Below are 55400 nucleotides of genomic sequence, written 5' to 3'. Positions count from 1 at the left end.
CGGTCGGCCAGGGGGCGCTCGTGGTCGGCGACCTGGTTGGGCCAGTCCGCCCGGGCGTGGCGGAGAACGATGATCCTTCGGGGTGTGTCGGCGCTCATACCCCCAGAGCTTCGCAGAAAATCAGCCGCCGGGCGCGGGCTCCACGGCGGCGCCACCCGCAGGAGTGGAGCGGTTGCGGTGGGCCACCGTCAGCCGAGGTTGGCGGCGACGATGGCGACCACGGCCACCACCACCACGACGCCGGCGATCATGCCGAGCAGCTGCAGCAGCTTCTTCTGGCCGTTCGGGGGGTTGGGTTCGAGAACTGGCATACCGGAAAGTCTGCCATCCCTTACGACGCCACCCGCCCGGGGGCGGCGGGCTGCGCCTCGTCCTCGATGTGCCTGGCCCTGGCGGCCCGCAGACCGACCGCCATCTGCGGGACCAGCAGCACCGCGAGGAAGCCCAGCGGCAGGTACCAGCCGCCGGTCCACTGGTAGAGGCTGCCGATCAGGATCGGGCCGGGGATCGAGATCAGGTAGCCGACGCTCTGGGCGAAGGCCGACAGCTGGCCGACGCCGCCCGGGGTGCGGGCGCGTAGGCCGATCATGGTCAGGGCCAGCGGGAAGGCGCACATCGACAGGCCCACCAGGCAGGCCCACAGCCAGGACGCGGTACCGGCGGCCAGCGCCAGGCCGGTGTAGCCGGCGATCCCGCACAGGGCCAGCACCACGACGAAGATCCGCTGGTCACCGCGGCGCACCGCGAGGTTCGGCAGCACGAAGGAGGCGGGCACGCTGATCGCCATCACGATCGCCAGCAGCACCCCGGAGCTGGACCCGGAGACCCCGGCGTCCTGGTAGATCTTGGGCAGCCAGCCCATCGCGGCGTACGCGCTGGTGGACTGCAGGCCGAAGAAGACGGCCAGCGCCCAGGCGGTGCGGCTGCGCAGGATGGGCAGCTTGGCGGCGCCCGGGCGGTTCGGGCCGGCCTCGCCGCGGTCGCGGCGCAGGAAGGCCGTCACTGCCCACAGCGCCAGCGCGGCGGCGGCCAGCAGGCCCCAGACGCCGAGGCCGAGCCGCCAGCTGCCGCCGAGCGCGGAGGTCAGCGGGACGGTGGCCGCCGCGGCGGCCGAGGTGCCGACCGACAGCGCCATCGAGTACAGGCCGATCATCGGGCCGACCCGGTCCGGGAAGTACCGCTTGATGACCACCGGCAGCAGCACGTTGGAGACCGCGACCCCGGCCAGCGCCACGGCGGTGAGCAGCAGGAACAGGGCAGTGGAGCCGGTGAACGCGCGGGCCAGCAGGCCGACGGCGATGGCGCCCATGCCGGCGGCCACCACCGCGATCGGTCCGGTCCGTCGGGCCAGCGCGGGCGCGGCGATGCCGAAGCCGGCGAAGCAGAGCGAGGGGACGGCGGTGAGCAGCCCGGCCACCGTGGCGCTCATCCCGAGGCCGGAGCGGACCTGGTCGAGCAGCGGGCCGAGGCTGGTGACCACCGGGCGCAGGTTGAGGGCCGCGGCCACGATGGCGGCCGCCAGCAGCCAGGAGAGGTGGCGGGAGCGGGTGCCGGCGGGCGTGGTCGCGTCGGCGGCGGGGTGCTCGGCGGGTGCGTGCTCGGAGGGTGCGTGGTGCGGTGCCCCGGACGCGGGCCCCTCGGTCGTGGTGGTGTCTGCTGCGGTCGCCATAGCGGCCATCATAGAATCATGGGATGAATTAATGCACGCCGGTATCCTGGAGACCCTCACCACAGCAGCAAGGAGCCCTGACCCATGGCCCTGTCGACCACGCGTCGCGCACCGCTCTCCGATCAGGTGATCGCGCAGTTGCGCGCCCAGATCACCTCGGGCGAGTGGCCGGTCGGCTCGCGCATCCCCACCGAGGCGGAGCTGGTCGAACAGCTCGGGGTGGCCCGCAACACCGTCCGCGAGGCCGTGCGGGCCCTCGCGCACAACGGGCTGCTCGACATCCGCCAGGGCTCCGGCACCTACGTGCTGGCCACCAGCGAGCTGGCCGGGGTGATGCACCGCCGGTTCGCCGACGCCGACGGCGCGCAGGTCGCCGAGTTGCGGGCGACCCTGGAGACCGCCGCCGCCGGGCTGGCGGCGCTGCGCCGCACCGACCGGGACCTGGAGCTGCTGGAGTCGACCCTGACCCGCCGGGACGCCGCCTGGCACGCCGGCGACCCGGAGCACTTCGTCCAGGCGGACGCCGCCTTCCACCAGGCCGTGGTGGCCGCGGCCCACAACGACGTACTGGCCGCGGTCTACGCCGACCTCGGCGAGGTCACCCGTGCCCACCTGCGCCGCGACGTCGGCCCCGAGCTCACGCCGGACCGCTTCCTCGACCACCGGGGCATCATCGACGCCATCCGGGCGATGGACGCCCAGGCCGCCTCCGCCGAGGCCGGCCGGGCCATCGGCTGCGGGCAGGACGGCTGACCCGCCGCCCGCCGCGCACGCACCCACCACAGCACCCGCCACAGCACGCTGCCCGGCCCGCTCCGAGGAGCGGGCCGGGCAGTGGTGCTTCGGGGCGGGACGCGGGGCGTCAGGCGCCGATCGCGTGCAGACCGCCGTCGACGTGGACGATCTCGCCGGTGGTCTTCGGGAACCAGTCCGAGAGCAGGGCGACCACACCGCGGCCGGCCGGCTCCGGGTCGTTCAGGTCCCACTTCAGCGGGGACCGGTGGTTCCAGGTGTCGGCCAGCTCGCCGAAGCCCGGGATGGACTTGGCGGCCATCGAGCCGATCGGACCGGCCGAGACCAGGTTGCAGCGGATGTTCCGCGGCCCCAGGTCACGGGCCAGGTAGCGGGAGGTGGCCTCCAGCGCGGCCTTGGCCGGGCCCATCCAGTCGTACTTCGGCCAGGCGAACTGCGCGTCGAAGGTCAGGCCGACCACCGAGCCGCCGTCCTGCATCAGCGGGAGCAGCGCCATGGTCAGCGACTTCAGCGAGAACGCCGAGACGTGCATCGCGGTCGCGACCGACTCCCACGGGGTGTTCAGGAAATTGCCGCCCAGCGCGTCCTGCGGGGCGAAGCCGATCGAGTGGACGATGCCGTCCAGGGTCGGCAGGTGCTCGCGCACCTGGTCGGCGATGCCCGCGAGCTGCTCCTCGCTGGACACGTCCAGCTCCAGCACCTTGGCCGGGGCGGGGAGCTTCTTGGCGATGCGCTCGGTCAGGCTGGGGCGGGGGAAGGCGGTCAGGATGACCTCGGCGCCCTGCTCCTGGGCCAGCTTGGCGGTGTGGAACGCGATGGAGGACTCCATCAGCACACCGGTGATGAGGATCCGCTTGCCTGCAAGGATTCCGCTCATGTCGGTCAGTGACCCATGCCCAATCCGCCGTCGACGGGAACGACGGCTCCGGTGATGTATGCGGCCTCGTCCGAGGCGAGGAAGCGCACGGCCGAGGCGATCTCGGCGGGCGCCGCGTAGCGGCCCAGCGGCACGCCCGCGACGATCTCCGCGCGGCGCTCGTCGGTGAGCACGGCGGTCATGTCGGTGTCCACGAAACCCGGGGAGACCACGTTGACGGTGATGTTGCGCGAGCCGAGCTCGCGCGCCAGCGACCGGGCGAACCCGACCAGGCCGGACTTGGACGCTGCGTAGTTGACCTGCCCGGGCGAGCCGGTCAGACCGACCACCGAGGAGATCAGCACGACCCGGCCCTTTCGGGCCCGCAGCATCTTCGCCGAAGCCCGCTTGACCACCCGGAAGGTCCCGGTGAGGTTGGTGTCCAGGACCGAGGTGAAGTCGTCCTCGGTCATCCGCAGCAGCAGCGTGTCCTTGGTGATGCCGGCGTTGGCGACCAGCACCTCGACCGGTCCGTGCGCGGCCTCGACCTCGGTGAACGCCGCATCGACCTGCGCGGCGTCGGTGATGTCGCAGCGGACCGCGAGCACGTCGAACTTGGCCAGCTGCTCCGGGACCTCGCCCGAGCGGCTGGTGATCGCGACCTTGTCGCCGGCCTCGGCGAAGGCCTGGGCAATCGCGAGGCCGATGCCCCGGTTGCCTCCGGTGACGAGAACCGAGCGGCTCACCATCCACCTCTCTCCTGGTTGACCTGCATGCGTACGCACTGTGACGGTATCGGTCCGGCCGAAGGTCGGGCCCATACGGCTCCGACAGGTACGCCTCGCGGTATCTGTCGCTTCCCGACAATACGTACGGCCGGACCTGGCCCGGGAGGCCCCCGAGGGGGAACCATGGACCGGTCACACCCGTTGCCCACTGGGCCTCGCACCCCACGAGGCACGGTGAGCAGCCGGCCGGGCGGCCGGAGAACCCACACAAGGGAAGCGGAACGCGGATGACCAACCACCCCCGTAACAGCGGCAGCGGCCGACGTGCCCGCCTGCTGGCCCTGACCGCGCTGGCCACCGCGGCCGGCGCCGCCGCCTGGTCGCTGCGCGACCTGCCGGCCGCGTTCGGCCGCCGGCCGGACGGCAGCAAGGACGCCCGGGTCCGCAACTCGCCGCAGTTCCGCGACGGGGTGTTCCACAACGCCCCGAGCGCGCTGGCGCAGCAGGAGCCCGGCCGCCCCGACGGCGACACCTTCCGCCGGATGCTGCTGGACGACCGGGCGGGCCGCCGCCCCAGCCTGCCGGTGCCGCTGGAGCGGGCCGCCGGCGGCGCCGCCCGCCCGGCCGCCGAGGGCGTCGAGGTGGTCTGGTACGGGCACGCCTCCGCGCTGGTCGAGGTCGAGGGCGCCCGGGTGCTGATCGACCCGATCTGGTCCGACCGCTGCTCCCCCGTCCACCAGGTCGGCCCGAAGCGGCTGCACCCGGTACCCGTCGCGCTGGCCGAGGTGCCGCCGGTGGACGCGGTGCTGATCTCCCACGACCACTACGACCACCTCGACATGGCGACCGTCAAGCAGCTGGTCGAGCTGCAGTCCGCGCCGTTCGCGGTGCCGCTCGGCATCGGCGGCCACCTGCGCCGCTGGGGCGTGCCCGAGCACCGGATCATCGAGCTGGACTGGGACGAGACCTGCACCCTCGGCGAGCTGACCCTCACCCTCACCTCGGCGCACCACTTCTCCGGCCGCGGCACCACCCGCAACACCACCCTCTGGGGCTCCTGGGTGATAGCCGGCCCGACCCGGAAGGTCTACTACACCGGCGACTCCGGGTACTTCGAGGGCTACGCCCGGATCGGCGAGCAGCACGGCCCGTTCGACGCCGCGCTGGTCCAGATCGGCGCGTACGACGTGGCGTGGCCCGACATCCACATGACGCCCGAGGACGCCGTCCGGGCCCACCTGGACCTGCGGGCCGAGCTGCTGATCCCGGTGCACTGGTGCACCTTCAACCTGGGCCTGCACCCGTGGGCGGAGCCGATCGAGCGGCTGCTGGCGGAGGCCAAGGCGCAGGCCGTCCCGCTGGTGGTGCCGCGGCCCGGCCAGCGGGTCGACGTGGACAACCCGCCGGAGCTGGACGGCTGGTGGGAGACGGTGATCTGACGGCGGACCGGTGACGGCGGGTCGGACCGGCGCGGCCGGGCCGACCCGCCGCGGCCCGAAATTCCCTGGCCACAAACGGCTGGACGGGAAATGATGCGATGCGGGTTCCCCTGCGGTCCGCGGGGTGCCCGCCGCCGACCCCCCCCGACCCAGGGAGCCCGATGCCGCCCACCTCCAGCGCCGGCGCGCCGCACAGCCGTGCCGTCGACCCGCTGTTCCTCGCGTACCCGCTGCGCACCCTCGCCGACGCGGCGCTCACCCGGGCGCGTGAACTCGGCGTCTCGCACGCCGACTTCCGCCTGGAACGGGTGCGCAGCGCCTCCTGGCGGCTGCGCGACGCCCGCCCGTCCGGCAGCTCCGACACCGTGCAGCTGGGCTTCGCGGTCCGGGTGCTGCTGGACGGCGCGTGGGGCTTCGCGGCCGGGGTGGACCTGACCACTGCGGCGGCGGCCCGGGTCGCCGAGCAGGCGGTGGCGGTGGCGCGGCTGTCCGGCGGGATCAGCCGGGCCGCGGGCTCCGAGGACCTGGTCGAGCTGGCGGCCGAGCCGGTGTACGCCGACGCCACCTGGGTCTCCTCCTACGACGTCAACCCGTTCGACGTCCCGGACGCCGAGAAGAGCGCGCTGCTGGCGGACTGGAGCAGCCGCCTGCTGGCCGCCGACGGCGTCTCGCACGTGATGGCCTCGCTGCTGACCGTGCAGGAGAACAAGTTCTACGCGGACACCGCGGGCACCGTCACCACCCAGCAGCGGATCCGGCTGCACCCCTCGCTGGAGGCCACCTCGGTCGACGAGCGCACCGGCGCCTTCGACTCGATGAGCACCATCGCCCCGCCGGCCGGCCGCGGCTGGGAGTACCTCCAGGGCAAGGGCTGGGACTGGGACCAGGAGCTCGCCGAACTGCCCGGCCTGCTGGCCGAGAAGATGAAGGCCCCCAGCGTCGAGGCCGGCCGCTACGACCTGGTGATCGACCCGTCCAACCTGTGGCTGACCATCCACGAGTCGATCGGCCACGCCACCGAGCTGGACCGGGCGCTCGGCTACGAGGCCGCCTACGCGGGCACCTCCTTCGCCACCTTCGACAAGCTGGGCTCGCTGAAGTACGGCTCCGAGCTGATGCACGTCACCGGTGACCGCACCGCCGAGCACGGCCTGTCCACCATCGGGTACGACGACGAGGGCGTCGCCACGCAGTCCTGGGACCTGGTCAAGGACGGCGTCCTGGTCGGCTACCAGCTGGACCGCCGGATGGCGGAGCTCAAGGGCCTCGGCCGCTCCAACGGCTGCGCGTTCGCCGACTCCCCCGGCCACGTGCCGGTGCAGCGGATGGCCAACGTCTCGCTGCAGCCGGTCGAGGGCGGCCCCGACACCGAGGGCCTGTTCGAGGGCGTGGAGAAGGGCCTGTACATCGTCGGCGACCGGTCCTGGTCGATCGACATGCAGCGCTACAACTTCCAGTTCACCGGCCAGCGCGCCTACGCGATCAGGAACGGCCGGCTGGCCGGTCAGGTCAAGGACTTCGCCTACCAGGCCACCACCACCGACTTCTGGGGCTCGATGAGCGCCGTCGGCGGCCCGCAGACCTACGTCCTCGGCGGCGCCTTCAACTGCGGCAAGGCCCAGCCGGGCCAGATCGCGGCGGTCAGCCACGGCTGTCCGTCCGCGCTCTTCCGCAACGTCAACGTGCTCAACACCCAGCAGGAGGCGGGTCACTGATGTCCGACACCACACCCCGGCCGCACGAGCTGGTCGAACGCGCCCTGGAGCTGTCCCGCACCGAAGGCTGCGTGGTGATCGCCGACGAGGAGTCGACCGCCAACCTCCGCTGGGCGGGCAACGGCCTGACCACCAACGGCGTCACCCGGGGCCGGCGGCTCACCGTGATCGCCACCGTGGACGGTGCCGAGGGCACCGCCTCCGGCGTGGTCTCCCGGGAGGCCGTCACCCGGGACGAGCTGGAGGACCTGGTCCGGGCCGCCGAGGCGGCCGCCCGCGACGCCGGCCCGGCCGAGGACGCCCGGCCGCTGCTGTCCGGCCCGCCGGAGTCGCCCGGCTTCACCGACGCCCCGGCCGAGACCTCCGCCGATGTCTTCGCCGCCTTCGCGCCCGCCCTCGGCGAGGCCTTCGCCCGCGCCCGCGCCGGCGGCGAGCTGCTGTACGGCTTCGCCCGGCACGAGCTGACCACCAGCTACCTGGGCAGCTCCACCGGTCTGCGGCTGCGGCACGAGCAGCCCACCGGCTCGGTCGAGCTCAACGCCAAGACCGCCGACCTGACCGGCTCCGCCTGGGGCGGCGCGGCCACCGCCGACTTCACCGACGTCGACCTGGCCGCCCTGCACGGCTCGCTCAGCACCCGGCTCGGCTGGGGCCGCCGCAAGCGGATCGACCTGCCGGCCGGCCGGTACGAGACCCTGCTGCCGCCCTCCGCCATCGCCGACCTGATGGTCTACCTGACCTGGTCGGCGGGCGGCCGGGACGCCGCCGAGGGCCGCTCGGTGTTCAGCCGGCCCGGCGGCGGCACCCGGGTCGGCGACCGGCTCAGCGCCCTGCCGCTGACGCTGCGCTCCGACCCGGCCGAGCCCGGCCTGGCGGCCGCGCCGTTCGTGCTCGCGCACTCCTCCGGCGACAACTCGTCGGTCTTCGACAACGGCCTGCCGCTGACCGCCACCGACTGGATCCGCGACGGCGAACTGGCCAACCTCTCCACCACCCGGCACTCGGCCGCGCTGACCGGCCTGCCGGTGACGCCGTCGGTCGACAACCTGGTGCTGGAGACCGCCGACCAGGCCGGCGCGCCCACCCTGGAGGAGATGGTCGCCCGCACCGAGCGCGGGCTGCTGCTCACCTGCCTCTGGTACATCCGCGAGGTCGACCCGGCCACCCTGCTGCTCACCGGCCTCACCCGGGACGGCGTGTACCTGGTCGAGAACGGCGAGGTGGTCGGCGCGGTGAACAACTTCCGGTTCAACGAGTCCCCGGTCGACCTGCTCGGCCGGATCACCGAGGCGGGCCGCACCGAGCGCTGCCTGCCCCGCGAGTGGAGCGACTGGTTCACCAGGGCCGCGATGCCGCCGGTCCGGGTGCCGGACTTCAACATGAGCTCGGTCAGTCAGGCCTCCTGACGGAGGCCCATCCAGGAGGGAACACGGAGAAGGTGGACGAGAAGCAGACGGTCCGGGTGTCCAAGACGCTGTCGCGCGTGCTGCGGCACGACCCGGCGTCGGTCGGGATCACGCTGGACACGGCCGGCTGGGTCCCGGTGGACGAGCTGCTGGCGGGCCTGGCCCGCAGCGGGCGGCGGATCAGCCGGGCGCAGCTGGACCACGTGGTGGCGACCAACAACAAGCGCCGTTTCGCCTTCTCCGAGGACGGCCGGTCGATCCGGGCCAGCCAGGGCCACACCGTCGAGGTTGACCTGGGCCTGCCGCCCGCCGAGCCGCCCGCGGTGCTCTACCACGGCACCGGCTCGGCGACGGTGGGCGTCATCCTCGCCGAGGGCCTGCGCCCGATGGCCCGGCAGGACGTCCACCTCTCCGCGGACACCGACACGGCCGTGCGGGTGGGTGCCCGGCACGGCCGTCCGGTGGTGCTGGTGGTGGACGCGGCGGCGATGGCCGCGGCGGGCCACGTCTTCCGGGTCAGCGCCAACGGCGTCTGGCTGACCGACTCGGTGCCGCCGCGGTACCTCACCCTCACCGGCTGACCCGCGGGCCCGCCCCGGCCGCTCCCGTCCCGCCGCGCCGCGACCCGCCCGCGCACCCGCTCTCCTGCACCGCCGTCCGGCGGCGTACCGTGAAGAGGCCGCGGCCGGGCCGGGCGGCGGAGACGGGACGAGGGCGGTACACATGGGCAAGAGCCAGGACGACGGGCAGGTCTTCCGGATCACCGGGGCACGGACCAGCCTCTCCGAGGACGTCCGGGGGCGTCAGCGGCGCTATGTGATCTCGATGCTGGTCCGCACGGCCTGTGTGGTGCTGGCCGTGGTCATGTGGGACGTGCAGCGGTACGTGGCGTACGTGGCGCTGGTCGGCGGGGTGCTGCTGCCGTACTTCGCGGTGCTGATCGCCAACGCCGGGCGGGAGCGGGCGCCCGGCCTGCCGAGCACCTTCGCGGTGCCGCCCGAGGTGCCGCTGATGCTCGGCCCCGGGGGCAGCGGCGGCGGTGGCCGGGCCGCCGAGGGCCGTCCGGCGGACTGAGGAGCGGACGGCGGAATCCGCTGAGGAAAACGCTGGAACTCACCCCGATCTGTCCTGGTTTATGGACGATTGACCGGCAGAAAGCTCAGAGCAACCTCAGATTAATCATGAAAGAGGCCCCCACGGGGGCCTCGGACCGTGCCATACTGCGTAGGCGCTCCGCATCCCCCGTCGGAGCGACAGACCGACGCCGGGCAGCTCCCCCCGTGGCTGCCCGGCGTCGTCACGCCCGGATCCGGGCGGGCCCCGCGGCCGCACGGGCCGGCGCAGGTGCGAGACTGGCCGCAGACATCCACGCCAGCGGCACCCGGGACGGCATCACCATGGACACCCCCTCGCTCGGTCTCTTCGGCTCGGCGGACGGCCCCGAGGGCCCGCCGGTCTGCTCGGGCAAGGGCTGCCGGGAGGCCGCCGTCTGGGTGCTGGTGTGGAACAACCCCAAGCTGCACACCCCGGACCGCCGGAAGACCTGGCTGGCCTGCGAGGAGCACCGCGAGCACCTGTCGCAGTTCCTGGGCGTGCGCGGCTTCCTCAAGGAGGTCGTCCCGCTCGCCGGGTTCGAGGGCTGAGCGAGGTTCGGGCTGAGCGGCAGGCGGGGACGCGTCCCGCCCGTCAGCCCCCGATGGCGGACATCGGCCGGTCGGGCTGGAGGAACTCGGGGTCGTCGATGCCGGCGCCGGCCTTCTTGCCCCACATCGCGGTACGCCACAGCTCGCCGATCGCGGCGTCGTCGGCGCCGCCCCGCAGCGCCGCCCGCAGGTCGGTCTCCTCGGTGGCGAACAGGCAGTTGCGGATCTGGCCGTCGGCGGTGAGCCGGGTCCGGTCGCAGGCCCGGCAGAACGGCCGGGTCACCGAGGCGATCACGCCGACCCGGCCGGGGCCGCCGTCGACCAGCCAGCGCTCGGCGGGCGCCGCACCGCGGGCCGCCGACGGCTCGGCGGTGAGCGTGAAGCGCTCCCGGAGCCGGTTCAGGATCTCCTCGGCGGTGATCATGCGGGAGCGGTCCCAGCCGTGCTGGGCGTCCAGCGGCATCTGCTCGATGAAGCGCAGCTCGTACCCGCGCTCCAGGCACCAGCCGAGCAGGTCGGCGGCCTCGTGGTCGTTGACGCCGCGCATCAGGACGGCGTTGAGCTTGACCGGGGTCAGCCCGGCGCGCTCGGCGGCGGCGAGGCCCGCCAGCACGTCCTGGTGGCGGTGACGGCGGGTCAGGGTGTGGAAGGTGTCGGGGTCGAGGGTGTCCAGCGAGACGTTGACCCGGTCGAGTCCGGCCTGCCGCAGGGCGGCGGCGGTACGGGCCAGGCCGATGCCGTTGGTGGTCACGGAGAGTTCCGGCCGGGGGGTCAGTGCCGCGCAGGCCTCCACGATGGCGACCAGTCCGGGGCGCAGCATCGGCTCGCCGCCGGTGAAGCGGACCTCGCGCACGCCGAGGTCGCGGACCGCGATCGAGACCAGCCGGACGATCTCCTCGTCGGTGAGCAGCTCCGGCTTGGCCAGCCACTGCAGGCCCTCCTCGGGCATGCAGTAGGTGCACCGCAGGTTGCACCGGTCGGTGAGGGAGACCCGCAGGTCCACGGCCTGGCGGCCGTAAGTGTCCAACAGCATGGGGGCTCCCTTCCCGCAGCGCACGGCCGGCCCGGCCGCCTGGTGGGGCGGACCGGGCCAGCTTAGCCGCAGGGGCGCGGAGCGGTTCTTACGGTTTCAGTGCGCACCCAGTCCGGTCAGCGAGCGGACCTCCAGTTCAGCGTACTTCGCCGGGTCGGCGGGTTCGCGGGAGAGCAGGGTCCCGATCAGCCCGGCCAGGAAGCCGACCGGGATGGAGACCAGCCCGGGGTTCTCCAGCGGGAACCAGTGGAAGTCGCTGTGCGGGAACAGCGAGGTCGGCTTGCCGGAGACCACGGTGGAGAAGACCACCAGCAGGACCGAGGTGACCAGGCCGGCGTAGACCGAGCAGACCGCGCCCGCCGTGTTGAACCGCTTCCAGAACAGCGAGTAGAGCAGCGTCGGCAGGTTGGCGGACGCCGCCACCGCGAAGGCCAGCGCGACCAGGGCGGCGGTGTTCAGCTTGTCGGCGAAGATCGACAGCAGGATGGCGACCGCGCCGATCGCGACGGCGGCCAGCTTGGCGGAGCCGATCTCCTCCCGTTCGCTCGCCCGGCCGCGGCGGATCACGTTGGCGTACAGGTCATGGGCGAAGGAGGCCGAGGAGGCCAGGGTGAGCCCGGCGACCACGGCGAGGATGGTGGCGAAGGCCACCGCGGAGATCACCGCGAGCAGGACCGCCCCGCCGGTGGTGCCGGCGCCGCCGCCCAGGTGCTCGGCGAGCAGCGGGGCCGCGGTGTTGCCGGCCGCGTTGGACTTCTTGATCACGCCGGGTCCGACCAGGGCGGCGGCGCCGAAGCCGAGCGCCAGGGTCATCAGGTAGAAGCCGCCGATGATGCCGATCGCCCAGAGCACCGACTTCCGGGCGGCCTTGGCGGTGGGCACGGTGTAGAAGCGGACCAGGATGTGCGGCAGGCCCGCGGTGCCGAGGACCAGGGCGAGGCCCAGGCTGAGGAAGTCCAGTTTGCTGGTGTCGCTCGCGCCGTACTTCAGGCCCGGTTCGAGGAAGGCCGTGCCCTTGCCGCTGGCGTCGGCGGCGGCGCCCAGCAGCGCGGAGGGGTTGAAGTGGTACTTGGCGAGGACCAGCACCGTCATCAGGGCGGTCCCGGCGATCAGCAGCACCGCCTTGACGATCTGCACCCAGGTGGTGCCCTTCATCCCGCCGATCACCACGTAGACCACCATCAGCGCGCCGACCGCGACCACCGTCCAGCGCTTGGCGGCGTCGCCGTTGACGCCGAGCAGCAGCGCGACCAGGGAGCCCGCGCCGACCATCTGGGCCAGCAGGTAGAAGATCGACACCACGATGGTGGAGATGCCGGCCGCGGTCCGCACCGGACGCTGGCGCATCCGGAAGGCCAGCACGTCGGCCATGGTGTAGCGGCCGGAGTTGCGCAGCGGTTCGGCGACCAGCAGCAGGGCGACCAGCCAGGCGACCAGGAAGCCCACCGAGTAGAGGAAGCCGTCGTAGCCGAACAGGGCGATGGCGCCGGCGATGCCGAGGAAGGACGCGGCCGACATGTAGTCGCCGGAGATCGCCAGGCCGTTCTGGAAGCCGGAGAATCCGCGGCCGCCGGCGTAGAAGTCGGAGGCGTCCTTGGTCTGCCGGCCGGCCCGGACGGTGATGCCGAGGGTGGCCAGCACGAAGACGCCGAACAGCGTCATGGTCAGGCCGCGGTGCTCGGTGGCGGAGCCGGCGGCCAGCAGGGTCGTGGTCATTCGGCCACCTCGTCCTCGGGGGTGCGGGCCGCGGCCCCGGCCGCCCGGGCGCGGATCCCGGCGGCCGTGGGGTCGAGCCGGGCGCCGGCATAGCGGGCGTACCACGCCGCGATGGCGAAGGTGGAGACGAACTGCAGCAGGCCGAGCGCGAGGGCCGTGTTGACGTGCCCGAACAGCCTGATGCCCATGAAGTCCGGGGCGTAGCAGGACAGCAGCACGTACAGCAGGTACCAGAGGATGAAGCCGGCGGTGACGGGGAACGCGAAGCCGCGGAAGGAGCGGCGCAGCTGCCGGAACTCGGCGCTGCGGTCGGTCGCGATGAGCCGGTCGGGCGGGGCGGGACGGGCGGTCGACGGGTTGTCCACTCGGTGTCCTCCTGGGGTCGGCGGGTGCACAGGTGGAACGATCGGACGTGAGGGGCGTCACAGTCGCGCGTGCCGCTGCATGCTAGGTCCGCGGTCGGCGCCCGGCCAGGCTCCGCGCGACGAAAGCACGCGTGTACACCTCAATTGGCCGAAAACCGCCGGACACGGCGACGGGGCGCCACCGGTTCGGGTGGCGCCCCGTCGGGCCCGGGACGGCGTGCGGGTGGGATCAGAACGCGATCCGCACCTTGAGCGCCGAGCGGTCGTCCATCGCGCGGTAGCCGTCCGGCACGCCGTCCAGGTCCACCGTGCGGTCGAAGACCAGGCCGGGCTCGATCGCGCCCGAGAGCACGTCGGGCAGCAGCTGGGGGATGTACGCGCGGGCCGGGGCGACCCCGCCGCGCAGCTGGACGTTGCGGTCGAACATCTGGCCGATGTCCACGCCGGCGCTGCCGCCGTGCGGGACACCGACGTACCCGACCGAGCCGCCGTCCCGGGTGATCGAGACCGCCGTACGCATCGACTCCTCGGTGCCGACCGCCTCCAGCACCGCGTGCGCGCCCTGGCCGCCGGTCAGCTCCCGGACCGCCTCGACCGCAGCCTCGCCCCGCTCGGCGACCACGTCGGTGGCCCCGAACCGGCGGGCCAGGTCGGTCCGCGCGGTGTGCCGTCCGAGTGCGATGATCCGGCCGGCGCCGAGCCGGTGCGCGGCGAGCACCCCGCACAGCCCGACCGCGCCGTCCCCGACCACCGCGACCGTCGCACCGGGCCGCACCCCCGCACTGACCGCCGCGTGGTGGCCGGTGGCCATCACGTCGGAGAGCGCCAGCAGACCCGGCAGCAGCTTCTCGTCGCCCGCCGCGTCCTTCGGCAGCGCCACCAGGGTCCCGTCCGCGAACGGCACCCGGACCGCCTCGCCCTGGCCGCCGTCGGAGCCGACCGAGCCCCAGAACCCGCCGTGCGGGCACGAGGTCTGCAGCCCCTCCCGGCAGAAGTCACAGGTGCCGTCGGACCACACGAAGGGCGCCACCACCAGGTCGCCGGCCCGGAAGCCGGTCACCTGGGCACCGACCTCCTCGATCACCCCGAGGAACTCGTGGCCGATCCGCTGCCCGGGCTTGCGCGCCGCGACCCCGCGGTACGCCCACAGGTCACTGCCGCAGATGCAGGCGTTGACCACCCGCACCACCGCGTCGGTGGGCTGCTGGATCCGGGGGTCCGGCACCTCCTCGATCCGGATGTCGTTGGGGCCGTGGATCACGGTGGCGCGCATGGGGATGTCCTTTACCAAAGCCGCCGCCCCGGGGTGCGGGCGGCGTGGGAGAGCTTCGAGAGGTTGTACGACTGCTCCGCCGTCCACTCTATGCGCAGGTGTGGTGCACGCCACCGCTCGTACCGGTTCGGCCACCGGCGTCGGTGACGGCCCTTAAGCTGGTTGACCATGCACGCGATCCAGTCACCGTGGGACGGCTCCGCCCGGCCTGTTCCGCTCCCGGCGCAGCGCACCGAGGAGCGCGGCCCGGGCTTCGCCGTGGTCGACGTCGAGACCACCGGGCTCGGCCGTTCCGACCGGGTCATCTCGGCCGGCGTCTACCAGCTGGACGGGCACGGCGAGGTGACGGACCACTGGTACACCCTGGTCAACCCGGAGCGCGATCCGGGCCCGGTCTGGATCCACGGCCTGACCAGCGCCGCACTCGCGGGTGCGCCGACCTTCCCGGAGATCGCCGACGAGCTGGCCGACCGGCTGGCGGGCCGGGTGATGGTGGCCCACAACGCGCTCTTCGACTGGAACATGATCTCCCGCGAGTACTCCCGGGCCGGCCGCCGGGCCCCCGTCGAGCAGCGGATCTGCACCATGGTGCTGGCCCGCGACCTCGCGCTGCCGCTGCCCAACGGCAAGCTGTCCTCGCTCGCCGCGTACTTCGGCGTCCAGCAGCGGCAGGCGCACAACGCGCTGGACGACGCCCGGGTGCTGGCCGAGGTGTTCCGCCCGAGCCTGCGGCTGGCCCGGGAGGCCGGGGTGCCGCTGCCGCTGACCACCTGTGTCGCCGTCACCGACCTCGGCGAGGAGTCCCCGGCGCCGCAGCGGGGCACCTGGAGCTCCTCGTACCGGCCCGCCCGCAAGCGTCCGCCGTGCCCGCACCCCAACCCCGGGCGGTGGGTGGATGGCACGCCGCTGATGCAGGGCATGCGGATCGCGATCACCGGCGACACCGCCACCGACCGGGAGCTGCTGGAGGACCGCGCGGTCGAGGCGGGCCTGCACATCGCCACCTCGGTGAGCCGGCTCACCAGCCTGCTGGTCACCAACGAGCCGGGCAGCTGGAGCGGCAAGGCGCGCAAGGCCCGCGAGCACGGCACGCCGGTGGTCGGCGAGGACGCCTTCCTCCAGCTGCTGCGCGAGGTCGCGCCGCACCCCGGTGTCTGACGCGCGTGTGAGGTGGGCGTAGCGTGCCGGGTGTGTACCGTTTTCTGCTCTCCCGGCGCTGGGCGATCATCACCCTGATCGCCCTGCTGCTGATCCCCGCCATGATCCGGCTGGGGTTCTGGCAGCTGCACCGGCACGAGGCCCGGGTCGCCCGCAACGAGCTGATCGCGAGCAGCCTGACCGCGCCGCCGGTCGCCTTCGACTCGCTCTCGCCCGCCCCCGGCTTCGCGGTGCCCACCGGGCTGACCTGGCGGACGGTCACGGCCTCGGGCCACTACGACCCGGCGCACGAGTTCGTGGTGCGCGGGCGCACCGAGCCCGGCGGCAGCAGCATCGGGTACTTCGTGGTCACGCCGCTGCAGCTGGCCGACGGCCACGGCGAGGTGCTGGTCAACCGGGGCTGGGTGGAGTCGGGAGCCGACGCCACCAGCTACCCGCCGGTGCCGGCCCCGCCGGCCGGCGAGGTCACCGTCACCGGGCGGATGCGGGCCGACGAGACCACCGCCAGCAGCGGGATCCGCGACCGCGGCGGCCTGCCCGACCGCCAGTACAAGCTGATCAACAGCCACCAGCAGGCCGAGGCGAGCGGCGCCAGCGTGCTCGGCGGCTACCTCGAACTGGTCTCCACCCGGCCGGACCCCGGCACCGGCCCGGAGCCGCTGGCCGAGCCCGACCACTCCGACATCGGGCCGCACATGGCGTACGCGGTGCAGTGGTGGCTGTTCTGCGCACTGGTCCCGGTCGGCCTGGTGGTGCTCGCCCGGCGCGAGGCCAAGGACAACGCCGAACAGGCCCGCACCGCGGCCGAACCGGAGCTGGTCGAGGCCTAGGGCGCGACCGGCGGCCGGGCGGCCGGACCCCGCGGCAACCGGACGGGTGTCCGATTGCGTCGGGTTCGGTGTGATCGAAGCCGTTCTGAGTGCGTCCCCGCTGTTCTGGCCCGGCGTCCTGTGCTCCCTGCTGCTGGCCGCCCTGCTGAGCCGCCCGGTGGGCCGGCTGCTGCGCGCCCACCGGGCGGCGGGCTTCCTGCTGGTCCTCGCGCTCGGCGGGATCATCACCCTCACCGTGCTGCCGGACACCCGGCTGCCGCTGTGGGACAACGCCCGGTACGCCGTGCGCCAGTGCACCTTCGACCGGGTCGGCCCGCACCCGCTGTCCGAACTGCTCACCGCCACCCAGAGCAGCCTCAACGTCGCGCTGTTCGTCCCGCTCGGCGTGACCGCGGCGCTGGCCGGCACCTGGGGGCGCCGGTGCGCGGCCGGGGCCGTCGCCGTGACCGTACCGGTGCTGGTCGAGTCCGTGCAGTACGCGTTCCCCGTCCTCGGCCGGGCCTGCGACGGCCAGGACCTGCTGGACAACTACCTCGGCCTGGCGATCGGCCTGCTCCTCGGCGCCCTCGCCGGGCCACTGGCCCGAGCCGCGGTCCGGGCCCGCCGCCGCTGAAGCCCTCCCGCCGGGACACCGGGCCCGCGCCGGGCCGCCGACCGGGCAGGATGGGCCCATGGATCTAGGACTTCAGCAGAAGGTGTTCGTGGTCACCGGCGCCACCCGCGGCCTCGGCCTGGCCTCCGCCCGCGAACTGCTCGCCGACGGCGCCCGGGTGGTCATCAGCGGCCGCACCGAGCAGTCGGTGGCCGCCGCCGTGGCCGAACTCGGCGACGGCACCCGGGTGCACGGCGTGGTCGCCGACAACGCGGACCCCGCCACCGCCGACCGCCTCGTCGACGCGGCCCGGGAGCGCTTCGGCCGGCTCGACGGCGTACTGATCAGCGTCGGCGGCCCGAGCGCCGGCCCGGTGACGGCCACCGGCGACGACGCCTGGCGGACCGCCTTCGAATCGGTCTTCCTCGGTGCTCTGCGGATCGCCCGCACCGCGGCCGCCGCGCTCGGCGAGGGCGGGGTGATCGGCTTCGTGCTGTCCGGCTCGGTCCGGGAACCGATCGGCGGCCTCGGCATCTCCAACGGGCTGCGCCCGGGGCTCGCGATGGCCGCCAAGTCGCTCGCCGACGAGCTGGGCCCGCGCGGCATCCGGGTGATCGGCCTGCTGCCGGGCCGGATCGAGACCGACCGGCTCCGCGAACTCGACGCACTCGGCGGCGACCCGGCCGCGGCCAAGGCCCGCGCGACCGCCACCATCCCGCTGGGCCGCTACGGCAGGCCGGAGGAGTTCGGCCGGGTCGCGGCCTTCCTGCTCTCCCCCGCCGCCTCCTTCCTGACCGGCGTCATGGTCCCGGTGGACGGCGGCGCCCTGCGCGGACTCTGACCGACGGTCGGCGGCCTCCCGGTCCGCACCCGTCCGTCCGCGGGCCACGTACGGCCCGGCCCGGCCCGCCGCAGCGGCTCAGCGCACCCGGGGCTGCTTGCGGCGGCTCGGCCGGCGTTGCGGGGCCACCCGCAGCCGCAGCTCCGAGCGCAGGGTGGGCAGCCCGAGGCTGCGCCGGGTCCGGGCGAGCGGGCCCGTCCTGAACCCCTCCAGCAGCTCGGCCGGGGAGCCGTGGGGCGTCAGCCGGACCGCCGCCCGGACCACCGGCGCACCGGGCGGGCCGCCCAGCTGCGCGCTGACCCGCTCCACCCCCGGCAGGGCGACCGTGGCGGCCTCGACCACGTCCTCCACCGCCCGCCCGCGCACCAGCAGCGCCGTCGCGGCGAGCGGCGGGGCCAGCTCCAGCGAGCCGGACCGGGTACGGCGCAGCTGGGCGGCCAGCCAGGCCAGCGCCCCGATCACCAGCAGCACCAGGACAGCGATCACGACCGGCCACCACCAGCTGTGCCCGGCCACCCGGGCCCGCGCGGCCACCCCGAGCAGCGGCCGGGTCCGCGCGGTGAGCGGCCAGCCGGCCGGCATCGACAGCCCGAGCCGCCGGTACAGGTCGAGCCCGCCGGCCAGCACCAGCAGCCCGCCGGCGACCAGCAGCGCCCCCGCGACCGCGAGGATGGTCCGGTTGACGGCGCCGCGGCTCATGACGCGGCCCCCCGGGACGGCCCGGCGGGCTCTTCCAGGCCGCCGTGGCGGTGCGGGTGGGCCGGGCGGCCCGCCCGGACGCGGACGTCCAGCCGGTTGGGGGCGGCCAGCGGGATGGCGGCCAGCTCCGCCCGCAGGGCCCGCTGGACGGCGGCGGGGTCGACCGCACCGGTCACCCGGACCACGGTCCGCCGGCGGACGACCCGGACCCTGGTGCCCTGTACCCCGGGCAGTTCCGCCGCCCGGACCGCGATCAGCACGGCCACCCCCGACCTGTCGATCACCGCGCCCGGTTCCCGCAGCGGCAGCCAGCGCCGCGCCCCGGCGGAGAACGCGCCCCACAGCAGCAGCGCCCCCAGCACCACCGCCACCCCCGCCCCGGCCAGTACCCAGGGATCGTCGGGGCCGCGGACCGCCAGTTCGTGGGCCACCCGGGCCCGCCACGGCGCGGCCGCGAACCCGCTGCGGACCGCGATCACGTCGTACAGCAGACCGCCGGCCAGCACCAGGACGGCCAGCACGGTCAGGAACGCGGGTACGGTGCGCGGCGAGCGCGGGCCCCTGGCCTTCGGGTCCTGCTCCACCTCCGGCCCGCCCGCGACTCCCGACCCGGCCACCGTCTGCGCCGCCTCCGGCTCCGGCGACTCCACCGGCTCCACCGGCTCCGCGGGCCCCGCCGCCGCGCCGTCCCCGGCCGGACCGGCGTTCACCGGGGAGCCTCGGCCTGGACCAGCCGCTCGACCACGACGGTGACCTCCTCGACCGGGGTGCCGGTGAGTTCGGCGACCCGCCCGGCCGCCGCCCGGCGGGCGGTCCCGGCCAGGGCGGCCAGGTCGGCGGGGAACGGCAGGTCGAGGTGGAGGGTGAGCCTGGCGATTCCGCGTACCAGCCGGACCGAGACGGTGGGCGGTCCGCCCCGCTCGGCCCGTCCGGCCCAGTGCTCGGCCAGCGAGTCGCCGATCGCGCGCTCCGCGATCCGGCTGAACACCCGGTCGGCGATCCGCAGTTCACCTCGGCGGGGAGCGGGCGGCAGTGCGCCGGGGCCGGACGTCGCGACCCCGGCCGAGGGGGTGAGCGCGGACATCAGCGGCGCCGGTCCCGGCCGCCGCGCAGCAGGTCGCCGAGGTCGCGCAGGTCCAGGTCGCCCTCCAGCACCCGGCCGGCCACGAAACCCGCCCCGCCCAGGACGGCGACCAGCAGGAACGCGGCGAAGCCGCCGAAGTACCCGGCGAAGCCCAGCCCCATCCCGGCCAGCAGGCCCACCAACGCCAGATTCATCCGCTCTCCTCGTCAACCGCTCCTACTGGACCCGGGGGCGCCGGCCGGCCTGGCCGGGCACCTCCTCCTCCTCGACCTCGTCCGGCTCGTCCGGCAGGTGGACGTCGTTGACGGCGATGTTGACCTCCACCACCTCCAGGCCGGTCATCCGCTCCACGGCCGCGATGATGTTCTCCCGGACCTCGGCGGCCAGCCTGGGGATGACCACGCCGTACTCGACCACCAGGGCGATGTCGATCGCCGTCTGCCGTTCGCCGACCTCCGCCTTGATCCCTCGTCCGATGCTGGACTTCCCGCCCGGCACCCGGTCGCGCATCGCGCTGAAGGTGCGGGAGAAGCCCGAGCCGAGCGCGTGGATGCCGGAGACCTCGCGGGCCGCCATGCCCGCGATCTTCTCCACCACACCGACCGCCAGCGCGGTGCGGCCCCGGTCGGCGCTGGTCCGGCCGCCGCCCTGCTCGGCGGCGCTCTTCTGGAGGTCGGCGGGGGTCGGGGTCTGCGGCATGGGGATCTCCTGTGGTCGCGGTCCAGCTATATCGCAAATCACCACCAACTCTGACATTCCGGCACATCTCGCGCGCGTCGCGTGGGGCAGCCGGACCGCCCGGGGCCGGCCAGGGGTCCGGACATGCCGAGGGCCCGGCCGTGGCACGGCCGGGCCCCGGACAGGCAGGGGTGCGGGCGGTCAGTCCCCGATGCCCGCGAGGTCGCGCAGCCGGCGGGCCTGGGCCGCCCGCTCGGCGGCGCGCTGCTCCTCGTACGAGCGGCCGGCCGCACCCTGGAGCAGCGCCTTGGTCTCGGTCACCGCGTTGCGCGGGGCGGCCAGCAGGGCCGCGGCCAGGTCCCGGGCCGCCGCGTCCAGCTCGGCCGCCGGGACGGCGAGGTTGGCCAGCCCGGTCGCCACGGCCTCCTCGGCGCCGACCCACCGGCCGGTCGCGCAGATCTCCAGCGCCCGCGCCGGGCCGACCAGGTCGGTGAGCGGCTTGGTGCCGGCCAGGTCCGGGACCAGCCCGAGCGAGGTCTCCTTCATGGCGAACTGCACGTCGTCGGCGACCACCCGCAGGTCGCAGCCGAGGGCGAGCTGGAAGCCGGCCCCGACCGCGTGCCCCTGGACCGCGGCGATGCTCACCAGGTCCGCCCGCCGCCACCAGGTGAACGCCTCCTGGTACCCCGCGATGGCCTCGTCCAGCTCCTTGTCCCCCGCGGCGGCGAGCTCCAGGAAGGTCAGCTCGCCGGGGATCCCCTCGGGGCTGAACATCGCCCGGTCGAGCCCGGCCGAGAAGGAGACGCCCTCGGCCCTCAGCACGACCACCCGGACCGTACCGGGCAGGCTGCGCCCGGCCTCGGCCAGCGCCCGCCACATCGCGGGGGTCTGGGCGTTGCGGCGCTTGCCGTGACAGAGCGTCACCAGCGCCAGTTCGCCGTCGAGCTCCAGGCGGACTCCGTCCTGCTCCCACCGGGCGGAGTCGGGGTGGGCTGCGGGCACGGTCATGGGGATACCTCCAGCGAAGGGGCAGTGAACCTACTGGAGAGTAACAAAGCCGCGTCCGGGCGGACAGTACCGATTACCGGAGAGCGCCCGAAATGACGATCGGCGGCCCGGGAGACCCCGTCCGCCGATACGTCTGGAACTGTCGACTGCGCGTTCTGCTCGGTGGCGCACCCATGTCGCGCAGCCGCTCCGCGACGACCTGGGCCACCGCCGCCGACACATATGATGGATCGTCAGGAACCTGCTGCGGCAGTAGCCTTGCTCTTGCCACGCGTGGCACCACCGCGGCCCCGGAGAATGACCCCGGACTCGCTCAGCATGCGGTGCACGAAGCCGTACGAGCGGCCCGTCTCCTCCGCCAGCGCGCGAATGCTCGCCCCGGAGTCGTACTTCTTTTTCAGATCGGCCGCGAGCTTCTCACGCGCGGCACCTGTCACCCGGCTGCCCTTTTTCAGAGTCTCGGCCACCCGTGCCTCCTCGTAGCTGTGCTCGGTCAGATTCCCATGATCACCCATAGCCAGGCTCCTGGCCACCCATTCGACAAGGTCGATACCGGGAAAGCGCAGTCTGCCGGTGGTGCTCGCTGCGCACAAGGGCGCTCACACAGGGTGCACGCGCCCCCCACGATGCGCGTGTTCGATGATGAATCTGCTGATCAGCACAGCAGGCCCCGCCGCAAACCGCGGCGGGGCCCAGCAAAACGGAATCACCGGATCGGGAATTCCCACCGCTCCCCGAAGCTGAGTTTTTCTCGCCCGGACGGTGGATTCCGCGTCTACACCGGCGTCTACACCCGGCCCGGGCCGGGGACGGCTCAGGCCAGCGACACCAGATCGTGGTACGCCGGGCTCCACAGGTCCTCCACACCGTCCGGCAGCAGGATGATCCGCTCCGGCTGGAGCGCGTCCACCGCGCCCTCGTCGTGGGTGACCAGCACCACCGCGCCGGTGAAGGTGCGCAGCGCGCCGAGGATCTCCTCGCGGCTGGCCGGGTCGAGGTTGTTGGTCGGCTCGTCGAGCAGCAGCACGTTGGCGCTGGACACCACCAGCGAGGCCAGCGCGAGCCGGGTCTTCTCACCGCCGGAGAGCACCCCGGCCGGCTTGTCGACGTCGTCGCCGGAGAACAGGAACGAGCCGAGGATCTTGCGGATCTGCACCAGGTCGGTGTCGGGTGCGGCCGACCGCATGTTCTCCAGCACGCTGCGCCCGGGGTCGAGCGTCTCGTGCTCCTGGGCGTAGTAGCCGATCTTCAGACCGTGTCCGGCGATCACCTCACCGGTGTCCGGCTGCTCGACCCCGGCCAGCATCCGCAGCAGGGTGGTCTTGCCGGCGCCGTTGAGGCCGAGGATGACCACCCGGGAGCCGCGGTCGATCGCCAGGCCCACGTCGGTGAAGATCTCCAGCGAGCCGTACGACTTCGACAGGCCCTCCGCGGTGAGCGGGGTCTTGCCGCACGGGGCCGGGTCCGGGAAGCGCAGCTTGGCGACCTTGTCGGAGGCGCGGACCTGCTCCAGTCCGGACAGCAGCTTCTCGGCCCGGCGGGCCATGTTCTGCGCGGCGACGGTCTTGGTCGCCTTGGCCCGCATCTTGTCGGCCTGCGAGTTGAGGGTGGCGGCCTTCTTCTCGGCGTTCGCCCGCTCGCGCTTGCGGCGCTTCTCGTCGTCCTCGCGCTGCTGCTGGTACTGCTTCCAGCCCATGTTGTAGATGTCGATGGCGGACCGGTTGGCGTCCAGGTAGAAGACCTTGTTGACGACCGTCTCGACCAGGTCGACGTCGTGCGAGATGACGATGAAGCCGCCCTTGTAGGTCTTCAGGAAGTCCCGCAGCCAGGCGATCGAGTCGGCGTCGAGGTGGTTGGTCGGCTCGTCGAGCAGCAGGATGTCGGCGTCCGAGAAGAGGATCCGGGCCAGCTCGACCCGGCGGCGCTGGCCACCGGAGAGGGTGTGCAGCTCCTGGCCGAGGATGCGGTCCGGCAGGCCGAGCGCGGCGGCGATGGTGGCGGCCTCGGCCTCGGCGGCGTAACCGCCCTTGGTGAGGAACTCGGTCTCCAGCCGGGCGTACTTCTTCATCGCGTTGTCGCGGGTGGCGCCCTTGCCGTTGGCCATCCGCTCCTCGTTGTCGCGCATCTTCTTGAGCACGGTGTCGAGGCCGCGGGCGGACAGGATCCGGTCGCGGGCGAGCACGTCGAGATCGCCGGTGCGCGGGTCCTGCGGGAGGTAGCCGACCTCGCCGGAGTTGGTCACCGAGCCGCCGGCCGGCAGGCCCTCGCCGGCCAGCACCTTGGTCAGGGTGGTCTTGCCGGCGCCGTTGCGGCCGACCAGGCCGATCCGGTCGCCCGGGGCGATCCGGAAGGTGGCGGACTCGATCAGGATGCGGGCGCCGGCGCGCAGCTCCAGGGCGTTCGCGGAAATCATGGCTGGGGTTACTCCTGAGACGTGGGCATGGCGCGGCGGCCGGGCGGGGAGGGGGAGGCGGCGACACGGAACGGCGGGCCGCTACGGGCCCTGCCGGACGGCGCGCTAATGCCAGCGGAGAACAGCCATGCGGACCAGTCTACCGGGCCCGGCCGCGGACCCTCCGGGAGTCGCCGCCCCATCCGCCGGGACGGGACGGGAGCGTCACTTCGCGGGACAGGTGTCCTTCGCCGGGACCGCCGCGAACGGGGCCGCCGGGCCGCCGCAGACCGCCTCGGGCCCGCCCTTGCGGGTGTCGAACACGTGGCTGCCGACGATCGGGCCGTCCTCGACGGACACCCGGTGGCCGTCGAGACGGCGCAGCACCACGTCGGGGCCGGCGTTCAGCAGCGCGGTCTGGCCGCCGTCCAGTTCGAAGACGCTGATCGCGCCCGGGAGCGCCCGGCCGAGGCCGTCGTTGGTGCAGCCGCGCGGGATGAGCACCGCGTCGTCGGTGTGCACCGAGCGCAGCGGGTCGAAGGTGCAGCCCGCCGGCGGGCGGGAGTTGAACCGCAGGTCGCCGTCGCGGTCGCGGAAGCCCATGGTCAGCGAGGGGGTGACCACCGCCACCCAGGACTCCGCCACCGACACCGGCTGGAGCGCGGCGGCGGCCCGCTTGACGGCGGTCGCCCGGCGGTCGGCCTCGGAGCGGTCGGCGGCACCGGGCTCGCCCTCGGCGTGCAGCCAGTCGGCCAGGCCGGGGACCGAACGGTGCCAGCGCACCGAGTGGTCGCTGGGCCGGACCGAGGTGACCATGCCGTCGTCCCAGACCACCACGGCGCTCTCGCCGGCCATCGCCAGGTGCAGGGCGGTCGCGCCCTCCCGGCGGTAGGACCACAGGTGCTCGCCGGTGGCCGGGGCGTACGCCTCCAGGCCGGGGCCGACCTTCAGCTCCATGCCGCCGGTGTCCAGGGACTGCGCACCCGCCGGGCTGGCGTCCGCGCCGCCCGGCTCCGCCACCCGGTCGCCGAAGGGCACCGGCTTGTTCGCATGCGCAGCGGCGCCCGCGCCGAGGACCAGCAGGACGGCAACGGCGGGCAGGGCTGATCGGGGCGTGAGACTACGCAGCGGATTCCAGGACACGGGCGGAGCGTACCCTCCGCACGGATGTACGTCAGCTCGACGCGGCCGCTCCCCTGGCCGGGGCGAGGGGGGCCGACGCCCGCGGGCGCACACCGCTCACCTGCGGTTGTCAACAGGGGGTAAGCGCCGCCCGGGGCCGGGGAGCGGGCCGGCGGGCGCACCGGACTGTTACAGAGGTGAGACAGCGCCGCGCACCCGGCCGGCCGTCGCTGCCGTTCGTCGTACGACCTGCCACGAATGGGTGACATGAGGCTTTTCGGACGGCTGGTGCCCGTACTGTCGGGTCAGCCGTCCCACCCTCCCCGCCTGGAGAATCCATGCGACTCGGCCGCCTGGCGCTGGCCGCCTCCGCGCTGCTGCTGGTGACCACCGCGAGCGTCCCGTCCGGGACCCCGCTGAGCCAGACCGAGCGTCACGCCGCGTTCTCCTCGGACGCCGTCGAACAGCGTGGTGCAGCGCCCCGGCCGGTGGTGCAGCGGGCCCGGCACGAGGTGCCGTTCGGCGCGTTCGTCGGCTCCTGGGACACCTACATCCCGAACATCGCCAAGATGGCCCGCTGGCTGGGCGGCGCCAACATGCAGGTCGGCCACACCTACCTGGCGGGCAACGGCTGGAACGACGTCGAGGGCGAGGCGGTGGTGCTCGGGCTGTGGTCGCAGTGGCGGCAGGCCGACCCCTCGCGCCGCCTCGTGCTCGGCGTGCCGATGCTGGTCCCCAACGAGGGCAACGTCCCGGACGCCGAGGTGGCGCGACTGCTGGCCCGCGGCAACAAGGGCGAGTTCGACGCGCACTTCCTGAAGCTGGCCCGCAAGCTGACCGCGCTCGGCGGCGGCGACACCGTGATCACCCTCGGCTGGGAGATGAACGGCACCACCTACACCAGCCGCTGCCGGCCCGACCCGACGGCCTGGAAGGCGTACTGGCGGCGGATCGTCGGGGTGATGCGCTCGGTGCCGGGCCAGCACTTCAGCTTCGACTTCACCCCGACCCGCGGCCTGGACGCCATCCCCTGGACCCGCTGCTACCCCGGCGACGACGTGGTCGACATCATCGGCATGGACAGCTACGACCAGCCGGCCGGCGCCACCTTCGACGACTACGTGAACGAGCCGTACGGGCTGCAGGACCAGGTCGAGTTCGCCGCCAAGCGCGGCAAGCCGGTCTCGTACCCCGAGTGGGGGCTGTTCCGCAACGGCGACAACCCGGTCTTCGTGGAACGGATGGTGGACTGGATGCGCACCCACGACACCGCCTACCAGACCCTCACCGACTACTGCCCGCACGGCTTCTGGCAGTGCGACCGCAACCCCCGCTCGGCCGCCCGGTACAAGCAGCTGATGTCCGGCTCGGCCGGGGTGCCGGCCGGCACCGCCGCCAAGGCGCCGGCCGCCGCCCCGGCCGGCACCCCCGGGCAGCAGGCCTCAGCGCAGGCGGCGGGCCACTAGCGCGGCCTTCAGCCGGGGCAGCCGGCTGCGCAGCACCCCCACCACCGCCCGGCGCCCCCGGACCCGGAGCGCCCGCACGACGGCCGCCGGTGCCAGCCGCCCGGGGCCCAGCACCAGCCGCTGGTTGGACAGCTGGTCGGGGCGCCACCGCTGCTTGTACGGCTCCTGACCGCGCAGCAGGCTGAGCACCGGGATCCCGGCCTCCCGGACCTCGTCCAGCGCGACCCCGAACAGCAGCCCGGCGATGTCCAGGCGCTCGCGCAGCCCGGGGTGCGCGCCGTACATGTAGAGGCCGCCGAAGGCCGGGCAGAGCACCAGCAGGTTGACCGCGACCAGTTCGCCGTCCAGCCAGTAGCGGTGCATCGCGGCCCGGCCCGAGCCGACCAGCGCGGCGGTGGAGTCGGTCAGGTGGGCGGCGAACCGCTCGGTGCGGTGCTCCGGGGTGACCCCGCGGTCCTGCCACTGCAGGAAGTGCAGCCGCAGCAGCTCCCGGACCGCCTCCGGGACCTCCTCGGGCGCGGTCGCCCGGACCACCACCCCGGCCTCGGCGATCTTGCGCTGCTTGACCCGGCTGCGCTGGGCGGTCTTGCCCGGCAGCCGCTTCAGCAGCTCCTCCATCGGCACGGCGGGCAGGTACTGGCAGAGCGAGTCGTCGAACCGGTACCGGCGGCCGGGCCAGGCCCGGTGGACCCGGTGGACGGCCGCGTCCGGGTGCACCTCGCGCAGGTCCAGGCTGTGCCAGGGCCGGCGCAGCGGCAGCGCGGCGGCGAGTTCGGCGGCCGCGCGGTCGGCGCAGTCGTCGTCCAGCAGGACGTCGGTGAAGTCCACCAGGCCGCCGCCGAGGTTGGTCAGGCCGCCGAACGGGCCGCGGCGGCGCAGCGCCGCGGCGCCGACCAGCCGGCCGTCCCGGCGGACCAGCACCACCACCAGGCCGCCGGGCCGCCCGTACTGCCGCCACCAGGAGGCCAGCCAGCCGGCGGCCTGGAAGGAGGTGGCCGAGCCGCAGCGGGCCGCCAGCGCGTCCCACTCCCCGGTCAGCCGCTCCAGCGCGTCGTCCTGGCGCCGGACCTCGGTGGTCCAGACGGGCACCGCGGCCCGGGCCGGCAGGCCGGCCGAGGTCAGCTCGGTGGTCACCGGGGGCTCCTCGCCGCCGCCGGCCGCTTCGGGGCGGCGGCGGCCTCGGTACCGGCCGGTGCGGCGGCGGCAGGTTCGGTGGCGGCGGTGCCCCGCGGGCGCGGCGGGCCGGAGCGCTCCTCGGCCGGGGCGTCGGGCACCGCATCGGGCGACGGATCGGCAGCGGGCCGGCGGCGGGTCAGCATCACCAGCGCCCCCGCCAGCACGCCCGCCGCCGCGCCGACCCCGGTGTCCAGGGCGGCCGACGGCGTGGTCGGCTTCTCCGGCTCGGCGGCGGGCGCCAGCGGCACCAGCCGCACCCCCGTCTCCTTGCTGCTGGCGTTGGCGAAGGTGATCAGCGAACCGGCCACCGCGTCGGCCGCCCGGACCGCGTCCCGCGGCCGGCCGCCGGAACCACTGATGTCGATCACCGGTGCGTCCGGCGAGGTGGTGCCGCTGACCAGGCCCGCCAGCTCGGCGATGCTGTGCCCGGTCTGCGCCGCGGCCGCCGCCAGCACCTGCGGCTGCCCGGCCAGCCGGCCGTACGCCTGCGCGAAGTTGACCGCCGCGGCGCCGTCCCCCGTCTCCGCCGGGACCACCACCACGTAGGAGTCGGCGGTGTAGGAGGGGTGCGAGACGGCCGCGTAGCCGGCCCCGGCGACGGCCCCCAGCGGGACCGCCACGGCCACCGGCCACCAGCGGCGGGCCAGCGCACGGGCGCTTCGGCGCAGATCGGACATCGGTAGCTCCTCGCTCGACGCAGCGCCGGTACGTCCGGCCCGCTGCGGACTGACAGATGGTGGTTCAGACCCCGGCGCCGGCCCGGCGCCGCCGTCCGGCGGTGTCGGCGGGCGGCGCCAACCGGTCGTAGAGCGCGCCGAGTTCGGCGGCGATCCGGGTGATGTCGTAGTGCCGGACCGCGGGCGGCTGGGGCAGTGCGGCGCTGCGCCGGCTCCACAGCTCGCGCAGCGCGGCGGCGTACGCGGCCGGCTCCGAGGGCAGCCGGACCGCCTCCGGCGCGGCCTGCGGGCCGAGCCCGTCCAGCGCCGGGCAGGCACTGTGCCGCACCGGCAGTCCGGCGGCCAGCGCCTCCAGCACGGTCAGGCCGAAGGTCTCCTCGGCCGAGGGCGCGGCCAGCACGTCGATCGCGGCGAGCAGGTCGGGCACGTCCTCGCGCTCGCCGGTGAACAGCACGGTGGCGCCCACCCCGAGGCGTTCGGCGTGCTGCTCCAGCGCCGCCCGCTCGGGGCCGGCGCCGACCAGCAGCAGCCACGGCTCGCGCAGCGCCGGGTGGCGCTCGGCGACGGTGCGCAGCTCGGCCAGCGCGTCGATCAGCACGTGGAACCGCTTGCCCGGGACCAGCCGGCCGACCGCGCCGACCACCCAGGCCTGCTGCGGCAGGCCGAGCGCGGCGCGGAGGTTCTGCCGCAGGGCGTACCGGGAGGCGGTGGGCAGTTCGTAGCGGGCGGCGTCGATGCCGTTGGGCAGCAGGTGCACCCGGGCCGGCGGCACCCCCCAGTCGCCGAGGGTGCCGGCCACCTGCCCGGAGACCGCGATGGTGACGGTGCCGAGCCGCTCGGCCGCCAGGTACAGCGCCTTGACGCCGCGCGAGGTCGGCCGGCCCTCGATCACGCCCGGCTGCAGCGAGTGCTCGGTGGCGACCACCGGCCGCACCCCGGCCAGCCGGGCCGCCAGCCGGCCGTACAGCCCGGCCCGGTACAGGTGGGTGTGGACCAGGTCGTAGCCGCCGGAGCGGATCAGCCGGGTCAGTCTGGGCAGCACCGCGAGGTCCCGGTTGCCGCGCATCGCGAGGTCGTGCACGGTGACGCCGTCGGCGCGCAGCGCGGCGGCGACCGTCCCCGGGTTGGTGAGGGTGGCGACCTCGCAGCGGTGCTCGGGCGGCAGGTGCCGCAGGACCAGCTGGAGCTGGCGCTCGGCGCCGCCGGAGGCGAGGCCGGTGATCACGTGCAGGATCTTCATGACCGCTCCTCGCGCGGGCGGACCAGGGTGGTGCGGCGCAGTCCGGTGACGGCGTCGCGCAGCCGGTGGCGGCCGTGCTTGGCCAGCAGCCGCAGCGCTCCGTCGCGGTCGCCGACGTAGCAGCGCGGCAGGGCGAAGCGGCCGGTCAGCTGGGAGTGCTGGATCGCGCAGGCGTAGTCGTAGCCGGCGTCGCGAACCGCCAGGGCGGCGGGCAGGTCGACCGCGCCGTACGGGTAGCAGAAGCCGGTGACCGGGCCGCCGACCAGGTCCTCCAGCGCCCGGCGGCTCTCCCGGCACTGGGTGGCCAGCAGGTCGGCGGGCAGCCCGGGCAGCGCCTGGTGGCCGAGTCCGTGCGAGCCGATCTCCCAGCCCGCGGAGGCGAGTTCGGTGACCTGGTCGACGGTCAGCAGTTTCTTGCGGGGGCCCTCGGCGTCCCAGCCGTTCTCGGTGCCGAGCAGGTCGGGCACCACGTAGGCGGTGGCGGTGAAGCCGTACTCGCGCAGCACGGGCACGGCGTACCGGGCGAAGTCGGCGTAGCCGTCGTCGAAGGTCAGCCCGACCAGGCCGGCCGCCCGGCCGGCCCGGCGCGCGGTCAGCAGCTCGCGCACGCTGACGCCGCGCCGGCCGGTGCGGTGCAGCCAGGCCATCTGGGCGGCGAACCGCTGCGGGCTGACGGTGAGCAGGTACGGGTCCTCCTCCTCCTCGGCCACCGAGTGGTACATCAGGATCCAGGGGGCCGGCCCCACCGCCGGCTGGGCCGGCAGGAGCGGATGCCGGGCTGTTTCAGCGTCCATGGGGCAGCTTCCCTTCAGCGGCCGTGGCAGGGGGGTACAGGGCTCGGGCCAGGGCGCGGACCGGTCCGCGCACCTCGGCGGCGCCGAGTGCGGTGCCCACCGCCGCGTACACCAGGACGACGGCGGCGCCGCCGGTCACGGTGGACAGCAGCGGGTCACCGCTGAGCGTGGCGGCCAGGGTGCCGGCCGCGGCCGCGGCCACCGCGGCGGCCAGCAGCCGCGCCTGGCCGGCCAGCACCCGGGGCAGCCGCAGTGCGATCCCGCGCAGCAGCAGCCCGCGCAGCAGCAGGGCGGCGGTGGTGGTGATGCCGGCGGCGTTGCCGGCCGCGAGGCCGAGCGCGCCGAACCCGGGGGTGGCGGCGAGTCCCACGGCGACGGTGACCAGCAGCCCGAGGGCCATCGCGGCGACCGGGTACCAGTCGAGCAGCCGGCGGCCGCCGTCGTCGGCCTTCGGGCCGTCCGCCCGGCGGACCACCGGCCGCAGCGAGAAGAACGGGCGGACCATCACCCCGATCATGGCCTGGGCCGGCAGGCCGAAGCTGTAGACCCGGATCACCGCCGCGGTGGCCGCGGTGTCGGGCGCCCCGAAGGCGCCGCGCTGGAACAGCAGCGCCACCACCGAGGGGGCGCAGGCCATCAGGAACGCGGTGCCCATCAGCACCACGGCGGCCGCCTGGCCGAGGTCCTTCTCCACCCGGTCGCGGGCGGCCGCGAGGTCCCCGGCCGCCAGCGCCCTGGCGACCAGCGGGAAGGTCACGGTGACGATCAGGATGCCCGCCGTCATGGCCAGTTGGGAGACCTTGGCGGCGTAGTTGAGGTGCGAGATGGTGCCGGGCGGCAGCCCCGAGCCGAGGAAGCGCTCGATGAACACCTGGGCCTGCCGGGTGAGCGTGAACGCGGCCACCGGCAGTATCGCCAGCGGGATCAGCACCAGGCCGCCGTGGCCCGCCGTACCCCGCCGGCGGCGCCGCCGGCGGCCCCCGCGCAGCCGCCGCAGGAACGGGCCGACCAGCACGCCGGCCATCAGCAGGCTGCCGAAGGCGACCCCGACGGCGGCCGAACGCACCCCCAGGAACGCCTGCCCGGTCAGCAGCACCGCGAGGATGCCGAGGTTGTAGGCGACGTAGATGGCGGCCGGCGCGGTGAACCGGTGGTGCGCCCGCAGCGCCGACCCCAGGTAGCCGGCGACGCCGAACGGCAGCACGGTGAAGGCGGTGATCCGGGTGCAGCTGACGGCGAGGCCCGGGTCGGCGAGGCCCGGCGCCAGGACGGCGACCAGCTGGGGGGCGCCCAGCGCGACCGCGAGGGACAGCGCGCACAGCGCCAGCAGCAGCCAGGGCAGGGTGGCCCGGACCAGCTGCCGGACCGGGTCCGGTCCGGCCGGGCGCTCCTCGCGCAGTACCAGGGCCAGGCTGAACGCCGGGACCATCAGGAAGGACATCGCGTCCTCGATCAGCAGCGGCGCCGCCGTCTCGGGGACCGTCCAGGCCACCAGGAACGCGTCGGTGCCCTGGTTGGCGCCGAAGTAGCGGGCCAGCAGCAGGTCGCGCAGCAGGCCGAGGGCCGAACCGGCCGCGCTCAGCAGCGCGGTGACGCCGAACGCCTTGGCCAGGAAACCGCGCCGGCCGGCGGCGGGGGCGGCCGGCGGCGCGTCCCCCGCCGGGGCGCCGCCGGGCTGGGCGGCGCCCGCCCGGGCCGGCGGGACCGCCGCGACGACCGCCGGGGCGGGCTGGTCGGTGGTCATTCGGCGTACGCTCCGCGGGAGTCCGGTCCGGGTAGGGCGGACCGGACCGCCAGGCCCAGCACCACCGAGGTCAGCACCGTGGTGGTGCCGCCGATGTCGGCGTAGAGGAAGTCGACTGTCACCCAGCCGAGCAGGGCGAGCGCGGCCAGGCCGGGCCCGTCCGCGGCCCGGCGCAGGCAGCCGGCGAGCAGCGCGAGGAACAGCGCCGCGTACGCGACGATGCCGACCAGGCCCTGCTCGGACAGGACCAGGAAGTACATGTTGTGCGGGGAGAGCAGCGGTTCGCGCTGGAAGCCGATGGTGGCGTCGGCCGCGTCACTGCCGGAGGACAGCCGCAGGGGGGCGTGACTGTCGCGCAGCCGCTGGAACGCCTTCGGGCCGGCCCCCGTGACCGGGTGGTCCTGCCAGATCCGGCCGGCCGTCGTCCACAGGTCGTAGCGGTCGCTGACCGACTGGTCCGGCGCGGCGGACACCGAGCCGATGCTGCTGAGCCGCTCGGTGACGCCGGAGGCCCCGAGCCCGAGGCCGCCGACCAGCACCACGGCCGCGGCCGCGGTCAGTACGGCGCCGCGGACCGCCAGCCGGGCGTCGGCGCGCAGCAGCAGCACGGTGGCGGCGGCGCCGCAGGCGATCCAGCTGCCCCGGCTGAAGGAGACCGCGAGCGGGAAGGCGAGGAAGGCGGCGGCCCCGGTCATCGCCAGGCGCAGCGGGCGGCTGCCGGCCGGGCCGCGTTCGCCGAGCGCCAGGGCGAGGGCGGCCAGCAGGCCGAAGCTGACCACCGTGGACATTCCCATGATGTCCAGGGCGCCGAAGGTGCCGACCGCCCGGATCGGCTGCCCGGTGTAGGAGGCACCGGTGCGGGTGAGGTACTGGTGGGCGCCGACCACGCCCTGGACCAGGGCTGCGGCGACGAAGGCGCCGAGCACGAGCCGCTGGTCGCGGCGGTCCCGCAGGGAGCACACCACGGCGGCGGGGACCAGCACGAAGATCTGCACCAGCCGGACGAAGCCCGTGACGCTGGCCACCGGGTCGATCGAGGTGAGGGTGGCGGCGGCGGCCGCCAGCACGATCCCGCCGAACAGCAGGCACGCCCGGCGGTCCACCCGGGGGGCGCGGCCGCGCACCAGGTCGAGCGCGGTGAGCGCGACCAGGACCAGTGAGGCGACGTCGGCGGGGGTCACGTGCACGGCGGCCGTGACGTCCTTCTCGCCGGTCGGGACGCAGACCAGCAGGACGGTCGCGGCGGCCCACAGGCTCGGCCGTCGCGCCACTATGCTCGCCAGCCGACTCACCGTCAGGGTGCTGGCCGGGCTCGGACGCAGGAGTGCGAGGGCCATCTCAGCTCCCGTCCGGGTGGAGCATCAGGGCGGCCGTGCGGAGCAGGATCTTGGCGTCCTGCCACAGGCTCCAGCCTTCGATGTAGCGGTTGTCGAAGCGGGCCCGGTCCTCGATCGAGGTGTCCCCGCGCAGGCCGTTGACCTGCGCCAGCCCGGTCAGCCCGACCGGCACCCGGTGGCGGTCGGCGTACTCGGGGTAGACCTGGCCGAACCGCATCACGAAGTACGGGCGCTCGGGCCGGGGGCCGACCAGGCTCATGTCGCCGCGCAGCACGTTCCACAGCTGCGGCAGCTCGTCCAGCGAACTGCGGCGCAGCAGGCGGCCGACGGCGCCCATCCGGTGGTCCTGGGAGATGTTCCAGCGGGTCGCCGACTCGTGCTCGTTGCTGGGGCGCAGGGTGCGGAACTTGAGGACGGTGAAGGCCTTGCCGTCCAGGCCGGTGCGCTGCTGGCGGAAGAGCACGCCGGGGCCGGTGTCGCAGCGCACGGCCAGTGCGCAGACGGCCAGGACCGGTGCCAGGGCGAGCATGCCGAGACCGGAGGCGACGATGTCCAGGGCCCGCTTGGCGGCCCAGCCGGGGCGGCGCATCGCGGGCCGGGCGAGCGGCAGGCAGGGGAAGCCGTACAGGTGGTCGGCGGGGAAGCGGCCGAGTGAGCCGTACTCGCGCAGGGCCGGGACCAGCCAGACCTGGCAGCCCAGCCGGACGGCGTCGCGCAGGGCGGCCGCGGTCTCGGCCTCGTCGGCGGCGCCCTCGGTGGCGACCACGTGGTGGATCCGACGCCGGCGCACCTCCCGCTCCAGCACCTCGCGGCCGCCGAGCACCGGCAGCCGGGAGTCGCCGGCCAGCAGGACCGGGTCGGGGTCGACGTAGCCGACCGGGCGCAGGCCGTACTCGCGCCGCTCGGTGAGGGTGGCGGCGATCCGCTGGCCGAGTTCGCCGGCGCCGAGCACCAGCACCGGGCTGGGCCGGCGGCGGCGGACCTTGCGCAGCAGGTGGTAGGTGAGGGCGCGGCCGCTGACGGCGAGCAGCAGCAGGCCCGCCAGGAGGGCGGTGAGCCGGAGCGGGGTGGCCGGGCCGGAGCCGGGCCAGCGGCCGTCCAGGCAGGCGGTGAGGGTGACGGCGAAGGCGGTGGCCACGGCGGCCCGGGCGGCCAGCGCCGGGAGTTCGTCCAGGACGGAGAGGCTGAGCCGGTTGCGGTAGAGCCCGCCGGCCAGGTTGAGCGGGAGCAGCAGGGGGAGCAGGGCGGCGGCGCCGGTCAGCGGGTGCGGTCCCGAGGCGGTGGCGGCCGCGACGGCGGCCTGGGCGCCGCAGACCGCGAGGCTGTCGACGCCGACCAGGGCGAGCGGCAGGGCGACCCGGGAGCGGAACGGCCTGCGGTGCCGCCCGAGGCCGGGTGCGGAGCGGGTCCGCGGCGGGACCGGCCGATCGAGCACCTCGGCGGAGAGCCGCCGCGGCGCCGACAGGGATCTGCCCGGCCGTGGCACACTCTCGTGGTCAATGGTCATCAGCGCACGAACTCCCCTGCTGTGTACCCGCCATGACGGGACAGCCGGAGCCGGGTCGCACCAGCGCGCGGCGATCCCGGCCCGGTGGACGCGGTCCAGGTAAGCACCTGCTGCCTCGGACGGCTCTCGGCCCTCTCGCCGGTCGATCCACGCGGGATGGACCGGTGAGAATCGGAACGAAGCAGGCAAAATCAGACAATACCGAACGCCGCCTGGATGTCAGGAAGTTGACTTGCCATTTCATTCCACCTGCCCATTAATCAGACCGTCGGATTTGCACCTTCGGCCCAGCGGTCACGGCGCGAATTCGGCAGCACCTTCACCGCGAGCATTCACGGCGAGCATTCACGGTCTGAGAAACGATCAGGACCGCTCCGGGACACGGGGGGTCCGGCCGCCGGGCACCGCGGCGGCGCCCAGCAGCGCGTCGTAGACGTCGGCCACCTGGCGCACCACCTCGCGGATGTCGTGCCGGCCCGCCATGTGCGCACGGGCCTGCACCCCGCGGCGTTCGCACTCCCCCGGGTCGGCCAGCGCCGCCGCCAGCCGGCCGGCCAGCGCCGCCGGGTCCTGCGGCGGCACGAGGGCGGACGCGGCGTGGCCCGGCGGCAGGCACTCCCGGGCCCCCGGAACGTCCGAGAGCAGCACCGGACGGGCCGCGGCCATCGCCTCCAGCGGAGCCAGCGCCATCCCCTCCCAGCGGGACGGCAGCACCACCAGGTCGGCCGCCGCCAGCCAGGGACGCGGGTCCGCGACGTTCCCCGCCAGCCGCACCCCGGACGGGTCGGGCAGCGCCCGCACCAGCTCCGTCAGCACGGCCTCGTCCGGGCCGCCGCCGACCAGCGCCAGCCGCGCCCCGGGGACCCTGCCCGCCACCTCGGGCCAGGCGGCGAGCAGCACGTCCTGGCCCTTCTGGCGGCACAGCCGGCCGACGCAGACCGCGAGCGGGGCATCCGGGTCCACGCCGAGCGCGGTCCGCGCGGCCCGGCGGCCGGCCGCGTCCTCGGCGGCGAAGTACCGGACGTCCACGCCGTTGGGCACCACCCGCCAGTCGCCGGTCAGACCGGCCGCCACACCGTCCACCCGCTCCTGCTCGCTGACGCACAGCAGAACACGGGCCCAGCGGGTGGCGAACCGCTCCCAGCGCAGCGTGGCGGCCGCCAGCGGGCCGCCGACCGCCGCGAACGACCAGGCGTGCGGCTGGAACACGGTGGGCACCGCACCCCGGACCGCCAGCCGGCCGGCCAGCCCGGCCTTGGCGCTGTGCAGGTGCAGCAGGTCGGGGGCGGCCTCGCGGACGATCCGGCCCAGCCTGCGCACCTCGCCCAGGGTGCCGGGGCCGGGCGAACGGCCGGCCGGCCAGTCCAGCACCTCGGCCCCGACGGCGGCGGCCTCGGCGGCCAGCCGGCCGCCCGGCGGGCAGGCCACCAGCACCCGGCAGCCGGCCTCGCACTGGCCCCGGGCCAGGTCCACCACGACCCGGGCGACACCGCCGTCCACGGGCTGGGAGATATGAAGGATCGTCATGCGCACGGCGGCGAGCCTAGGTCCGGGGGCCATCGGATCCCGGGTCCCGTCACCCGTCCGGGGAAGCACGTCACCCGTACGGCGGGTGGGCCGTACGGGTGTGCGGGGGCGAGTGACGGGAGGCAGGCGCCGGACAACGGATGGCCGACAACGGATGACCGATGACAGAATCTGAAATCTGTCATCGGTCATCCGTTGTCGGCCATTGATCATCGGCCGGATGTCACCCGCCGGCCGTCAGGGATCGGCCGTCAGGGATCGGCCGTCAGGCCAGCTCGTCCGCGAGCTTGGCGAGCACCGCGTCGTGGATCCGGTTGAGGCCCTTGGGCGCGAAGGTCCGCTCGAAGAAACCACCGATACCGGTGGCGCCCTGCCAGCTCGCGTCCACCGTCACCCGCGCCGCACCCTCGCCCGCCGCGGCCACCGTCCAGGTGATCACCATGGTGGAGTTGGCGTCGGTCTCCACCAGCTGCTCCGGGCTCGGTGCCGAGACCGTGAACAGGCAGTCGCGCACCCGCTTCTCGGTGGCCTGGAGCCGCCAGTGCACCTGGGTGCCGGCCCCGGTGCCGCCGGCCTTCACCTCGTACTCGCTGTACTGCGCGGGCAGCAGGCGGGGACGGACGACGGCGTAGTCGGCCAGCGCCTCGTACACCCGCTCGGGGGTGGCCTGGTAGACGCGCTCGGTGGTGGCCTGCACCTTGCCCATGGGGCTGTTCTCCATTCACTGCGACTGCACTGCCGTTGCACTGCTGCTGCACTGCTGCGGGACGGTCCGTGTCTCCGGGCAGCCCGGCCGCCGGACGGTCGGGGTCAAGCCAACCACCGCCCTCGGCCGCGCCCCAAACCGGGCCCGGAAATCGGGCGCACCCCGCACGGCGGCCGAGTTAGGGTGGCCGGTGTGCTCGATCAGGTGACCGCAGTCCGCTATCTCGACCCGCTGCGCGCGGGCGGCTCGGTGCCCGGGGTGGTGGAGACCGACGACCTGGGCACCTACGTGGTGAAGTTCACCGGCGCCGCGCAGGGCCGGAAGGCCTTGGTGGCCGAGGTGATCGTGGGTGAGCTGGGCCGCCGGCTGGGCCTGCGGGTACCGCCGCTGGTCCTGGTGGACTTCGACCCGGCGGTCGCGGCGGACGAGCCGGACCCGGAGATCCAGGACATCCTGCGGGCCAGCTCCGGACTCAACCTCGGTATGGACCTGCTGCCCGGCGCCCGCGACTTCCGGCCCGGCCTGCTGGACGTCGACCCGGCCGAGGCCGGGCGGGTGGTCTGGCTGGACGCGCTGACCGGCAACGTCGACCGCACCACCGCCAACCCCAACCTGATGGTCTGGCACGGCCGCCTCTGGCTGATCGACAACGGCGCCGGGCTGGTCTTCCACCACCGCTGGTCCGGTGCCGCGGCCTCGCTGCTCAAGCCGTACCCGATGTCCGCGCACGCGCTCGGCGGCTACCACCCGGACGTGCTCGCCGCCGACGCCGCGTTGGCGCCCCGGGTCACCGAGGCACTGCTGCGCGAGGTGGTGGCCCTGGTGCCGGAGGAGTGGCTGGCCGAGGAACCGGGCTTCGGTTCGGTGGCGGAGCTGCGGGAGGCGTACGTGACGCAGCTGGCCGCGCGGGCGGCCGCCTCGACGGCCTGGCTGCCGACCTGCTTCGCCACCCCCGAGGAGCAGCGGGCCGCGGAGGCCGCACGGGCGGCGGCGACCCTCGCGGCCCGGCCCGACTGGCTGAAGCAGGTACCGAACCGGCACGGCCGGGCGCAGGTGGAGTCCGACTGGAGCCGCCACATCGGCTGACCGGCCCGGGCCCCCGGCCCGGCCACCCCCGAGACCGCGCACCCAGCACCTGGCACCCGGCAGCAGAGTGCCCCGCCCGGGACCAGGTCCGGGCGGGGCACTTCGGGCTCAGCGGCTCAGCGGCCCGACCGTCCGCGGCTCAGCGGATCAGAACCGCCACCACTGCGCGGCCGTCGCCGCGTTGATGATGCCCGCGCCGTAGAAGCCGTTGTTGGCGGTGCCGCCCTCGCAGACCCCCTTGAACGCGCCGTCGCCGCTCGGGTCGAAGACCGCCGGGCAGGCGTGGTCGTCGGCCTGGTGCACCAGCATCGCGCGCAGCTCGTCCGGGCCGGCCCACGGGTGGGTCGAGGCGAGCAGTGCGACCACGCCGACGGTGTGCGGGGACGCCATCGAGGTGCCCTGCATGTAGGCGTAGCCGCCGCGGACGGTGGAGAGCACCCGGCCGTTCTTGTCCGGGGTGTCCGGCAGCTGGTAGCGGGAGTCACCGCCGGGGGCGGCCACCGTCACCTTGCCCTTGCCGTAGCTGGAGTAGAAGGACTTGTCGCCCTTGACCCCCACCGAGCTGGTCACCACGACGCCGGGCAGCTCGGTCGGCAGCGACAGGCAGCTCTCGTCGATCGGCCGCGAGCCGGGGGTGGTGTCGTCGGGGCTGGTCACGTCGACCGTCTTGTGCGCGAGGTCGATGTTGTCGTTGCCGGCCGCGGCGACGTTGAGGACGCCGTTGCGCTGCGAGAAGGCGACCGCCCGCTTGACGGCCGTGGTGACGGCGGCCTGGTCGGGGTCGTTCTTGCAGTTGAACAGCCAAGGGTCGATGTAGTAGCTGTTGTTGGTCACCTTGAAGTGGTGCTCACCGGCCCAGACGAAGCCGCAGATGGCGTACTCCGGGTAGATGAAGCCGCCGTCGTCGACCACCTTGACCGCGGCGAGCCGCACGCCGGGGGCGATGCCCTCGATGCCCTTGCCGTTCTTGGCGGCCGCGATGGTGCCGGCCACGTGGGTGCCGTGGTCGCTGGTGGTGGGCTGCCAGGAGTTGAAGTCGGTGTTCGGGCGGCCGCCGTCGATGCAGGAGGCGGAGAGCGAGGCGTCCACGTTGGCGGCCAGGTCCTCGTGCTTGGCGTCGATGCCCGAGTCCAGGACGCCGACCACCACCCGGCGGCTGCCGAGGGTGGTCTCGTGGGCCTTGTCCACGCCGATCTGCCGCATGTCCCACTGGTTGGCCCAGAGCGGCTCGGAACCGTCCGCCGGGGTGGCGCCCGGGGAGACCCGCTCGACGGTGGACTCCACGTCCGCGGCCACGATCCCGGCGGTCCGGCTGGCGCCCACCGAGTCGATCCCCTTGACGTGCCGCAGCTTGGCCGCGAACCCGGTGTCGGTGGAGCGGGCGATCACCACGCCGATCTGCTCGTACGAGTAGACCACCGAGCCGCCGGCCTTCGCGATCTCCCGCTCGGCCTTCTTCACCTGGCCGTGGTTGGCCTGGGTGTTCACCACATAGCTGAGCAGCGGCCCGGGCGCCGGGTCCGATCCGGCTGCCGCGGCGGTGCCGGCCGGCAGCGCGATCGAGCCGGCGGTGGCGAGCGCGAGACCTGCCGCCGCGAGCCGTGCCCGACGTATCCGAGGAACTCTCATAGGGGATGGCCCTCCCGAGTCTCGTGGTGCCCCACTGATGGCAGGAACACGTAAGTGGGTGGGACGCTAGTGACCCCTCGATCGCTTCCGCAAGGGTGCGGACGGGGGTGATCGGCTCGCCCGCGCGGCCACCGCACCTGACCAGCTGGTGTGACGTCAGGTAGTTTCCGTGTCAGCTGAGATGTCCGTGTCCAGACCGTAGAGCCGGGCGGCGTTCCCCGCCGACAGCTGCGCCTGGATCCCCGCCGCGTCCGCCGCCGTGCACGCCCCGTCGCGCTGCCACCCCGCCAGCAGCGACCCCAGGGCGTGCCGGTACTGCGCCGCGCCGACCAGGAACAGCTCCGGCAGCCCGTACGCGTCCGTCGAGAACAGCACCTTCCCGAACGGTGCCAGTTCGAGCACCTCGCCCAGCACCTCGGCGGCCCGCGCACCGGTGTACGAGAGGGTCAGCCCCACGTCCAGGTGGACGTGCGGGAAGCAGTGCGCCAGCCAGGCGGCCTGACGGTGGTACGGGTAGCAGTGCAGCAGCACCAGCGGAACGCCCGTGGGCTCGACCGCCCGGACGAAGTCCACCAGCAGCGCCGGATCGGCGAGGTGCAGCCGCAGGTCCGGGTCGCCGAAACCGGTGTGCAGCTGGATCGGCAGCCCGAGTCCGACCGCCTGCCACAGCAGATGGCGCAGCAGCACCGGGTCGGTCAGCCGGGCCGCCGGGCAGCCCTCCCGCCGCCCGGCTGCCCGCTGCTGGGCGGCCCACCGCTCGGCCGCCCGGACCACCTCGGCCCTGCCGGGCGGGCGGGGGTCGATGGCCAGCCCGTGCCGGTAGGCCAGTACCGACTTCACCGCGACCACGCCCGCGCAGGCCGCCGCGAGCTCCTCGGCCAGCGCCTCGGGCCAGCGCCCGGGCGTCGCCCGGACCCGGGCCGCGACGCTCTCCAGCCGGACCACCTCGTACGTCCGGGCGCCCGAGAGCCGGGCGAGGGCGTCGAGCGGGAGCAGCGGGCGGCCGGCCGCCTCGGTCAGCCCGGTGTCCACCAGGCAGGCCGTCAGTCCGGCCGCCGCCAGTAGCCGGCGGCCGGCCTCGGGGGTGCCCAGCTCGCGCCGCCGGGCCAGGTACTCGGCCGGTTCCGTGTGCGCGGGCAGACCCAGGGCGGGCGGGCACCACCGCCGTACGGCGAGGCCCAGCGCGCTGCCGAACGGGCTGCAGCCGGGGGCGGGCGGCCGGTCGGACTCGGTGAGCAGCGAGGCGAAGACCCCGTCGTCCAGGGCTCCGTCGTCCAGGGCCGCGCCATCCAGGGCCCCGTCGTCCAGGGCCCCGTCGTCCGGCTCCTGCCCGCCGGGGGCGAGCACGCTGTGGCAGTGCTGGTCGATCAGCATCCGGTCACCAGCGCAGCCTGGTCGCGGCGATCACCTCGTCGGCGCCGACCCCGTCGAACAGGCCGATCTCGGCCTCCCGGACGGCCAGCACCGCGGCGTGCAGCTCCGCGCCGAGCGCCTCCCGGAGCAGGTCGGAGCCCTTGAACGCGGCGGCCGCCTCGGCGAGGTCGGCCGGCAGCCGCTCGGCGTAGCCGGAGTCGGCCGGGTCGCCGGAGACCTCGGGCGGCAGCCGCAGCCCGCGGTCGATGCCGCCGAAGCCGGCCGCCAGCACCCCGCCCACCGCCAGGTACGGGTTGGCGGCGGCGTCGAAGCACTTCACCTCGGCGTTGGCCTGCTCGGGGGTGGATCCGGGGATCAGCCGCAGCGCCGCCTCCCGGTTCTCCCGGCCCCAGCAGCGGTAGGGCCCGGACCAGCGGCCGGGCACCAGCCGCAGGTAGCTGGCCACGCTGGGGGCGCCGAGCGCGAGCAGGGCGGGCAGCTCGGCCAGCACTCCGGCCAGGAACGCCTCCCCCTCGACGGTCAGTCCGTACCGGCCGGGCCCGCCGCCGCCGAGGTTGCGTCCGTCGCGCCTCAGGCTGAGGTGCAGGTGCCCGCCGTTGCCCACGCCGTCGGCGGCCACGGCGGGCGCAAAGGAGGCCTCGAGCCCGTACCGGACGGACACCGCCTGCACCGTGTGCCGCACCAGGACCGCGAGATCCGCGGCCGCCACCGGACCGGCCGGGGCGAGCGACACCTCGAACTGGCCGACGGTGTACTCCGGGTGGATCTGCAGCACCGTCAGCCCCTGGTCGCGCAGGGCCCGCAGGACGTCCCGGAGATAGTCGGACAGTCCGATCAGCCGGCGCATCCCGTAGGCGGGCCCGGCGCCCGCGCCGTCGACCACCACCCACTCGACCTCGATCCCGGCCAGCACCTCCAGCCCCCGCCGCTGCGCCTCGGCGGCCATCCGGCCGGCGAACAGCCGCTGGCAGCCCGGATGCGGCTCGCCGTCCTGCGCGTACCGGTCGGCCGGCGCCCAGGCCCACCCGGGCTGGGCGGCGAGGACGGTGAGCGCGGCCAGGTCCGGGACCAGCCGCAGATCGCCGACCGGGCTGCCGGACGGGGCCATCGAGTCGTCCACCAGGAACGCGTCGAAGCACGGCGCCGCGCCCACGCCCCACTCCGCCGCGTGCGCCAACTGCTCGACCGGTACCGCCTTCACCCGGTGCACCCCGGCGTTGTCCACCCAGCCGAGGACCACTCCGTCCGTGCCGCCCGCGGCCAGGTCGTCGGCGGCCGTACGGGCCCGGGCGGCGCGCTCGGCGCGGGGCAGCATCGTGGTCATGCCGCCCATGCTGCCGGGCCGGCCGGACGTGCACCGAGCATCGGCCGCCCGCTCACCCGGACGGCGGACCGGATTCCCCACCCAAACCCGATGTGACCCAGCTCACACGGGGCGGCGAAATTTCCGGGGACTCGCTCCCCGTTTAGGCTAGAGTCGAACGAAGCGGGGACTCATTCCCCGGAAGCATCCGCCACCGGAACGAAGGGACGACCGATGACCACGACGACGCCACCGGCGCCCAAGCTCCGCGCGGACGCCACCCGCAACCGCAACCGCATCATCGAAGCGGCCCGCGAGGCCTTCGTGGAGCACGGCGCCGAGGTGGCGCTCGACGAGATCGCCCGCCGCGCCGGGGTCGGCAACGCGACGCTGTACCGCCACTTCGCGGACCGCCGCGAGCTGATCCACCACGTGACGCTCTCGGTCCTGGACCGGGTGGTCGAGCACGCGGAGCGCGCGATGGCCGAGGAGCCGGACGCCTTCGCGGCGCTGGTCCGCTTCACCCACGCCTCGGCCGACGAGCGGATGGGCGCCCTGTGCCCGCTGCTCTCCGAGCACATCGACCCGAACGACCCCGAGATGCACGACGCCAAGGTCCGCCTGCAGGAGACCACCACCGAGGTGATCACCCGGGCGCACCGGAGCAGCCAGCTGCGCGAGGACGTGGGGGTGGGCGACTTCGTGGTCGCCATCACCCAGCTGACCCGGCCGCTCCCCGGCACCCACTGCATCGACCTCGACCAGTTCGTCCACCGCCACCTGCAGCTGTTCCTCGACGGCGTGCAGGCTCCGGCCCGATCCACCCTGCCCGGCCGCGCCGTCTCCCTGGACGACCTGAAGCCGCGTTCCTGAGCCCTCCCGCACCGTCCGGCCCACCACGGGCCGCCCCTTTCTTCTCGCACCAATCGGTCTTCTCGCACTGTCCGGCACCAGCCGGTGCCTCTGCCCTGCCGTTCCGCTCTCTCGCACACAAGTGGGTATCCCCATGTCTGAATCAGCCCTGCAGCCCGACCCCCGGCGGTGGAAGGCGCTCATCTTCATCGGCCTGGCCCAGCTGATGGTCGTCCTGGACGCCACGGTCGTGAACATCGCGCTCCCGTCCGCCCAGCGTGACCTCGGCATATCCGACGCCAACCGGCAGTGGGTGATCACCGCCTACGCGCTGGCCTTCGGTGGCCTGCTGCTGTTCGGCGGCCGGATCGCGGACCTCTGGGGCCGCAAGCGGACCTTCACGGTCGGCCTGATCGGCTTCGCCCTCGCCTCGGCGATCGGCGGCGCCGCCACCAACACCGCCATGCTGCTCGGCGCCCGCGCCCTGCAGGGCGTCTTCGGTGCGCTGCTCGCGCCCGCCGCGCTCTCGCTGCTCGCGGTGATGTTCACCGACGCCAAGGAGCGGGCCAAGGCCTTCGGCATCTACGGCGCCATCGCCGGTGGTGGCGGTGCCATCGGCCTGATCCTGGGCGGCCTGCTCACCGAGTACCTGAACTGGCGCTGGACCTTCTACGTCAACATCCCGTTCGCCCTGGCCGCCGTCGCCGGCGCCGTCCTGGTGATCCGCGAGCCGGTCGGCAGCCAGAACCGCAACCGTCTCGACATCCCGGGCGTGCTGCTGGTCACCACCGGCCTGGTCTCCCTGGTCTACGGCTTCACCCGGGCCGAGTCGAGCGGCTGGACCTCCGGCTCCACCCTCGGCCTGTTCGCCGCCGCCGTCGTCCTGCTGGCCGCGTTCGTCCTGGTCGAGAGCAAGGTCAAGGCCCCGCTGCTGCCGCTGCGGGTGGTCCTGGAGCGCAACCGCGGCGGTGTCTACCTGTCGCTGGGCCTCGCCGTGATCGGCATGTTCGGCCTGTTCCTGTTCCTGACCTACTACCTGCAGATCGTGCTCGGCTACACCCCCGTCGTCACCGGCCTGGCCTTCCTGCCGATGGTCGCGGGCATGATCACCGGCTCCACCCAGATCGGCGCCCGCCTGATGACCCGGGTCGCCCCGCGCTACCTGATGGCGCCCGGCTTCCTGGTCGCCTCCATCGGCATGCTGATCTTCACCCGGATCGGGGTCTCCACCTCGTACTGGGAGCTCCTGCCCGGCCTGATCCTGATGGGCCTCGGCATGGGTACCGCGTTCATGCCCGCCATGAGCATGGCCACCCACGGGGTGAAGCCGCAGGACGCCGGTGTCGCCTCCGCCATGGTGAACACCTCCCAGCAGGTCGGCGGCGCGATCGGCACCGCGCTGCTGAACACCATCGCGACCAGCGCCTTCACCGCGTACCTGGCCTCGCACCACAGCGGACCGGAGCCGCTGATCAAGCTCCAGGCGATGGTGCACAGCTACTCCACCGCCATCTGGTGGTCGGTCGGCATCCTGGTGCTGGCCGCGGGCATCGCCTTCACCCTGATCAACACCGGCCGCCCGGACGCCCACCAGGCCACCGGCGCCGACTCCGAGGAGCTCGCCGTCCCCGTGATGGCGCACTGACCCTCACCCCGCACACCACCACGGCCCGCCCGGTCCCCACCGGGCGGGCCGCGGTGCGTTCAGCGCACGTACTCCTCGAGCACCTCGGTGTCCAGCGTCACCGACACCGGCGCCGGCACCACCACCTCGTGCCCGTACGAGAGCGCGACCACGCTCCGGTACCGGCCGCCCTCGGGCTCGCTGTGTACGGTGGACAACCCGCGTGTCCCCGTGGCGGGTTGCCTCTTCCTACCCCGGGGTAACTCGGCTACAGTGACCGCACGCACCACTGCCGGGCTTCGGGAGCCGCACCGGCAGGGCCGCGGCCGTGTGTGATCGACGGCCGCCCTGGTGTTCTGCTTCCCGGCCCTCGGGGCCTCTTCAGCGCAGTACTTCAACGCAGTGCTCTCAGCGCCGCTTCAGTGTTCTTCCGGAGCGTCCGAGCACCACGGCACACCCTCAGCACGGCCGGAGCGGACCGGTCCCTGTCGGCATGCCTCGACACGTCATCTCCCGCCCCCGCGCCGCCGAACCCTCCTCCCGTACGGCCTGCCGCCCGCTCGACGCCGAGCCGGCCCCGCCGGTACCGGAGTGGCGGCGCGGGCCCATGACATAGGAGTCCGGACAATGGAGCGTCCCTTCCCCACCGTCGCCGTGGTCGGCCTCGGCACCATGGGTGCCGGCATCGCCGTCGCGGTGGCCCGCAGCGGCCGCCGGGTGATCGGCATCGAGGCCGACGAGGCTTCGGCCGCCCGGGCGCTGGCCCGGATCGAGGAGGCCACCGCGCACGCCGTCGAGCGCGAGCGGTTCAGTGCCGAGGACCGCGCCGCGCTGCTCGGCCTGATCTCGGTCGGCCACGACCTGGAGGCCGCCGCCGGCGCCGACCTGGTGGTCGAGGAGGTCCCGGAGCAGCTGGAGCTGAAGCGTCAGATCTTCGCCGAGCTGGACCGGATCTGCCCCGCCGAGACCGTCCTCGCGACCGGTACCACCGCGCTGTCGGTGACCCGGATCGCCGCGGCCACCGCCCGCCCGGAGCGGGTCCTGGGCCTGCACTTCTTCAACCCGGTGCACTCGATGCGGCTGGTCGAGGTGGTCCGCACGGTGCTGACCTCGCCGCAGGCCGCCGAGGACGTCGCCGCGCTCGCCCGCGAGCTGGACAAGGAGCCGGTGGCGGCGGGCGACCGGGCCGGTTTCATCGTCAACGGCCTGCTGTTCGCCTACCTCAACCAGGCCGCCGCGATGTTCGAGTCCCGGTACGCCACCCGCGAGGACATCGACGCCGCGATGCGGCTGGGCTGCGGCCTGCCGATGGGTCCGCTGGCGCTGCTCGACCTGATCGGCATCGACACCGCGCGCACCGTGCTGGAGGCGATGTACGAGCAGTCCAAGGACCGGCTGCACGCGCCCGCGCCGATCCTCGGCCAGCTGGCCTCGGCGGGGCTGCTGGGCCGCAAGTCCGGCCGCGGTTTCTACACCTACGAGGCCCCCGGGTCGTCCAAGGTGGTGGCCGGTGCCGCGGGTGCGGGCCGGGCCGGCCGGGTGGCGGGCCGCGAGGTGCGCAGCATCGGCGTGTGCGGTTCGGGCACGATGGCGACTGGCATCGTCGAGGTGCTGGCCAAGGCCGGGTACCCGGTGCTCCTGGCCGCGCGCAGCCAGGAGAAGGCGGACCGGGCGAAGGCACAGCTGGCGAAGTCGCTGGAGCGTTCGGTGGCCAAGGGCCGGCTGACCGCGGAGCAGCGGGACGCGGCGCTGGCGCTGACCACCCCGACCGGGCAGTACGCGGACCTGGCCGGGGTGGACCTGGTGGTCGAGGCGGTGGCGGAGGACCTGGAGGTCAAGCGGCAGCTGTTCGCCACCCTGGACAAGATCTGCAAGCCGGGCGCGGTGCTCGCCACCACCACCTCCAGCCTGCCGGTGATCAGCTGCGCGACCGCGACCTCGCGGCCGCAGGACGTGATCGGCATGCACTTCTTCAACCCGGCGCCGGCCATGAAGCTGGTCGAGGTGGTCTCCACGGTGCTGACCTCCGAGGACGTCACCTCGACCGTGCTTGAGCTGTGCGGCAAGGCCCGCAAGCACCCGGTGGAGTGCGGCGACCGGGCCGGTTTCATCGTCAACGCGCTGCTGTTCCCATACCTGAACGACGCGGTGCGGATGCTGCAGGAGCACTACGCGACGGTGGACGACATCGACACCGCGATGAAGCTGGGCTGCGGCTACCCGATGGGCCCGTTCGAGCTGCTGGACGTGGTGGGCCTGGACGTGTCGCTGACCATCGAGCAGGTGCTGCACCAGGAGTTCCGCGAGCCGGGGCTGGCGGCGGCGCCGCTGCTGGAGCACCTGGTGGCGGCCGGCTGCCTGGGCCGCAAGAGCGGTCGCGGCTTCCGCGACCACGCCCGCCGATGACCGGCCGGGCTGCGGGGCTGCCGGGCGGGGTGCCGTCCGGCCGCACCGTCCCGGGTGGCGCTCCCTCCGGTGTTCCCGCGGGTGTTCCGGTCGGCGGCCTCGGTGGCGGACCGGGTGCGGCCGGGGTCCCCGGGGTGCTCCCCGGCGGGCCCCGGCGGCCGGGCGGGCCGGCCTGGGGCGGCCCGCCGGCGGGTACCGGCGCGGCCACCCGCTGGCCGCGCCCGGCGGTGACCGCACCGGCGGTGCCGGTGCGCAGGCCGAGGCCGGCGGCGGCCGCCCCGGGGGCGTGTAGCGTTCCGGCCATGGATCGGGATCAGTCACCCTCGGAGCAGGACGTCGCGCGGCCGGCGGCGGTGGAGGCGGGAGCGGGCAGCCGCCGGGCGGCGGCCCAGCGGCAGCAGATGCGCCAGGACCTGGCGACCGCGGCCATGGAGCTGTTCGCCACCCAGGGCTACGAGGAGACGACGGTCGATCAGATCGCCGCCGCGGCCGGGGTCGCCCGCCGGACCTTCTTCCGCTACTTCCGGTCGAAGGAGGAGGCGATCTTCCCGGACCACGACGACACCCTGGTCCGGGTGGCCGACCTGCTGGCGAGCGCGGAGTCGGAGGAGCACCCGCTGGACGTGGTGTGCCGGGGCATCAAGGAGGTGCTCCGGATGTACGCCTCCACCCCGGCCGTCTCGGTCGCGCGCTACCAGTTGATCCGGCAGGTGCCGGCGCTGCGGGAGCGGGAGATCGCGGTGGTGGCCCGGTACGAGCGGCTGTTCACCCGGTACCTGCTCGGGCGCTTCGACGCGGCGGAGGAGACCCCGCCGAGCTGGCAGCGCGGCGGGGACGACGACTCGATGCTGGCCGAGGTGTCGGCGGCGGCGGTGGTCGCGGCCCACAACCACGTGCTGCGGCGGTGGCTGCGGGCGGGCGGGCACGGGGACGTGGAGTCCCAGCTGGACCACTCCTTCGACGTGATCCGCGGGACCTTCTGGCCGACCCCGCCGAGCGGTGCCAGGCGCCGCGGCACCCCGGTGGCACCGGGTGCCACAGGTGACCCACTGTCACCGGTCGAGGCGGCTGCGGTGAGCGCACTCAGTGCCAGCCCGGGCGGTGAGGTGCTCATCACAGTGGCCCGGACCGACGCCCCGCTGGACGTGGTGGTGGACTCGATCAGGGCGGCACTGACCGGCTCGCAGGCTGGCTAACGCAGGCCATCCGCACAGGTCACAGCAGATTCGAAGGCCCGTCCCGGTTTTCCGGGGCGGGCCTTCCCCATGCCGCCGGAGCGCCGGTCGAACTGTTATCGGGTTTCACCCGAACTGATGACACCCGGTGTCTTTACGAGTGGCACAGGGTGCCACTACTTTGTTACCCATCGGTCGCGGCGCCGCGGCTCCCCACCTCGGCGCGCCGTGTCCGCCGTCCCCGCACCGTTGGGGCCGGACCAGCACCACCACGGCGACCCACCCACCCGTCGCACCCGCAGTACCACCCACAGACCCTCAGCGAAGCCGGTGTCCGCTCCCGGCTCCCCCAGACGCCCTGTGCGCCCTCAACACAGGTACGCCTTCGGAGGCAGCCATGCAGGAAATCCTCGACGCGATCCTCAGCTCCGACAGCACCCCGGCGGACTTCGCCGCGGTCAAGCTCCCGGAGTCCTACCGCGCCGTCACGCTCCACAAGGACGAGGAGCAGATGTTCGCGGGCCTGGACAGCCGCGACAAGGACCCCCGTAAGTCCCTGCACCTCGACGAGGTCGCACTCCCCGAGCTCGGGCCGGGCGAGGCCCTGGTCGCCGTCATGGCGAGCTCGGTGAACTACAACACCGTGTGGAGCTCGATCTTCGAGCCGGTCTCCACCTTCGGTTTCCTGGAGCGCTACGGCCGCCTGTCGCCGCTGACCAAGCGTCACGACCTGCCGTACCACATCCTCGGCTCGGACCTCGCGGGCGTGGTCCTGCGCACCGGCGCCGGCGTCAACGCCTGGAAGCCCGGCGACGAGGTCGTCGCGCACTGCCTCTCGGTCGAGCTGGAGTCCCCGGACGGCCACAACGACACGATGATGGACCCGGAGCAGCGCATCTGGGGCTTCGAGACCAACTTCGGCGGCCTGGCCCAGATAGCCCTGGTGAAGACCAACCAGCTGCTGCCCAAGCCCAAGCACCTCACCTGGGAGGAGGCCGCCTCCCCGGGCCTGGTCAACTCCACCGCCTACCGCCAGCTGGTCTCCCAGAACGGCGCCGGCATGAAGCAGGGCGACAACGTGCTGATCTGGGGCGCCAGCGGCGGCCTCGGCTCGTACGCCACCCAGTACGCCCTGGCCGGCGGCGCCACCCCGATCTGCGTGGTCTCCAACGAGGCGAAGGCCGAGATCTGCCGCGCCATGGGCGCCGAGGCGATCATCGACCGCAGCGCCGAGGGCTACAAGTTCTGGAAGGACGAGCACACCCAGGACCCGCGCGAGTGGAAGCGCCTGGGCTCCAAGATCCGCGAGTTCACCGGCGGCGAGGACGTGGACATCGTCTTCGAGCACCCGGGCCGCGAGACCTTCGGCGCCTCGGTGTACGTCACCCGCAAGGGCGGCACCATCGTCACCTGCGCCTCCACCTCCGGCTTCATGCACCAGTACGACAACCGCTACCTGTGGATGTCGCTGAAGCGCATCGTCGGCTCGCACTTCGCCAACTACCGCGAGGCCTTCGAGGCCAACCGCCTGGTCGCCAAGGGCAAGATCCACCCGACCCTGTCCAAGGTCTACTCCCTCGAGGAGACCGGCCAGGCCGCCCTCGACGTCCACCACAACAAGCACCAGGGCAAGGTCGGCGTGCTCTGCCTCTCCCCCGAGGAAGGCCTGGGCGTGCGCGACACCGAGCTGCGCGCCAAGCACATCGACGCGATCAACCGCTTCCGGAACATCTGATGGCCGACCGCGACCGCCCCTGGCTGATGCGCACGTACGCCGGCCACTCCACCGCGAGCGACTCCAACGCGCTCTACCGGCGGAACCTGGCGAAGGGCCAGACCGGCCTGTCGGTCGCCTTCGACCTGCCCACCCAGACCGGCTACGACTCGGACCACATCCTGGCCCGCGGCGAGGTCGGCCGGGTCGGCGTGCCGGTGGGCCACGTCGGCGACATGCGGACGCTGTTCGAGGGGATCCCGCTCGAACAGACCAACACCTCCATGACGATCAACGCCACCGCGATGTGGCTGCTGGCGCTCTACCAGGTGGTCGCCGAGGAGCAGGGCGCGGACATCGCCAAGCTCACCGGCACCACCCAGAACGACATCGTCAAGGAGTACCTGTCGCGCGGGACGCACGTCTTCCCGCCCGGCCCGTCGGTCCGCCTGATCACCGACATGATCGCCTACACGGTCGCGCACATCCCCAAGTGGAACCCGATCAACATCTGCAGCTACCACCTGCAGGAGGCCGGGGCCACCCCGGTCCAGGAGATCGCGTACTCGATGTGCACGGCGATCGCGGTGCTGGACGCCGTCCGCGACTCCGGCCAGGTGCCGCCGGAGCGGATGGGCGAGGTGGTCGCACGGATCTCCTTCTTCGTGAACGCGGGCGTCCGCTTCATCGAGGAGATGTGCAAGATGCGGGCGTTCGGCCGGCTCTGGGAGAAGGTCACCCGCGAGCGGTACGGCATCCAGGACGCCAAGCAGCGCCGGTTCCGCTACGGCGTCCAGGTCAACTCGCTCGGCCTGACCGAGGCCCAGCCGGAGAACAACGTCCAGCGGATCGTGCTGGAGATGCTCGCCGTCACGCTCTCCAAGGACGCCCGCGCCCGCGCCGTCCAGCTGCCCGCGTGGAACGAGGCGCTCGGCCTGCCCCGCCCCTGGGACCAGCAGTGGTCGCTGCGGATCCAGCAGGTGCTGGCCTACGAGTCCGACCTGCTGGAGTACGGCGACATCTTCAACGGCTCCGAGGTGATCGAGGCCAAGACCGCCGAGCTGCTGGCGGGCGCCGAGGCCGAGATCGCCAAGGTGCTGGAGATGGGCGGGGTGATCCCGGCCGTCGAGTCCGGCTACCTCAAGTCCAACCTGGTCTCCTCGCACGCCGCCCGGCGGGCCCGGATCGAGGCCGGCGAGGACAAGATCATCGGGGTGAACTGCTTCGACACCACCGAGGAGAACCCGCTCACCGCCGACCTCGACACCGCCATCATGGTGGTCGACCCGGCCTCCGAGCAGTCCGTCCTCGCCTCGCTGGCCGCCTGGCGCGAGGGGCGCGACGAGACGGCCGTGCAGACCGCGCTCGCCGAGCTCAAGGCCACCGCCGCCACCACCGACAACCTGATGGCCGCCACGCTGGCCTGCGCCCGCGCCGGGGTCACCACCGGCGAGTGGTCGTTCGCCCTGCGCGAGGTCTTCGGCGAGTACCGCGCCCCCACCGGGGTCGGCGGTGCGCCGGTGGCGGTGGCCGCCGAGCCCGGCGGCGAGCTCGCGGCGGTCCGCGAGGCGGTCGCCGCCACCGCGGCCGAGCTGGGCACCGGCAAGCTGCGCCTGCTGGTCGGCAAGCCCGGCCTGGACGGCCACTCCAACGGCGCCGAGCAGATCGCGGTCCGCGCCCGCGACGCCGGCTTCGAGGTGGTCTACCAGGGCATCCGGCTCACCCCGGAGCAGATCGTCTCCGCGGCGGTCGCCGAGGACGTGCACTGCGTGGGGCTGTCGATCCTCTCCGGGGCGCACCCGGAGCTCGTCCCGGACGTCCTGCACCGGCTGCGCCGGGCGGGGGTGGAGGATGTGCCGGTGATCGTCGGTGGCATCATCCCGGCAGCGGACGCCGAGACTCTCAAGGCCGCCGGTGTCGCCGCGGTCTTCACACCCAAGGACTTCGGCATCACCACCATCATCGGCCGGATCGTGGACGAGATCCGGCTGGCCAACAGGCTTCAGCCCTGGGCCGCCGCCACCGCTGCGACCAGCTGACCCGGGAAGGACCAACCACCCTCATGACCAACGTCAACCGCCTCCGGCCCCGCCGTTCCTGCCTGGCCGTACCCGGCAGCAACCCGCGCTTCCTGGAGAAGGCCCAGGGCCTGCCGGCCGACCAGGTCTTCCTCGACCTCGAGGACGCCTGCGCCCCGCTGGTCAAGGAGAGCGCCCGGCACCACATCGTCGACGCCCTCAACAACGGCGACTGGGGCAAGAAGACCAAGGTCGTCCGCGTCAACGACTGGACCACCCACTGGACGTACCGCGACGTCATCACCGTCGTGGAGGGCGCCGGCCCGAACCTCGACTGCATCATGCTGCCGAAGGTCCAGGACGCCGAGCAGGTGAAGGCGCTCGACCTGCTGCTCACCCAGATCGAGAAGACCATGGGCTTCGAGGTCGGCAAGATCGGCATCGAGGCGCAGATCGAGAACGCCAAGGGCCTGATCAACGTCGACGCGATCGCCACCGCCTCGCCCCGGCTGGAGACGATCATCTTCGGCCCGGCCGACTTCATGGCCTCGATCAACATGAAGTCCCTGGTGGTCGGCGAGCAGCCGCCCGGCTACGACGCCGACGCCTACCACTACATCCTGATGCGCATCCTGATGGCCGCCCGCGCCAACGACCTGCAGGCCATCGACGGCCCGTACCTGCAGATCCGCAACGCCGACGGCTACAAGGCCGTGGCCCGCCGGGCCGCCGCCCTCGGCTTCGACGGCAAGTGGGTGCTGCACCCGGACCAGGTCGGCGCGGCCAACGAGATCTTCTCGCCCTCGCAGGAGGACTACGACCACGCCGAGCTGATCCTGGACGCCTACGACTGGTGCACCTCGGAGGCGGGCGGCGCCAAGGGTTCCGCGATGCTCGGTGACGAGATGATCGACGAGGCCAGCCGCAAGATGGCCCTGGTGATCTCCGGCAAGGGCCGCGCCGCCGGTATGGAGCGCACCTCCAAGTTCGAGCCCCCGCAGGCCTGACCCCCAAGGACACTCCCATGCAGTTCGGACGCACCTACGAAGAGTTCGAGGTCGGCGCGGTCTACAAGCACTGGCCCGGCAAGACGGTCACCGAGTACGACGACCACCTCTTCTGCCTGCTGACCATGAACCACCACCCGCTCCACCTGGACACCAACTACGCGGAGAAGACCACCGACTTCGGCCGCAACGTCGTGGTGGGCAACTACGTCTACTCGCTGCTGCTCGGCATGTCCGTCCCGGACGTCTCCGGCAAGGCGATCGCCAACCTGGAGATCGAGTCGCTGCGCCACGTGGCGCCGACCTTCCACGGCGACACCATCTACGGCGAGACCGAGGTCCTCGACAAGTGGCCGTCCAAGTCCAAGGACGACCGCGGCATCGTCTACGTCGAGACCAAGGGCTACAAGCAGGACGGCACCGTGGTCTGCATCTTCCGCCGCAAGGTGATGGTGCCGACCGAGACCTACATCAAGGAGCGCGGCGGCGAGCAGCCCGGCCGTCCCACGCCCCTGTCCTAGACCCCGGACGGGTAGGCCGCCGTCATCGGCCGATCCCCACCCGGTCCAGGGGGCTCCGCGGAAGTCACGCCCGTGGAGCCCCCCACATCTCCCCCCACCCTCATTGCCGTAGATGCAGATTCGGAGCCGCACGATGGGACGCCTCGCACAGACCGACGGCCTGACCGAGATCCAGCGGGACATCCTCGCCACCGTGCGGGACTTTGTCGACAAGGAGATCATTCCGGTCGCCACCGAGCTGGAGCACAAGGACGAGTACCCGACCGCGATCGTCGAGGGGATGAAGCAGCTCGGCCTGTTCGGCCTGACCATCCCGGAGGAGTTCGGCGGCCTGGGCGAGTCCCTGCTGACCTACGCCCTGGTGGTCGAGGAGATCGCCCGCGGCTGGATGTCGGTCTCCGGCATCGTCAACACGCACTTCATCGTCGCCCACATGATCAACGCGCACGGCACCCAGGAGCAGAAGGAGTACTTCCTGCCCAGGATGGCGGCCGGCGAGATCCGCGGCGCCTTCTCGATGTCCGAGCCCGGCCTCGGCTCCGACGTCTCGGCGATCTCCACCAAGGGCGTCAAGGACGGCGAGTTCTACGTCCTGAACGGCCAGAAGATGTGGCTGACCAACGGCGGCACCTCGACCCTGGTCGCGGTCCTGTGCAAGACGGACGAGGGCGGCTCCTCCCCGTACAAGAACATGACCACCTTCCTGATCGAGAAGACGGCCGGCTTCGGGCCGAACGAGACCGTCCCGGGCCTGACCGTGCCCGGCAAGATCGAGAAGATGGGCTACAAGGGCGTCGACACCACCGAGCTGGTGCTCCAGGACGTCCGGATCCCGGCCGACCGGATCCTCGGCGGGGTCCCCGGCAAGGGCTTCTACCAGATGATGGACGGCGTCGAGGTCGGCCGGGTCAACGTGGCCGCCCGCGGCTGCGGGGTCGCCCGGCGCGCCTTCGAGCTCGGCATCCAGTACGCCCAGCAGCGCTCCACCTTCGGCAAGAAGATCGCCGAGCACCAGGCGATCCAGTTCAAGCTCGCCGAGATGGCCACCAAGGTCGAGGCCGCGCACCAGATGATGGTGATGGCCGCCCGCAAGAAGGACAGCGGCGAGCGCAACGACCTGGAGGCCGGCATGGCCAAGTACCTGGCCTCCGAGTACTGCAAGGAGGTCGTCGAGGACTCCTTCCGGATCCACGGCGGCTACGGCTTCTCCAAGGAGTACGAGATCGAGCGGCTCTACCGCGAGGCGCCGATGCTGCTGATCGGTGAAGGTACGGCGGAGATCCAGAAGATGATCGTGGGCCGCCGCCTGCTGGAGGAGTACCGGCTCGCCGACTGAACCTTCCGTCCCGGCGGGGTGCGGGCGTGCGGGCCCGCACCCGGCCTCCGCGCACCGGCGCGGGGCCTGGTCAGCCTCCGCGCCGGCTCAGCCCTGGTCCCGGTAGCCTTCCAGCAGGCGCAGCCACACCTCGCTGACGGTGGGGAACGACGGCACCGCGTGCCAGAGCCGTTCGAGCGGC

Annotated in this window: 53 protein-coding genes (1 of these 53 running past the window's edge); 22 read left to right on the top strand and 31 right to left on the bottom strand. The window is 73.7% G+C overall.

Translation table 11 applies throughout. From position 1 onward, the window contains the following. From AB0D08_RS17005 to AB0D08_RS16995, 3 genes are all read right to left on the bottom strand, one after another. Window positions 1-98 carry the 5' portion of a histidine phosphatase family protein gene (locus AB0D08_RS17005; RefSeq protein WP_033819332.1) on the bottom strand. 430 nt of this gene lie to the left of the window's left edge, so 98 of the gene's 528 nt are visible here — the first part of the coding sequence; its start codon is at window positions 96-98; the stop codon falls past the left edge of the window. Between the two features lie 90 nt (window positions 99-188). Further along, entirely contained in the window at window positions 189-311 is a 123-nt protein-coding gene (locus AB0D08_RS17000; RefSeq protein WP_359889525.1) for an SGM_5486 family transporter-associated protein, read from the bottom strand. Between the two features lie 20 nt (window positions 312-331). Next, window positions 332-1669, bottom strand: a complete 1338-nt coding sequence (locus AB0D08_RS16995; RefSeq protein WP_033819331.1) for an MFS transporter — start codon at window positions 1667-1669, stop codon at window positions 332-334. An 84-nt stretch (window positions 1670-1753) separates the two neighbouring features. Here AB0D08_RS16995 and AB0D08_RS16990 point away from each other — a divergent pair, with 84 nt between their 5' ends. After that, on the top strand, window positions 1754-2422 hold the full coding sequence (locus AB0D08_RS16990) for a FadR/GntR family transcriptional regulator (RefSeq protein ID WP_359889522.1): 669 nt from the start codon (window positions 1754-1756) through the stop codon (window positions 2420-2422). Between the two features lie 109 nt (window positions 2423-2531). On the opposite strand, the gene fabI is transcribed toward AB0D08_RS16990, so the two are convergent. After that, complete coding sequence (gene fabI / locus AB0D08_RS16985) at window positions 2532-3299, bottom strand: enoyl-ACP reductase FabI (protein WP_033819329.1); 768 nt, start codon at window positions 3297-3299, stop codon at window positions 2532-2534. A gap of 5 nt (window positions 3300-3304) precedes the next feature. Continuing rightward, the gene (gene fabG, locus AB0D08_RS16980) at window positions 3305-4024 is read right to left on the bottom strand and encodes a 3-oxoacyl-[acyl-carrier-protein] reductase (RefSeq protein ID WP_033819359.1); all 720 of its coding nucleotides are present in this window, start codon (window positions 4022-4024) and stop codon (window positions 3305-3307) included. Window positions 4025-4293: 269 nt separating this feature from the next. Here fabG and AB0D08_RS16975 point away from each other — a divergent pair, with 269 nt between their 5' ends. From AB0D08_RS16975 to AB0D08_RS16950, 6 genes are all read left to right on the top strand, one after another. Beyond that, window positions 4294-5445 carry an MBL fold metallo-hydrolase gene (locus AB0D08_RS16975; protein ID WP_033819328.1) on the top strand — a complete coding sequence of 384 codons (1152 nt, stop codon included), beginning with the start codon at window positions 4294-4296 and terminating at the stop codon, window positions 5443-5445. A 161-nt stretch (window positions 5446-5606) separates the two neighbouring features. After that, on the top strand, window positions 5607-7160 hold the full coding sequence (locus tag AB0D08_RS16970) for a TldD/PmbA family protein (protein WP_051812042.1): 1554 nt from the start codon (window positions 5607-5609) through the stop codon (window positions 7158-7160). Continuing rightward, window positions 7160-8566, top strand: coding sequence for a metallopeptidase TldD-related protein (locus AB0D08_RS16965; RefSeq protein ID WP_359889519.1), 1407 nt, complete (start codon window positions 7160-7162; stop codon window positions 8564-8566). The genes AB0D08_RS16970 and AB0D08_RS16965 overlap by 1 nt, the downstream gene beginning before the upstream one ends. A 32-nt stretch (window positions 8567-8598) precedes the next feature. Continuing rightward, window positions 8599-9147, top strand: coding sequence for an RNA 2'-phosphotransferase (locus AB0D08_RS16960; RefSeq protein ID WP_359889516.1), 549 nt, complete (start codon window positions 8599-8601; stop codon window positions 9145-9147). A gap of 142 nt (window positions 9148-9289) precedes the next feature. Continuing rightward, on the top strand, window positions 9290-9640 hold the full coding sequence (locus AB0D08_RS16955; RefSeq protein WP_033819357.1) for a DUF3099 domain-containing protein: 351 nt from the start codon (window positions 9290-9292) through the stop codon (window positions 9638-9640). 323 nt (window positions 9641-9963) lie between these two features. Next, a complete protein-coding gene (locus tag AB0D08_RS16950; protein WP_033819356.1) occupies window positions 9964-10209 on the top strand; it encodes a hypothetical protein in 246 nt (81 codons plus the stop codon). A gap of 43 nt (window positions 10210-10252) precedes the next feature. Here AB0D08_RS16950 and moaA read toward each other — a convergent pair whose 3' ends face one another. The 4 genes from moaA to AB0D08_RS16930 all read right to left on the bottom strand — a co-directional run bounded on the left by moaA (window position 10253) and on the right by AB0D08_RS16930 (window position 14596). Continuing rightward, the gene (moaA, locus tag AB0D08_RS16945) at window positions 10253-11242 is read right to left on the bottom strand and encodes a GTP 3',8-cyclase MoaA (RefSeq protein WP_359889513.1); all 990 of its coding nucleotides are present in this window, start codon (window positions 11240-11242) and stop codon (window positions 10253-10255) included. A gap of 96 nt (window positions 11243-11338) precedes the next feature. Beyond that, window positions 11339-12958 (bottom strand): cation acetate symporter, encoded by a 1620-nt coding sequence (locus tag AB0D08_RS16940; protein WP_359889511.1) that lies wholly within the window; start codon window positions 12956-12958, stop codon window positions 11339-11341. Beyond that, window positions 12955-13323 (bottom strand): DUF485 domain-containing protein, encoded by a 369-nt coding sequence (locus tag AB0D08_RS16935; RefSeq protein ID WP_082526367.1) that lies wholly within the window; start codon window positions 13321-13323, stop codon window positions 12955-12957. Before AB0D08_RS16935 ends, AB0D08_RS16940 begins: the two co-directional genes overlap by 4 nt. 229 nt (window positions 13324-13552) lie before the next feature. Beyond that, entirely contained in the window at window positions 13553-14596 is a 1044-nt protein-coding gene (locus tag AB0D08_RS16930) for a zinc-dependent alcohol dehydrogenase family protein (protein ID WP_033819323.1), read from the bottom strand. A 168-nt stretch (window positions 14597-14764) separates the two neighbouring features. On the opposite strand from AB0D08_RS16930, the gene AB0D08_RS16925 reads away from it, so the two are divergent. The 4 genes from AB0D08_RS16925 (at window position 14765) to AB0D08_RS16910 (ending at window position 18017) form a co-directional block, all read left to right on the top strand. After that, a complete protein-coding gene (locus AB0D08_RS16925) occupies window positions 14765-15754 on the top strand; it encodes a DEDDh family exonuclease (protein WP_359889507.1) in 990 nt (329 codons plus the stop codon). A 32-nt stretch (window positions 15755-15786) separates the two neighbouring features. Further along, entirely contained in the window at window positions 15787-16584 is a 798-nt protein-coding gene (locus AB0D08_RS16920; protein ID WP_359889504.1) for an SURF1 family protein, read from the top strand. A gap of 70 nt (window positions 16585-16654) precedes the next feature. Beyond that, complete coding sequence (locus AB0D08_RS16915) at window positions 16655-17197, top strand: VanZ family protein (protein ID WP_359889501.1); 543 nt, start codon at window positions 16655-16657, stop codon at window positions 17195-17197. 58 nt (window positions 17198-17255) lie between these two features. After that, a complete protein-coding gene (locus AB0D08_RS16910) occupies window positions 17256-18017 on the top strand; it encodes an SDR family oxidoreductase (protein ID WP_033819321.1) in 762 nt (253 codons plus the stop codon). Window positions 18018-18095: 78 nt separating this feature from the next. On the opposite strand, the gene AB0D08_RS16905 is transcribed toward AB0D08_RS16910, so the two are convergent. From AB0D08_RS16905 to AB0D08_RS16865, 9 genes are all read right to left on the bottom strand, one after another. Further along, entirely contained in the window at window positions 18096-18716 is a 621-nt protein-coding gene (locus AB0D08_RS16905; protein WP_359889498.1) for an alkaline shock response membrane anchor protein AmaP, read from the bottom strand. Further along, a complete protein-coding gene (locus AB0D08_RS16900) occupies window positions 18713-19426 on the bottom strand; it encodes a DUF6286 domain-containing protein (protein ID WP_359889496.1) in 714 nt (237 codons plus the stop codon). Before AB0D08_RS16900 ends, AB0D08_RS16905 begins: the two co-directional genes overlap by 4 nt. Next, on the bottom strand, window positions 19423-19800 hold the full coding sequence (locus AB0D08_RS16895; RefSeq protein WP_051812040.1) for a hypothetical protein: 378 nt from the start codon (window positions 19798-19800) through the stop codon (window positions 19423-19425). The genes AB0D08_RS16900 and AB0D08_RS16895 overlap by 4 nt, the downstream gene beginning before the upstream one ends. Further along, a complete protein-coding gene (locus AB0D08_RS16890; protein ID WP_033819319.1) occupies window positions 19800-19994 on the bottom strand; it encodes a hypothetical protein in 195 nt (64 codons plus the stop codon). Before AB0D08_RS16890 ends, AB0D08_RS16895 begins: the two co-directional genes overlap by 1 nt. A 22-nt stretch (window positions 19995-20016) precedes the next feature. Further along, on the bottom strand, window positions 20017-20499 hold the full coding sequence (locus tag AB0D08_RS16885; protein WP_033819318.1) for an Asp23/Gls24 family envelope stress response protein: 483 nt from the start codon (window positions 20497-20499) through the stop codon (window positions 20017-20019). Window positions 20500-20679: 180 nt separating this feature from the next. Further along, on the bottom strand, window positions 20680-21486 hold the full coding sequence (locus AB0D08_RS16880) for an enoyl-CoA hydratase/isomerase family protein (protein ID WP_051812039.1): 807 nt from the start codon (window positions 21484-21486) through the stop codon (window positions 20680-20682). A 233-nt stretch (window positions 21487-21719) separates the two neighbouring features. Further along, window positions 21720-21953: a helix-turn-helix domain-containing protein gene (locus AB0D08_RS16875; protein ID WP_033819349.1), complete on the bottom strand. Its 234-nt coding sequence runs from the start codon at window positions 21951-21953 to the stop codon at window positions 21720-21722. Window positions 21954-22300: 347 nt separating this feature from the next. Beyond that, window positions 22301-23899, bottom strand: coding sequence for an ABC-F family ATP-binding cassette domain-containing protein (locus tag AB0D08_RS16870; RefSeq protein WP_033819317.1), 1599 nt, complete (start codon window positions 23897-23899; stop codon window positions 22301-22303). Window positions 23900-24103: 204 nt separating this feature from the next. Continuing rightward, the gene (locus AB0D08_RS16865) at window positions 24104-25021 is read right to left on the bottom strand and encodes a hypothetical protein (RefSeq protein WP_033819316.1); all 918 of its coding nucleotides are present in this window, start codon (window positions 25019-25021) and stop codon (window positions 24104-24106) included. A 317-nt stretch (window positions 25022-25338) separates the two neighbouring features. Here AB0D08_RS16865 and AB0D08_RS16860 point away from each other — a divergent pair, with 317 nt between their 5' ends. After that, window positions 25339-26466, top strand: a complete 1128-nt coding sequence (locus tag AB0D08_RS16860; RefSeq protein WP_149038033.1) for a glycosyl hydrolase — start codon at window positions 25339-25341, stop codon at window positions 26464-26466. On the opposite strand, the gene AB0D08_RS16855 is transcribed toward AB0D08_RS16860, so the two are convergent. The 9 genes from AB0D08_RS16855 to AB0D08_RS16815 form a co-directional block, all read right to left on the bottom strand. After that, entirely contained in the window at window positions 26443-27600 is a 1158-nt protein-coding gene (locus AB0D08_RS16855) for a GNAT family N-acetyltransferase (RefSeq protein ID WP_063794314.1), read from the bottom strand. The two genes, AB0D08_RS16860 and AB0D08_RS16855, sit on opposite strands and share 24 nt — an antisense overlap. Then, window positions 27597-28319, bottom strand: a complete 723-nt coding sequence (locus tag AB0D08_RS16850) for a Wzz/FepE/Etk N-terminal domain-containing protein (RefSeq protein ID WP_359889489.1) — start codon at window positions 28317-28319, stop codon at window positions 27597-27599. The genes AB0D08_RS16855 and AB0D08_RS16850 overlap by 4 nt, the downstream gene beginning before the upstream one ends. Before the next feature lie 64 nt (window positions 28320-28383). Next, window positions 28384-29559: a glycosyltransferase gene (locus AB0D08_RS16845; protein WP_033819315.1), complete on the bottom strand. Its 1176-nt coding sequence runs from the start codon at window positions 29557-29559 to the stop codon at window positions 28384-28386. After that, a complete protein-coding gene (locus tag AB0D08_RS16840; protein WP_051812037.1) occupies window positions 29556-30353 on the bottom strand; it encodes a polysaccharide deacetylase family protein in 798 nt (265 codons plus the stop codon). The genes AB0D08_RS16845 and AB0D08_RS16840 overlap by 4 nt, the downstream gene beginning before the upstream one ends. After that, window positions 30343-32097, bottom strand: a complete 1755-nt coding sequence (locus AB0D08_RS16835; RefSeq protein ID WP_359889485.1) for a lipid II flippase MurJ — start codon at window positions 32095-32097, stop codon at window positions 30343-30345. The genes AB0D08_RS16840 and AB0D08_RS16835 overlap by 11 nt, the downstream gene beginning before the upstream one ends. Continuing rightward, window positions 32094-33434: an O-antigen ligase family protein gene (locus AB0D08_RS16830; protein WP_082526733.1), complete on the bottom strand. Its 1341-nt coding sequence runs from the start codon at window positions 33432-33434 to the stop codon at window positions 32094-32096. Before AB0D08_RS16830 ends, AB0D08_RS16835 begins: the two co-directional genes overlap by 4 nt. Window position 33435: 1 nt before the next feature. After that, window positions 33436-34941, bottom strand: a complete 1506-nt coding sequence (locus tag AB0D08_RS16825) for a sugar transferase (RefSeq protein WP_033821952.1) — start codon at window positions 34939-34941, stop codon at window positions 33436-33438. 363 nt (window positions 34942-35304) lie between these two features. Beyond that, window positions 35305-36468, bottom strand: coding sequence for a glycosyltransferase (locus AB0D08_RS16820; protein ID WP_033821953.1), 1164 nt, complete (start codon window positions 36466-36468; stop codon window positions 35305-35307). Between the two features lie 265 nt (window positions 36469-36733). After that, window positions 36734-37174, bottom strand: coding sequence for an SRPBCC family protein (locus tag AB0D08_RS16815; RefSeq protein ID WP_033821954.1), 441 nt, complete (start codon window positions 37172-37174; stop codon window positions 36734-36736). 192 nt (window positions 37175-37366) lie between these two features. Between AB0D08_RS16815 and AB0D08_RS16810 the strand changes: the two genes are divergently transcribed. Continuing rightward, window positions 37367-38260 (top strand): HipA family kinase, encoded by an 894-nt coding sequence (locus tag AB0D08_RS16810; RefSeq protein ID WP_033821960.1) that lies wholly within the window; start codon window positions 37367-37369, stop codon window positions 38258-38260. 147 nt (window positions 38261-38407) lie between these two features. Here the strand turns inward: AB0D08_RS16810 and AB0D08_RS16805 are convergent, their stop codons facing one another. The 3 genes from AB0D08_RS16805 to AB0D08_RS16795 all read right to left on the bottom strand — a co-directional run bounded on the left by AB0D08_RS16805 (window position 38408) and on the right by AB0D08_RS16795 (window position 42587). Continuing rightward, window positions 38408-39889, bottom strand: a complete 1482-nt coding sequence (locus AB0D08_RS16805) for a S8 family serine peptidase (RefSeq protein ID WP_033821955.1) — start codon at window positions 39887-39889, stop codon at window positions 38408-38410. Between the two features lie 156 nt (window positions 39890-40045). Beyond that, a complete protein-coding gene (locus AB0D08_RS16800; RefSeq protein WP_359889480.1) occupies window positions 40046-41263 on the bottom strand; it encodes an amidohydrolase family protein in 1218 nt (405 codons plus the stop codon). 4 nt (window positions 41264-41267) lie between these two features. Continuing rightward, window positions 41268-42587: a glutamine synthetase family protein gene (locus tag AB0D08_RS16795; protein WP_033821962.1), complete on the bottom strand. Its 1320-nt coding sequence runs from the start codon at window positions 42585-42587 to the stop codon at window positions 41268-41270. 213 nt (window positions 42588-42800) lie between these two features. On the opposite strand from AB0D08_RS16795, the gene AB0D08_RS16790 reads away from it, so the two are divergent. Continuing rightward, window positions 42801-43439 (top strand): TetR/AcrR family transcriptional regulator, encoded by a 639-nt coding sequence (locus AB0D08_RS16790; protein WP_359889477.1) that lies wholly within the window; start codon window positions 42801-42803, stop codon window positions 43437-43439. Between the two features lie 133 nt (window positions 43440-43572). Beyond that, window positions 43573-45063: an MFS transporter gene (locus tag AB0D08_RS16785; protein WP_033821957.1), complete on the top strand. Its 1491-nt coding sequence runs from the start codon at window positions 43573-43575 to the stop codon at window positions 45061-45063. A 59-nt stretch (window positions 45064-45122) separates the two neighbouring features. Here AB0D08_RS16785 and AB0D08_RS16780 read toward each other — a convergent pair whose 3' ends face one another. Next, window positions 45123-45260 carry a hypothetical protein gene (locus tag AB0D08_RS16780; RefSeq protein WP_233289135.1) on the bottom strand — a complete coding sequence of 46 codons (138 nt, stop codon included), beginning with the start codon at window positions 45258-45260 and terminating at the stop codon, window positions 45123-45125. A 409-nt stretch (window positions 45261-45669) separates the two neighbouring features. Here AB0D08_RS16780 and AB0D08_RS16775 point away from each other — a divergent pair, with 409 nt between their 5' ends. The 7 genes from AB0D08_RS16775 to AB0D08_RS16745 all read left to right on the top strand — a co-directional run bounded on the left by AB0D08_RS16775 (window position 45670) and on the right by AB0D08_RS16745 (window position 55219). After that, complete coding sequence (locus AB0D08_RS16775) at window positions 45670-47448, top strand: 3-hydroxybutyryl-CoA dehydrogenase (RefSeq protein WP_359889473.1); 1779 nt, start codon at window positions 45670-45672, stop codon at window positions 47446-47448. Window positions 47449-47750: 302 nt separating this feature from the next. Next, the gene (locus tag AB0D08_RS16770) at window positions 47751-48644 is read left to right on the top strand and encodes a TetR family transcriptional regulator (protein WP_359889470.1); all 894 of its coding nucleotides are present in this window, start codon (window positions 47751-47753) and stop codon (window positions 48642-48644) included. Between the two features lie 376 nt (window positions 48645-49020). Beyond that, a complete protein-coding gene (gene ccrA / locus AB0D08_RS16765) occupies window positions 49021-50358 on the top strand; it encodes a crotonyl-CoA carboxylase/reductase (protein ID WP_033817840.1) in 1338 nt (445 codons plus the stop codon). Further along, window positions 50358-52376 carry a protein meaA gene (locus AB0D08_RS16760; RefSeq protein WP_033817841.1) on the top strand — a complete coding sequence of 673 codons (2019 nt, stop codon included), beginning with the start codon at window positions 50358-50360 and terminating at the stop codon, window positions 52374-52376. The genes ccrA and AB0D08_RS16760 overlap by 1 nt, the downstream gene beginning before the upstream one ends. Before the next feature lie 23 nt (window positions 52377-52399). After that, the gene (locus AB0D08_RS16755) at window positions 52400-53362 is read left to right on the top strand and encodes a CoA ester lyase (protein ID WP_033817842.1); all 963 of its coding nucleotides are present in this window, start codon (window positions 52400-52402) and stop codon (window positions 53360-53362) included. A 17-nt stretch (window positions 53363-53379) separates the two neighbouring features. Next, window positions 53380-53883, top strand: coding sequence for a MaoC family dehydratase (locus tag AB0D08_RS16750; protein ID WP_033817843.1), 504 nt, complete (start codon window positions 53380-53382; stop codon window positions 53881-53883). A gap of 133 nt (window positions 53884-54016) precedes the next feature. After that, the gene (locus AB0D08_RS16745) at window positions 54017-55219 is read left to right on the top strand and encodes an acyl-CoA dehydrogenase family protein (protein ID WP_033817844.1); all 1203 of its coding nucleotides are present in this window, start codon (window positions 54017-54019) and stop codon (window positions 55217-55219) included. The last annotated feature ends 181 nt before the right edge of the window (window positions 55220-55400 follow it).

The sequence above is a fragment of the Kitasatospora sp. NPDC048540 genome, assembly GCF_040651175.1.
Classification (GTDB): domain Bacteria; phylum Actinomycetota; class Actinomycetes; order Streptomycetales; family Streptomycetaceae; genus Kitasatospora.
Note: the sequence above shows the minus strand (reverse complement) of the source record. Positions and strands in the feature narration are given on the sequence as shown.

Bases quoted from the DNA above. Each gene is read 5' to 3' on its own strand.
- AB0D08_RS16925 (WP_359889507.1), top strand. From the start codon at position 14,765: ATGCACGCGATCCAGTCACCGTGGGACGGCTCCGCCCGGCCTGTTCCG.
- AB0D08_RS16840 (WP_051812037.1), bottom strand. From the start codon at position 30,353: ATGGACGCTGAAACAGCCCGGCATCCGCTCCTGCCGGCCCAGCCGGCG.
- AB0D08_RS16745 (WP_033817844.1), top strand. From the start codon at position 54,017: ATGGGACGCCTCGCACAGACCGACGGCCTGACCGAGATCCAGCGGGAC.
- AB0D08_RS16890 (WP_033819319.1), bottom strand. From the start codon at position 19,994: ATGAATCTGGCGTTGGTGGGCCTGCTGGCCGGGATGGGGCTGGGCTTC.
- AB0D08_RS16770 (WP_359889470.1), top strand. From the start codon at position 47,751: ATGGATCGGGATCAGTCACCCTCGGAGCAGGACGTCGCGCGGCCGGCG.
- AB0D08_RS16795 (WP_033821962.1), bottom strand. From the start codon at position 42,587: ATGACCACGATGCTGCCCCGCGCCGAGCGCGCCGCCCGGGCCCGTACG.
- AB0D08_RS16885 (WP_033819318.1), bottom strand. From the start codon at position 20,499: ATGCCGCAGACCCCGACCCCCGCCGACCTCCAGAAGAGCGCCGCCGAG.
- AB0D08_RS16965 (WP_359889519.1), top strand. From the start codon at position 7,160: ATGTCCGACACCACACCCCGGCCGCACGAGCTGGTCGAACGCGCCCTG.
- AB0D08_RS16805 (WP_033821955.1), bottom strand. From the start codon at position 39,889: ATGAGAGTTCCTCGGATACGTCGGGCACGGCTCGCGGCGGCAGGTCTC.
- AB0D08_RS16895 (WP_051812040.1), bottom strand. From the start codon at position 19,800: ATGTCCGCGCTCACCCCCTCGGCCGGGGTCGCGACGTCCGGCCCCGGC.
- AB0D08_RS16860 (WP_149038033.1), top strand. From the start codon at position 25,339: ATGCGACTCGGCCGCCTGGCGCTGGCCGCCTCCGCGCTGCTGCTGGTG.
- AB0D08_RS17000 (WP_359889525.1), bottom strand. From the start codon at position 311: ATGCCAGTTCTCGAACCCAACCCCCCGAACGGCCAGAAGAAGCTGCTG.
- AB0D08_RS16880 (WP_051812039.1), bottom strand. From the start codon at position 21,486: ATGACCGTGCCCGCAGCCCACCCCGACTCCGCCCGGTGGGAGCAGGAC.
- AB0D08_RS16905 (WP_359889498.1), bottom strand. From the start codon at position 18,716: ATGAGCCGCGGCGCCGTCAACCGGACCATCCTCGCGGTCGCGGGGGCG.
- ccrA (WP_033817840.1), top strand. From the start codon at position 49,021: ATGCAGGAAATCCTCGACGCGATCCTCAGCTCCGACAGCACCCCGGCG.
- AB0D08_RS16835 (WP_359889485.1), bottom strand. From the start codon at position 32,097: ATGACCACCGACCAGCCCGCCCCGGCGGTCGTCGCGGCGGTCCCGCCG.
- AB0D08_RS16775 (WP_359889473.1), top strand. From the start codon at position 45,670: ATGGAGCGTCCCTTCCCCACCGTCGCCGTGGTCGGCCTCGGCACCATG.
- AB0D08_RS16930 (WP_033819323.1), bottom strand. From the start codon at position 14,596: ATGCGCGCCACCGTGATCCACGGCCCCAACGACATCCGGATCGAGGAG.
- AB0D08_RS16750 (WP_033817843.1), top strand. From the start codon at position 53,380: ATGCAGTTCGGACGCACCTACGAAGAGTTCGAGGTCGGCGCGGTCTAC.
- AB0D08_RS16845 (WP_033819315.1), bottom strand. From the start codon at position 29,559: ATGAAGATCCTGCACGTGATCACCGGCCTCGCCTCCGGCGGCGCCGAG.
- AB0D08_RS16955 (WP_033819357.1), top strand. From the start codon at position 9,290: ATGGGCAAGAGCCAGGACGACGGGCAGGTCTTCCGGATCACCGGGGCA.
- AB0D08_RS16910 (WP_033819321.1), top strand. From the start codon at position 17,256: ATGGATCTAGGACTTCAGCAGAAGGTGTTCGTGGTCACCGGCGCCACC.
- AB0D08_RS16850 (WP_359889489.1), bottom strand. From the start codon at position 28,319: ATGTCCGATCTGCGCCGAAGCGCCCGTGCGCTGGCCCGCCGCTGGTGG.
- AB0D08_RS16820 (WP_033821953.1), bottom strand. From the start codon at position 36,468: ATGACGATCCTTCATATCTCCCAGCCCGTGGACGGCGGTGTCGCCCGG.
- AB0D08_RS16870 (WP_033819317.1), bottom strand. From the start codon at position 23,899: ATGATTTCCGCGAACGCCCTGGAGCTGCGCGCCGGCGCCCGCATCCTG.
- AB0D08_RS16785 (WP_033821957.1), top strand. From the start codon at position 43,573: ATGTCTGAATCAGCCCTGCAGCCCGACCCCCGGCGGTGGAAGGCGCTC.
- AB0D08_RS16760 (WP_033817841.1), top strand. From the start codon at position 50,358: ATGGCCGACCGCGACCGCCCCTGGCTGATGCGCACGTACGCCGGCCAC.
- moaA (WP_359889513.1), bottom strand. From the start codon at position 11,242: ATGCTGTTGGACACTTACGGCCGCCAGGCCGTGGACCTGCGGGTCTCC.
- AB0D08_RS16800 (WP_359889480.1), bottom strand. From the start codon at position 41,263: ATGCTGATCGACCAGCACTGCCACAGCGTGCTCGCCCCCGGCGGGCAG.
- AB0D08_RS16970 (WP_051812042.1), top strand. From the start codon at position 5,607: ATGCCGCCCACCTCCAGCGCCGGCGCGCCGCACAGCCGTGCCGTCGAC.
- AB0D08_RS16995 (WP_033819331.1), bottom strand. From the start codon at position 1,669: ATGGCGACCGCAGCAGACACCACCACGACCGAGGGGCCCGCGTCCGGG.
- fabI (WP_033819329.1), bottom strand. From the start codon at position 3,299: ATGAGCGGAATCCTTGCAGGCAAGCGGATCCTCATCACCGGTGTGCTG.
- AB0D08_RS16755 (WP_033817842.1), top strand. From the start codon at position 52,400: ATGACCAACGTCAACCGCCTCCGGCCCCGCCGTTCCTGCCTGGCCGTA.
- AB0D08_RS16950 (WP_033819356.1), top strand. From the start codon at position 9,964: ATGGACACCCCCTCGCTCGGTCTCTTCGGCTCGGCGGACGGCCCCGAG.
- AB0D08_RS16830 (WP_082526733.1), bottom strand. From the start codon at position 33,434: ATGGCCCTCGCACTCCTGCGTCCGAGCCCGGCCAGCACCCTGACGGTG.
- AB0D08_RS16975 (WP_033819328.1), top strand. From the start codon at position 4,294: ATGACCAACCACCCCCGTAACAGCGGCAGCGGCCGACGTGCCCGCCTG.
- AB0D08_RS16940 (WP_359889511.1), bottom strand. From the start codon at position 12,958: ATGACCACGACCCTGCTGGCCGCCGGCTCCGCCACCGAGCACCGCGGC.
- AB0D08_RS16790 (WP_359889477.1), top strand. From the start codon at position 42,801: ATGACCACGACGACGCCACCGGCGCCCAAGCTCCGCGCGGACGCCACC.
- AB0D08_RS16815 (WP_033821954.1), bottom strand. From the start codon at position 37,174: ATGGGCAAGGTGCAGGCCACCACCGAGCGCGTCTACCAGGCCACCCCC.
- AB0D08_RS16990 (WP_359889522.1), top strand. From the start codon at position 1,754: ATGGCCCTGTCGACCACGCGTCGCGCACCGCTCTCCGATCAGGTGATC.
- AB0D08_RS16825 (WP_033821952.1), bottom strand. From the start codon at position 34,941: ATGACCATTGACCACGAGAGTGTGCCACGGCCGGGCAGATCCCTGTCG.